This is a genomic window from Rhodococcus sp. Ni2 (assembly GCF_021352185.1).
Lineage (GTDB): Bacteria > Actinomycetota > Actinomycetes > Mycobacteriales > Mycobacteriaceae > Rhodococcus_F > Rhodococcus_F qingshengii.
In genome coordinates this window covers 649,387-705,509 of record NZ_WOXZ01000002.1, presented here as the reverse complement: position 1 = coordinate 705,509, position 56,123 = coordinate 649,387, and the positions used below count along the sequence as shown (strand labels likewise).

General features: G+C 60.8%; 59 protein-coding genes and 1 pseudogene (1 of these 60 running past the window's edge). 40 read left to right on the top strand and 20 right to left on the bottom strand.

Annotation, left to right across the window (positions count from 1 at the left end):
• The 4 genes from GN300_RS16805 to GN300_RS16790 form a co-directional block, all read left to right on the top strand.
• Positions 1 to 354: the end of an iron ABC transporter permease gene (locus GN300_RS16805; RefSeq protein WP_063314918.1), read on the top strand. 687 nt of this gene lie to the left of the window's left edge; the window shows 354 of its 1,041 coding nt (coding positions 688-1,041); its start codon lies beyond the left edge, outside the window; the stop codon is at positions 352 to 354.
• Positions 351 to 1,124, top strand: a complete 774-nt coding sequence (locus GN300_RS16800; protein WP_058038896.1) for an ABC transporter ATP-binding protein — start codon at positions 351 to 353, stop codon at positions 1,122 to 1,124. Before GN300_RS16805 ends, GN300_RS16800 begins: the two co-directional genes overlap by 4 nt.
• 25 nt (positions 1,125 to 1,149) lie before the next feature.
• The gene (locus GN300_RS16795) at positions 1,150 to 2,010 is read left to right on the top strand and encodes a hypothetical protein (protein ID WP_063314919.1); all 861 of its coding nucleotides are present in this window, start codon (positions 1,150 to 1,152) and stop codon (positions 2,008 to 2,010) included.
• A 138-nt stretch (positions 2,011 to 2,148) separates the two neighbouring features.
• A complete protein-coding gene (locus GN300_RS16790; RefSeq protein ID WP_063314920.1) occupies positions 2,149 to 3,351 on the top strand; it encodes a CaiB/BaiF CoA-transferase family protein in 1,203 nt (400 codons plus the stop codon).
• On the opposite strand, the gene GN300_RS16785 is transcribed toward GN300_RS16790, so the two are convergent.
• Positions 3,309 to 3,917, bottom strand: coding sequence for a TetR/AcrR family transcriptional regulator (locus GN300_RS16785; protein ID WP_007734687.1), 609 nt, complete (start codon positions 3,915 to 3,917; stop codon positions 3,309 to 3,311). The genes GN300_RS16790 and GN300_RS16785 overlap by 43 nt on opposite strands.
• A 115-nt stretch (positions 3,918 to 4,032) precedes the next feature.
• On the opposite strand from GN300_RS16785, the gene GN300_RS16780 reads away from it, so the two are divergent.
• From GN300_RS16780 to GN300_RS16755, 6 genes are all read left to right on the top strand, one after another.
• Positions 4,033 to 5,589: a long-chain fatty acid--CoA ligase gene (locus GN300_RS16780; protein ID WP_063315142.1), complete on the top strand. Its 1,557-nt coding sequence runs from the start codon at positions 4,033 to 4,035 to the stop codon at positions 5,587 to 5,589.
• 12 nt (positions 5,590 to 5,601) lie between these two features.
• On the top strand, positions 5,602 to 6,786 hold the full coding sequence (locus tag GN300_RS16775) for an acyl-CoA dehydrogenase family protein (RefSeq protein ID WP_063314921.1): 1,185 nt from the start codon (positions 5,602 to 5,604) through the stop codon (positions 6,784 to 6,786).
• 59 nt (positions 6,787 to 6,845) lie between these two features.
• Positions 6,846 to 7,217, top strand: coding sequence for a YidH family protein (locus GN300_RS16770; protein ID WP_081557457.1), 372 nt, complete (start codon positions 6,846 to 6,848; stop codon positions 7,215 to 7,217).
• Positions 7,214 to 7,528 (top strand): DUF202 domain-containing protein, encoded by a 315-nt coding sequence (locus GN300_RS16765; protein ID WP_007734680.1) that lies wholly within the window; start codon positions 7,214 to 7,216, stop codon positions 7,526 to 7,528. Before GN300_RS16770 ends, GN300_RS16765 begins: the two co-directional genes overlap by 4 nt.
• A 132-nt stretch (positions 7,529 to 7,660) precedes the next feature.
• Complete coding sequence (locus tag GN300_RS16760) at positions 7,661 to 8,986, top strand: MFS transporter (RefSeq protein ID WP_063314922.1); 1,326 nt, start codon at positions 7,661 to 7,663, stop codon at positions 8,984 to 8,986.
• A 74-nt stretch (positions 8,987 to 9,060) separates the two neighbouring features.
• Positions 9,061 to 10,272, top strand: coding sequence for a serine hydrolase (locus tag GN300_RS16755; protein WP_063314923.1), 1,212 nt, complete (start codon positions 9,061 to 9,063; stop codon positions 10,270 to 10,272).
• Between the two features lie 15 nt (positions 10,273 to 10,287).
• Here GN300_RS16755 and GN300_RS16750 read toward each other — a convergent pair whose 3' ends face one another.
• Complete coding sequence (locus GN300_RS16750) at positions 10,288 to 11,664, bottom strand: wax ester/triacylglycerol synthase family O-acyltransferase (protein ID WP_063314924.1); 1,377 nt, start codon at positions 11,662 to 11,664, stop codon at positions 10,288 to 10,290.
• A 368-nt stretch (positions 11,665 to 12,032) separates the two neighbouring features.
• Here GN300_RS16750 and GN300_RS16745 point away from each other — a divergent pair, with 368 nt between their 5' ends.
• The 3 genes from GN300_RS16745 (at position 12,033) to GN300_RS16735 (ending at position 14,428) form a co-directional block, all read left to right on the top strand.
• Positions 12,033 to 12,905: a hypothetical protein gene (locus tag GN300_RS16745; protein WP_003945649.1), complete on the top strand. Its 873-nt coding sequence runs from the start codon at positions 12,033 to 12,035 to the stop codon at positions 12,903 to 12,905.
• Between the two features lie 70 nt (positions 12,906 to 12,975).
• Positions 12,976 to 13,764, top strand: a complete 789-nt coding sequence (locus GN300_RS16740; RefSeq protein WP_003945568.1) for a hypothetical protein — start codon at positions 12,976 to 12,978, stop codon at positions 13,762 to 13,764.
• 49 nt (positions 13,765 to 13,813) lie between these two features.
• Positions 13,814 to 14,428: a hypothetical protein gene (locus GN300_RS16735; protein WP_003945583.1), complete on the top strand. Its 615-nt coding sequence runs from the start codon at positions 13,814 to 13,816 to the stop codon at positions 14,426 to 14,428.
• A 125-nt stretch (positions 14,429 to 14,553) separates the two neighbouring features.
• Here the strand turns inward: GN300_RS16735 and GN300_RS29995 are convergent, their stop codons facing one another.
• Positions 14,554 to 15,012, bottom strand: coding sequence for a MarR family winged helix-turn-helix transcriptional regulator (locus tag GN300_RS29995; RefSeq protein WP_176741993.1), 459 nt, complete (start codon positions 15,010 to 15,012; stop codon positions 14,554 to 14,556).
• Between the two features lie 62 nt (positions 15,013 to 15,074).
• Here GN300_RS29995 and GN300_RS16730 point away from each other — a divergent pair, with 62 nt between their 5' ends.
• Both GN300_RS16730 and GN300_RS16725 read left to right on the top strand, forming a co-directional pair.
• On the top strand, positions 15,075 to 15,950 hold the full coding sequence (locus GN300_RS16730) for a haloalkane dehalogenase (protein ID WP_054827312.1): 876 nt from the start codon (positions 15,075 to 15,077) through the stop codon (positions 15,948 to 15,950).
• Between the two features lie 168 nt (positions 15,951 to 16,118).
• A complete protein-coding gene (locus GN300_RS16725) occupies positions 16,119 to 16,757 on the top strand; it encodes a PAS and ANTAR domain-containing protein (RefSeq protein ID WP_037132380.1) in 639 nt (212 codons plus the stop codon).
• A 139-nt stretch (positions 16,758 to 16,896) separates the two neighbouring features.
• Here the strand turns inward: GN300_RS16725 and GN300_RS16720 are convergent, their stop codons facing one another.
• Complete coding sequence (locus GN300_RS16720) at positions 16,897 to 17,043, bottom strand: hypothetical protein (RefSeq protein ID WP_003945804.1); 147 nt, start codon at positions 17,041 to 17,043, stop codon at positions 16,897 to 16,899.
• Between the two features lie 181 nt (positions 17,044 to 17,224).
• On the opposite strand from GN300_RS16720, the gene GN300_RS16715 reads away from it, so the two are divergent.
• From GN300_RS16715 to GN300_RS16700, 4 genes are all read left to right on the top strand, one after another.
• Complete coding sequence (locus GN300_RS16715; protein WP_042452468.1) at positions 17,225 to 18,412, top strand: zinc-dependent alcohol dehydrogenase; 1,188 nt, start codon at positions 17,225 to 17,227, stop codon at positions 18,410 to 18,412.
• A 112-nt stretch (positions 18,413 to 18,524) separates the two neighbouring features.
• Positions 18,525 to 19,052, top strand: a complete 528-nt coding sequence (locus tag GN300_RS16710; protein WP_042452472.1) for an SRPBCC family protein — start codon at positions 18,525 to 18,527, stop codon at positions 19,050 to 19,052.
• Between the two features lie 51 nt (positions 19,053 to 19,103).
• Positions 19,104 to 19,691 (top strand): TetR/AcrR family transcriptional regulator, encoded by a 588-nt coding sequence (locus GN300_RS16705; protein ID WP_007734655.1) that lies wholly within the window; start codon positions 19,104 to 19,106, stop codon positions 19,689 to 19,691.
• Positions 19,688 to 20,458 carry a glucose 1-dehydrogenase gene (locus GN300_RS16700; protein WP_003945779.1) on the top strand — a complete coding sequence of 257 codons (771 nt, stop codon included), beginning with the start codon at positions 19,688 to 19,690 and terminating at the stop codon, positions 20,456 to 20,458. Before GN300_RS16705 ends, GN300_RS16700 begins: the two co-directional genes overlap by 4 nt.
• 44 nt (positions 20,459 to 20,502) lie before the next feature.
• Here the strand turns inward: GN300_RS16700 and GN300_RS16695 are convergent, their stop codons facing one another.
• Positions 20,503 to 20,988 (bottom strand): hypothetical protein, encoded by a 486-nt coding sequence (locus GN300_RS16695; protein WP_063314926.1) that lies wholly within the window; start codon positions 20,986 to 20,988, stop codon positions 20,503 to 20,505.
• 384 nt (positions 20,989 to 21,372) lie between these two features.
• Between GN300_RS16695 and GN300_RS16690 the strand changes: the two genes are divergently transcribed.
• The 3 genes from GN300_RS16690 to GN300_RS16680 all read left to right on the top strand — a co-directional run bounded on the left by GN300_RS16690 (position 21,373) and on the right by GN300_RS16680 (position 26,195).
• Positions 21,373 to 22,260, top strand: a complete 888-nt coding sequence (locus GN300_RS16690; RefSeq protein ID WP_047269285.1) for a class I SAM-dependent methyltransferase — start codon at positions 21,373 to 21,375, stop codon at positions 22,258 to 22,260.
• 184 nt (positions 22,261 to 22,444) lie between these two features.
• Positions 22,445 to 23,851: a serine hydrolase gene (locus GN300_RS16685; protein WP_063314927.1), complete on the top strand. Its 1,407-nt coding sequence runs from the start codon at positions 22,445 to 22,447 to the stop codon at positions 23,849 to 23,851.
• Positions 23,852 to 25,016: 1,165 nt separating this feature from the next.
• Positions 25,017 to 26,195, top strand: coding sequence for a glutamate--cysteine ligase (locus tag GN300_RS16680; RefSeq protein WP_054187961.1), 1,179 nt, complete (start codon positions 25,017 to 25,019; stop codon positions 26,193 to 26,195).
• Here GN300_RS16680 and GN300_RS16675 read toward each other — a convergent pair.
• Positions 26,189 to 26,344 carry a DUF6131 family protein gene (locus GN300_RS16675; protein ID WP_003945912.1) on the bottom strand — a complete coding sequence of 52 codons (156 nt, stop codon included), beginning with the start codon at positions 26,342 to 26,344 and terminating at the stop codon, positions 26,189 to 26,191. The two genes, GN300_RS16680 and GN300_RS16675, sit on opposite strands and share 7 nt — an antisense overlap.
• Positions 26,345 to 26,489: 145 nt before the next feature.
• Between GN300_RS16675 and GN300_RS16670 the strand changes: the two genes are divergently transcribed.
• From GN300_RS16670 to GN300_RS16660, 3 genes are all read left to right on the top strand, one after another.
• On the top strand, positions 26,490 to 26,693 hold the full coding sequence (locus GN300_RS16670) for a hypothetical protein (protein WP_003945456.1): 204 nt from the start codon (positions 26,490 to 26,492) through the stop codon (positions 26,691 to 26,693).
• A gap of 77 nt (positions 26,694 to 26,770) precedes the next feature.
• Complete coding sequence (locus GN300_RS16665) at positions 26,771 to 27,853, top strand: M48 family metallopeptidase (RefSeq protein WP_003945574.1); 1,083 nt, start codon at positions 26,771 to 26,773, stop codon at positions 27,851 to 27,853.
• Positions 27,854 to 28,054: 201 nt separating this feature from the next.
• On the top strand, positions 28,055 to 29,089 hold the full coding sequence (locus GN300_RS16660) for a hypothetical protein (protein WP_007734628.1): 1,035 nt from the start codon (positions 28,055 to 28,057) through the stop codon (positions 29,087 to 29,089).
• 40 nt (positions 29,090 to 29,129) lie between these two features.
• Here GN300_RS16660 and GN300_RS16655 read toward each other — a convergent pair whose 3' ends face one another.
• Positions 29,130 to 30,296, bottom strand: a complete 1,167-nt coding sequence (locus GN300_RS16655) for a MinD/ParA family protein (protein WP_003945525.1) — start codon at positions 30,294 to 30,296, stop codon at positions 29,130 to 29,132.
• Between the two features lie 309 nt (positions 30,297 to 30,605).
• The gene (locus tag GN300_RS16650; RefSeq protein ID WP_063314928.1) at positions 30,606 to 31,313 is read right to left on the bottom strand and encodes a hypothetical protein; all 708 of its coding nucleotides are present in this window, start codon (positions 31,311 to 31,313) and stop codon (positions 30,606 to 30,608) included.
• 220 nt (positions 31,314 to 31,533) lie between these two features.
• Here GN300_RS16650 and GN300_RS16645 point away from each other — a divergent pair, with 220 nt between their 5' ends.
• The 4 genes from GN300_RS16645 to GN300_RS16630 all read left to right on the top strand — a co-directional run bounded on the left by GN300_RS16645 (position 31,534) and on the right by GN300_RS16630 (position 35,339).
• Positions 31,534 to 32,064, top strand: coding sequence for a hypothetical protein (locus GN300_RS16645; protein ID WP_007734626.1), 531 nt, complete (start codon positions 31,534 to 31,536; stop codon positions 32,062 to 32,064).
• Between the two features lie 108 nt (positions 32,065 to 32,172).
• Positions 32,173 to 33,603 carry a PepSY domain-containing protein gene (locus GN300_RS16640; protein WP_063314929.1) on the top strand — a complete coding sequence of 477 codons (1,431 nt, stop codon included), beginning with the start codon at positions 32,173 to 32,175 and terminating at the stop codon, positions 33,601 to 33,603.
• Positions 33,604 to 33,628: 25 nt separating this feature from the next.
• Entirely contained in the window at positions 33,629 to 34,129 is a 501-nt protein-coding gene (locus GN300_RS16635; RefSeq protein ID WP_063314930.1) for a copper chaperone PCu(A)C, read from the top strand.
• Entirely contained in the window at positions 34,122 to 35,339 is a 1,218-nt protein-coding gene (locus GN300_RS16630) for a Dyp-type peroxidase (protein WP_063314931.1), read from the top strand. The genes GN300_RS16635 and GN300_RS16630 overlap by 8 nt, the downstream gene beginning before the upstream one ends.
• An 80-nt stretch (positions 35,340 to 35,419) precedes the next feature.
• Here the strand turns inward: GN300_RS16630 and GN300_RS16625 are convergent, their stop codons facing one another.
• Entirely contained in the window at positions 35,420 to 36,556 is a 1,137-nt protein-coding gene (locus tag GN300_RS16625; protein WP_054800699.1) for a GIY-YIG nuclease family protein, read from the bottom strand.
• Between the two features lie 45 nt (positions 36,557 to 36,601).
• Entirely contained in the window at positions 36,602 to 37,189 is a 588-nt protein-coding gene (locus GN300_RS16620; protein WP_223304676.1) for a TetR/AcrR family transcriptional regulator, read from the bottom strand.
• A gap of 178 nt (positions 37,190 to 37,367) precedes the next feature.
• Here GN300_RS16620 and GN300_RS16615 point away from each other — a divergent pair, with 178 nt between their 5' ends.
• The 3 genes from GN300_RS16615 to GN300_RS16605 all read left to right on the top strand — a co-directional run bounded on the left by GN300_RS16615 (position 37,368) and on the right by GN300_RS16605 (position 40,575).
• The gene (locus GN300_RS16615) at positions 37,368 to 38,933 is read left to right on the top strand and encodes an LVIVD repeat-containing protein (RefSeq protein ID WP_063314932.1); all 1,566 of its coding nucleotides are present in this window, start codon (positions 37,368 to 37,370) and stop codon (positions 38,931 to 38,933) included.
• Positions 38,930 to 39,586 (top strand): DUF305 domain-containing protein, encoded by a 657-nt coding sequence (locus GN300_RS16610; RefSeq protein ID WP_007734614.1) that lies wholly within the window; start codon positions 38,930 to 38,932, stop codon positions 39,584 to 39,586. Before GN300_RS16615 ends, GN300_RS16610 begins: the two co-directional genes overlap by 4 nt.
• A 65-nt stretch (positions 39,587 to 39,651) precedes the next feature.
• Positions 39,652 to 40,575 (top strand): DUF2797 domain-containing protein, encoded by a 924-nt coding sequence (locus tag GN300_RS16605; RefSeq protein WP_054187969.1) that lies wholly within the window; start codon positions 39,652 to 39,654, stop codon positions 40,573 to 40,575.
• A 7-nt stretch (positions 40,576 to 40,582) separates the two neighbouring features.
• On the opposite strand, the gene GN300_RS16600 is transcribed toward GN300_RS16605, so the two are convergent.
• The gene (locus tag GN300_RS16600; RefSeq protein WP_003945723.1) at positions 40,583 to 41,053 is read right to left on the bottom strand and encodes a hypothetical protein; all 471 of its coding nucleotides are present in this window, start codon (positions 41,051 to 41,053) and stop codon (positions 40,583 to 40,585) included.
• Positions 41,054 to 41,757: 704 nt separating this feature from the next.
• On the opposite strand from GN300_RS16600, the gene GN300_RS16595 reads away from it, so the two are divergent.
• From GN300_RS16595 to GN300_RS16585, 3 genes and pseudogenes are all read left to right on the top strand, one after another.
• Positions 41,758 to 42,126, top strand: coding sequence for a hypothetical protein (locus tag GN300_RS16595; RefSeq protein ID WP_020906454.1), 369 nt, complete (start codon positions 41,758 to 41,760; stop codon positions 42,124 to 42,126).
• 112 nt (positions 42,127 to 42,238) lie between these two features.
• On the top strand, positions 42,239 to 42,604 hold the full coding sequence (locus GN300_RS16590; protein WP_047269305.1) for a pyridoxamine 5'-phosphate oxidase family protein: 366 nt from the start codon (positions 42,239 to 42,241) through the stop codon (positions 42,602 to 42,604).
• A gap of 78 nt (positions 42,605 to 42,682) precedes the next feature.
• Positions 42,683 to 43,426 (top strand): annotated as a pseudogene (locus GN300_RS16585) (HNH endonuclease family protein); the annotation flags it as partial.
• Positions 43,427 to 43,442: 16 nt separating this feature from the next.
• Here the strand turns inward: GN300_RS16585 and GN300_RS16580 are convergent.
• The 4 genes from GN300_RS16580 to GN300_RS16565 form a co-directional block, all read right to left on the bottom strand.
• Positions 43,443 to 43,613 carry a hypothetical protein gene (locus tag GN300_RS16580; RefSeq protein WP_007734610.1) on the bottom strand — a complete coding sequence of 57 codons (171 nt, stop codon included), beginning with the start codon at positions 43,611 to 43,613 and terminating at the stop codon, positions 43,443 to 43,445.
• A 351-nt stretch (positions 43,614 to 43,964) separates the two neighbouring features.
• The gene (locus GN300_RS16575; protein ID WP_029537646.1) at positions 43,965 to 44,333 is read right to left on the bottom strand and encodes a hypothetical protein; all 369 of its coding nucleotides are present in this window, start codon (positions 44,331 to 44,333) and stop codon (positions 43,965 to 43,967) included.
• Between the two features lie 288 nt (positions 44,334 to 44,621).
• Complete coding sequence (locus GN300_RS16570; RefSeq protein WP_063314935.1) at positions 44,622 to 45,740, bottom strand: Ig-like domain-containing protein; 1,119 nt, start codon at positions 45,738 to 45,740, stop codon at positions 44,622 to 44,624.
• A 55-nt stretch (positions 45,741 to 45,795) separates the two neighbouring features.
• The gene (locus GN300_RS16565) at positions 45,796 to 47,010 is read right to left on the bottom strand and encodes an Ig-like domain-containing protein (protein ID WP_063314936.1); all 1,215 of its coding nucleotides are present in this window, start codon (positions 47,008 to 47,010) and stop codon (positions 45,796 to 45,798) included.
• A gap of 297 nt (positions 47,011 to 47,307) precedes the next feature.
• Between GN300_RS16565 and GN300_RS16560 the strand changes: the two genes are divergently transcribed.
• Genes GN300_RS16560 through GN300_RS16550 form a run of 3 tightly spaced genes read left to right on the top strand, consistent with a single transcriptional unit; the run spans position 47,308 to position 49,915 of the window.
• A complete protein-coding gene (locus tag GN300_RS16560; RefSeq protein ID WP_233405659.1) occupies positions 47,308 to 48,807 on the top strand; it encodes a SulP family inorganic anion transporter in 1,500 nt (499 codons plus the stop codon).
• 35 nt (positions 48,808 to 48,842) lie between these two features.
• A complete protein-coding gene (locus tag GN300_RS16555; protein ID WP_063314938.1) occupies positions 48,843 to 49,268 on the top strand; it encodes a MerR family transcriptional regulator in 426 nt (141 codons plus the stop codon).
• A gap of 26 nt (positions 49,269 to 49,294) precedes the next feature.
• A complete protein-coding gene (locus tag GN300_RS16550) occupies positions 49,295 to 49,915 on the top strand; it encodes an L-threonylcarbamoyladenylate synthase (protein ID WP_003945756.1) in 621 nt (206 codons plus the stop codon).
• 34 nt (positions 49,916 to 49,949) lie between these two features.
• On the opposite strand, the gene GN300_RS16545 is transcribed toward GN300_RS16550, so the two are convergent.
• From GN300_RS16545 to GN300_RS16535, 3 genes are all read right to left on the bottom strand, one after another.
• Complete coding sequence (locus GN300_RS16545) at positions 49,950 to 51,737, bottom strand: alkyl/aryl-sulfatase (protein WP_233405658.1); 1,788 nt, start codon at positions 51,735 to 51,737, stop codon at positions 49,950 to 49,952.
• Positions 51,738 to 51,961: 224 nt separating this feature from the next.
• The gene (locus GN300_RS16540; RefSeq protein WP_054826166.1) at positions 51,962 to 52,525 is read right to left on the bottom strand and encodes a TetR/AcrR family transcriptional regulator; all 564 of its coding nucleotides are present in this window, start codon (positions 52,523 to 52,525) and stop codon (positions 51,962 to 51,964) included.
• Entirely contained in the window at positions 52,522 to 53,757 is a 1,236-nt protein-coding gene (locus GN300_RS16535; RefSeq protein ID WP_063314939.1) for a cytochrome P450, read from the bottom strand. The genes GN300_RS16540 and GN300_RS16535 overlap by 4 nt, the downstream gene beginning before the upstream one ends.
• Before the next feature lie 108 nt (positions 53,758 to 53,865).
• Between GN300_RS16535 and GN300_RS16530 the strand changes: the two genes are divergently transcribed.
• Complete coding sequence (locus tag GN300_RS16530) at positions 53,866 to 54,711, top strand: hypothetical protein (protein ID WP_063314940.1); 846 nt, start codon at positions 53,866 to 53,868, stop codon at positions 54,709 to 54,711.
• 113 nt (positions 54,712 to 54,824) lie between these two features.
• Here the strand turns inward: GN300_RS16530 and GN300_RS16525 are convergent, their stop codons facing one another.
• Positions 54,825 to 54,983 carry a hypothetical protein gene (locus tag GN300_RS16525; protein WP_156423205.1) on the bottom strand — a complete coding sequence of 53 codons (159 nt, stop codon included), beginning with the start codon at positions 54,981 to 54,983 and terminating at the stop codon, positions 54,825 to 54,827.
• A gap of 205 nt (positions 54,984 to 55,188) precedes the next feature.
• Between GN300_RS16525 and GN300_RS16520 the strand changes: the two genes are divergently transcribed.
• Complete coding sequence (locus tag GN300_RS16520) at positions 55,189 to 55,950, top strand: SDR family NAD(P)-dependent oxidoreductase (RefSeq protein ID WP_042452547.1); 762 nt, start codon at positions 55,189 to 55,191, stop codon at positions 55,948 to 55,950.
• On the opposite strand, the gene GN300_RS16515 is transcribed toward GN300_RS16520, so the two are convergent.
• Positions 55,932 to 56,069 carry a hypothetical protein gene (locus GN300_RS16515; RefSeq protein ID WP_003945592.1) on the bottom strand — a complete coding sequence of 46 codons (138 nt, stop codon included), beginning with the start codon at positions 56,067 to 56,069 and terminating at the stop codon, positions 55,932 to 55,934. The two genes, GN300_RS16520 and GN300_RS16515, sit on opposite strands and share 19 nt — an antisense overlap.
• Positions 56,070 to 56,123: the final 54 nt, after the last annotated feature.

The following is a 56,123-nucleotide window of genomic DNA, read 5'->3' as shown; positions in this document are numbered from 1 at the left end:
GACGCCTTTGCCTTCGGCGAGGACGCGGCGTCGTCGCTGGGGGTGAACGTGTGGCGGGTGCGTGTGACCCTGTTGTTGGCAACAGCCTTGATGACCGCGGTGATCGTGAGCGTCGCAGGCGCCATCGGCTTCGTGGGCCTGGTCCTCCCGCACGCGGCGCGGGCTCTCGTCGGTTCGAACCACCGCCGACTCCTGCCTGCGTCCGCACTGATCGGCTCCATCTTCCTTGTCTGGGTCGACGCAGTAGCACGCACAGCCATTGCGCCGCAGGAACTCCCGGCCGGTGTGGTGACCGCGCTGGTCGGTGTGCCTGCGTTTGCCGTCATCCTCTGGAGACGGAAGGCCAGGCCATGACACTCGAAGCTGCCGGCGTCAGTTGGCGGGTCGGCGGGGCGCTCATAGTCGACGACCTCGACGTCTCGCCTACAACCGGAAGTACGGTGGGGCTTCTCGGCCCCAACGGTTCGGGGAAATCGACGCTGCTGAAACTGCTTGCCGGGCACAATCGTCCGACGTCCGGTGTCGTGACCCTGGACCGAACCCCGTTGTCCGACTGGAAACGCCGCGACGTCGCGCGTCGGATCGCGACCGTTGATCAGCACAGCAACACCGAGATCGATCTGACGGTCGCGGAGGTAGTCGAACTCGGACGCACACCGCACCGCGGACTGTGGGGTGGGCAGTCGGATTCCGATCGCGACGCCGTTCGGGCAGCGATCGAACACACCGACCTCGCCGGCATGCTGGACCGGTCGTGGCACACCCTGTCCGGCGGGGAGCGCCAACGCGTCCAGATCGCGCGCGCCCTCGCTCAGGAACCTCACGAGTTGCTACTCGACGAGCCGACCAATCACCTGGACATCAACCATCAACTCGAATTGCTCGCGCTCGTGCGACGCCTCCCCACCACCACGATCATGGCATTGCACGATCTGAATCTGGCCGCCATGTTCTGCGATTCGATAGTGATGCTGAACCGGGGATCCATCGTTGCCCACGGAAGCCCGACCGAGGTCCTCACCGCTGACCTGATAGCCGAGGTCTACCAGGTCGACGCCGAGGTTCGCCTGGACGGTCCCGGCGGAGTACCTACCGTGCGATACCTTCCGCCTTGCCACATGTAACCGTTCCGAGTGCCAATATGGATACGTGACCCTCGATGATGTCGCCAACGAACTGTACGGGCTCGACCCCGGCGAGTTCGTCGAGGCGCGTACACATCATGTGAAGGCCGCCCGGGAGGACAACGACCGCACATTGGCCGCGGAAATCGGCAAACTTCGGAAGCCGACCACCGTGGGGTGGTTGGTCAATCTCATCTCGCGCGATGCACCAGAGGATCTGGATGCACTTCTCGCGCTTGGCGAATCGCTACGCGACGCTCAACGCCATCTCTCGGGCCCGGACTTGCGACGGCTGACGACACAGAGGCAGCAGGTGGTGCGGAGTCTCGCCCACAAATCCGGTGAGATCGCGGCTTCACGGGGAAAAAGCGTCGGCGAGGATGCTTTACGTGATGTCGCGCAGACCCTCAATGCCGCTCTGGCCGATGAGGAGACTGCCGCGCAGGTTCGACTCGGACGGGTCGTGACCGCGGCGAGTTACAGCGGTTTCGGACCCGCCGGGCTCGCCGTGGTGAATGAGAAATCACCGCAGCACGCCGCGATTGAAGAGCCGACGACTCCGAAGTCGAAAACTCCGGAACCGAAGGCCGAACAAGCCAGAGCAAAAGCAGAATTGAAGGAAGCCACGGCGCAGGCCGACGAGATCCGCCGCCGGGTGAAGTCCGAGACCGCCGAACTCCAGGAAGCCAGAACGACGCTCTCCGACGTCGAACGGCGCGTTGAAGAACTGCGCACCGAACTCGAGCACGCTGAGCAGCAACGGCAGTTCGCACGGAACGCCGAGAAGACCAGTGACGCTGCGGTTCGAGAATCCGAGAAGGAACTCCGTGTTGCTGAGCGTCGCGTCGACAAAGCAGAACAAAACCTCGCCGCAATCAATTCGTAGACATCCTGTTCATTAATCGATAGTCTGCCAATTATCGATCAGGTTGATCATCCTGGGATCCAGCAGTTACGAACAATGCCGTGCCGATGAGGGTTTGGCGTTATCGGCTACTGCCTCGACAGTCTTCGGAGTGTGAACATGGACAGCGACAACACGTCGGAATGGAGTTTCTTACACGGCAAGCGCGTTCTCGACCTCTCTCGCCTTCTGCCCGGCCCGTTTGCGACGACGCTGCTCGCAGATCTGGGCGCCGACGTGGTCAAGGTCGAGAACCCGAAGCGACCTGATCCCACGCGGGCAGCTGGTGAACGGATGGCTTCGTTGAACAGGAACAAGCGATCGATCGCGCTCGATCTCCGTCTCGAATCCGATCGCGAGACGTTCCTTCGACTAGTCGAGACTGCAGATGCAGTGGTCGAGGGGTTCCGGCCACAGGTACTGGCAGGCATGGGACTCGGCTACGACGTACTTCGAAAAGCCAACCCACGCATCGTATTATGTTCGATCACCGGTTACGGGCAGTCCGGACCCTATGCCGACAAGCCGGGGCACGAATTGAACTTCCTCGGCCTTTCCGGCTTTTTCGCAGTTCCCGGGTGCACCGACGGAGTCGTCACCCGCCCTGGTATCCGGGCCGGTGATCTGGTGGGTTCGATGTACGCAGCACTGTCCATCTCGGTTGCTCTCGCCAGCGTGGACAAGCACGGACGCGGACAACACATAGACATTTCCCTCGCCGAGGCTGCAACCGCGTGGTGCGCGCCTTTCGCGCTCATGATCCGCGATATCGAGAACCCTACCGATTCACCGACCGTCCAGGGAGACAACGACATTTTCGAGACTTCCGACGGTTGCTTGCTTTCACTTGCCACTTTCGAAGACAGGTTCTGGATCGAGTTCCGCACAGCATTCAGCGCTGAGTTTCCAGCACTGAACACACTGCGCTACGACGATCGATGGACCCGAACACAGCACAAGGCTGAGTTGCGGGAACTCCTGGTCACCACCTTCGGTACGCACACATACGAGTGGTGGGAAAGATCGTTGACTGCGATCAATGCCCCATGGGCGCCGGTGTTCACCGACGCCGGACAGCTGATGAGCGATCCCCATGTCGTCGCTCGAAACCTGTTCAGCGAGGTCGCGACCGAAAACGGAGAAAGCTGGCCCCAGATGAGATTCCCGGCGCAATTCAGCTTGGGACTGAACAGTTTTCGACTTCCGACTCCATACGTGGGCGAGCACACCGAGTCGGTTCTCGACGAAGCCGCCGCGGCAACGGCGAGACGTGACAGCGGCTATTCGGATTTCAATTCGCCGTCGAAACCCGAAGACCAGTAGCGTCCCCGCAACGAAAGTTCGAGCAGCATCTCGGTGACTTCTTCCGGCGTCAGCGGTGGCGGGTCGGACTCGAGCCACCACTGCATGACCGCGATCTGTTCACCCACCCATGCCCGCGAGAGTACTTCGATGTCGATTCGCGGAGTAACCCCGAGCGCTTCTGCCCGTGCGGAAAATATCCGCACAGCGGCGACGCTGCGGTCTTCGACGAACTTTCGCAGCGCCTTGCCATCCCCCTCACCACGCAGGATCACACGGTAGACGTCACGTTCCTCAGCGGCATGCCTGAACATCTCGAGCACAGGCTTGCCGGTGAATCCGATCGAAGAGGCGGGAATGAGTGGACCGAGCCGCTCTTGCAGGTCATCGGCCAGATCGGACACGACTTGACCGAGCAAATCGTCTTTGTCGGTGTAGTGACTGTAGAACGTCGCCCGACCCAAATCTGCACGGTCCGTGATGTCTTCGACGGTGATCCCGGCATATCCCCGTTCCAGAACGAGCGAGACCAAGGCATCCCGCAGCAATCGTCGGGTACGCCGGACACGTCTGTCTTCTGGAGGCATTGGGTTCCCTTCCTTCGCACTGTTGTACGAAGCATAGTTCAACATTGACAGGACGATCGAATATAGACAGACTGTCCATTAACATTCGTGATGTCGATTTTCTCTGGAGATGTCCATGAACCTCGGTACTTATCTCGCCCGAAGCGCCAGCTACTACCCCGATCTCGAAGCCCTTGTCTGCGGCGAAGGCCGGTGGACCTACAGCGAGCTCGATACGGCCGCAAACCGTCTCGCGTCCGCTCTCGCAGTGACCGGGACACGGCCCGGACACATGATCGGAACCTTTGCCGGAAACTGCGGGGAACTCGTAGTGACCGAAATGGCCTTGTACAAGGGAGGATTCGTCAGGGTGCCGATCAACGCACGACTGGGCGCCGACGAACTCGGGCATATCCTCGCCGACGCCGATGTGCGTGTCCTCTTCGTCGACCCCGCCCATGCCGAGATGGCGCTGAAGGTCGTCGCCGACGCAGGGCTGAACTGCAGGGTGATCGACTACAGCACTTCGACTCCCGGCGCGGACAGTTATCACGAACTGACGACAAGGGGCAGCGAAGACAACGTCGAGGTGGACGTCGACATTGACGCCCCGGCTGTCCTCAACTACACATCCGGGTCCACCGGCAAGCTCAAGGCTGCGGTCCAGAGTCACGGCAACCGCTTGGCGAACATGCGCAAGCGACTGATGAGCCCCGAAGGCGCGCCGACTGTTGGTGATCGCTACCTCGCCCCCGGCCCGATCACACACGCTTCCGGCATGGTGATGCTCGGAATGTTCGCCAGGGGCGCCGCAGTGGTGATCCTGCCGGCATGGGACACGAGGACGTTCCTGCAGACCATCGAACGTGAGCGGATCACCACCACCATGGTGGTCCCGACGATGCTCAACTTGCTGATGGACCATCCGTCGGTTACCGAAGTCGACCTGAGCTCTCTGCGCTGCATCGGCGTAGGCGCAGCGCCGGTTTCTCCACAACGGTTGCGCGACGCGGTAAAGGTGTTCGGTCCCATCGTCATTCAGGGATACGGGCTCGGCGAAACGACCAGCGTCGTCACTGTCTTGACCGCTGAAGACGTGGTGCGCGGTATCGAATCCGACCCTGAGCTTCTTCTCTCGTGCGGCCGGCCGGCATACGACACCGATGTTCGCGTGGTCGACGACAACGGCGTACAGGTCCCGGCCGGCACGATCGGCGAGATCGTAGCCAGTGGTCCGGACTGTGTCCGCGAATACTTCCACGAACCCGAGCTGTCGGCTGAGACGTTCAGGAACGGCTGGGTCCACACGGGCGATGTCGGCTATTTCCGCGAAGACGGCTACCTGTTCATCGTCGACCGCAAGAAGGACATGATCATCTCGGGCGGATTCAACATCTACTGCAGCGAGGTGGAGGCCGCTTTGTACGAACATCCCGCCGTTTCCGAAGTCTGCGTAGTGGGAGTTCCCGATCCGAAGTGGGGCGAAGCAGTCAAGGCTGTTGTCGTGACCAGAGATGGAACTGACACCACCGCAATGGAATTGATCGCGCACTGCTCGACGCGTCTGGCAAGCATGAAGAAGCCACGTTCGGTCGACTTCGCAGATTCGTTGCCTGTCAACCGAAACGGCAAGATCGATCGCCGCGCGATTCGCGCGACCTACTGGACCACCGCTGACCGTCACGTCAACTGACAGGAAATAGACATGTCATTCGCTCTCACCCCTACCTACGAAGACAATCCAAGACTTCAATCGCTCGTCGAGCGTCTACGCGACTATCTCGACGGCGAACTAGCCGAGTACGAAGCCGAATTGGGTCTCACTCAAGAATCCCACTACATCCGTGAGACACTCGAGCCAGTGTGGAGACGCAGCCGCGAACTCGGCTTCTACGGAATACACCTCCCCACTGAACTCGGCGGCCAGAACCTCACCTATACCGAACTCGCCGCACTCAAAGAAGAGGTCGGTGCATCGCCGCGGGTCCTCGCGACGTCCGTGCTCGGAGACATGGGTGGCCCACTCCGCGCGGGATCGATCTTTCAATACGCCACCGAGCACCAGTTGGAAAAGTACTTGATTCCGGTGCTGCGAGGAGAGAAGGCGTGCTGCTTTTCTCTCACCGAGAACGACGCAGGTTCCGATGTTCGCGGCATGCTCACCACAGCTACCCCGGACGGTGCCGGATGGCGCCTGAACGGCCACAAGGTGTTCTCGTCCGCGGGCCCCTTCGCCGACTTTTCGGTCCTGATCGCAAAGATGGCATCCGACGGCGACGGACCGGATTCGTACTCGGCCTTCCTGGTCGACTTGGATTCTCCTGGCTGCACAGTGGCGGACGGTGACGTCCCGATGTCCGGTCAGCACATCGAAGCGGACATCATCCTCGACGGCTGCTACGTGGGGCCGGAACAGCTTCTCGGAAATGTGGGCGAAGGCTTGAGAATCGGACTCGGTCGAGTCACAGTCAACCGGTTGTTGCACTGCCCCACCGTCCTCGGCGGAGCCCGCCGAGCACTGGAATTGTCGTTGGAGTACAGCAAGACTCGCCAGGTGCAGGGCGCTCCTCTTGCGATGTTGCAGTCCATCCAACACAAACTCGCCGACATGGCGACCGACTACTACGCTGCGCGCTCGATGACCTACGACGCACTCGCCACACTCGATGCCGGTGGGAGTCCGCGTACCGAAGCATTTATGTGCAAGCTGTTCGTTGCCGAGAAGGCCTTCACCATCGCCGACCACGCAGTTCAGATTCACGGAAAAGCCGGGGTCATCCGTGGTTCGGAGGTCGAATCACTGTTCCAGCGGTTGAGGATGTTCCGAATCCTGACCGGCTCCTCCGAGATTCAGAAGAACGGAATCGCGCGTCAATTACTCACCACCTGAAGATCATTCAAGGACAGTCGTATCCAATTTCGCGCCCGCCAGGTCGTCATACGCTCGACGTGACGGCCTGGCGGGCACTCGACATTTCGGAGGCAATCACCGTGATCGATCACGAACCGGACTACAGATTCAGTCTTGCGAACGAACGAACATTTCTGGCTTGGATACGAACTGCGTTGGGGTTGTTGGCAGGCGGCGTCGCAGTCGGTCAGTTCTACGTATCCGAAAACGACAACAATATGTACAAAATGCTCGGAGTCGTGTGCACCGTCGTGGCGTCGGCTGTAGCGCTCGGCGCGCTCAGACACTGGAAGGCCGTCCAAACCGCGATGAGGCGTGATCTTCCCTTACCCACGTCACCGATGATCGCGCTTCTCGTCGGTGGGGTGTGTGTCGTTGCGGGTCTCGGCGTAGGGATGACCGTGTTGTGACGAAAAACGAGCCGCCCGGACTGCAACCCGAGCGAACCGTGCTCGCCTGGCGACGAACTGCCCTCTCCTCTGTGACTGTGTCAGTGATCACCGGTCGCGAAATCGCTTTGCATCCGTCCGTTCTACGAATCGCAGTGTTCGCCACGCTCATCATTACGACTGCCGGAGTCATCGTGGGCACGACAATCCGTCATCGTCGACTCAGTCTGGACGACAAGGATTCTCGAGAAATACCGTTCATTGTCATGGCGACTTTGGCCGTAGGCGTCACGGTTGCGGGACTCGGCACCTGCACTGTCATCCAACTTTGAACAAAGAGATAGACAGTATGTCTATTTATGTATATTGTCTCCATTAATGCTCACTGTGACTCAGTGCACAGTCGACCGCCGAGCGCTGCCCACCGCGCCCAAGCAATCATCGGCATTTTTCGAGAGGGAACAATGACCACAGAACTTGCGGCACCTACTCAGTTTCCACGCAGTCGGCGAGGTAAGAACCTCGCACTCCTGACCGGCTCCACGGCAATGGACAACGCCGAAAGCAGCGTGACGTCCGTGCTCTTCCCTCTCATGCGCGAGGCCATGGGATTGTCATCGGCGGCGCTCGGCACGATCGTTGCAGTGGCCAAGGCCGTCGGGGTCTTCACGGCAATCCCCTGGGCGTTCCTTGCCCGACGATATTCTCGTAAGTCGGTACTTGCCATCTGTTCAGGGTTCTGGGGTGTCTGGGTAATCCTGGCCGGATTGTCCGGCAGTTTCACTCAGTTTCTCGTCCTCTATGCGATCGGCGCCGCAGGTTTCGCCGGCGCCGGCTCGATTGCATTGTCCATCCTCGGAGATCTGTACGAGGACGCCCGGAGGGGCCGCGCAACGGGATTGGTATACGGCGGCGTCGCCGTCATCACCGGCGCGACCGCCCCGATATTCGGGCTTTTGTCTCGCTTCGAAGATGGATGGCGCTACGGATACATCATCACCGGTGCAATCTGCATCGCCATCGGTGTGCTTATCATGCTTTTCCTCGACGATCCTGAATCCGCCGATGCGCCCGCACAGACGACCACCGACGATTTCGGCTCCAAAGCAAGATTCTGGCGCGAAGGGATACGAGAGCTACTCGCTATCAAGACATTCCGATACTTACTCGTACAACGCGCATTCTCGGGCCAGAACGTCATCATGAGCTTCAGCATCGTATTTCTCGTCGAGGAGCACGGATTCACGACCGCAACTGCTTCGATCATCGCACCGCCCTTCGCAATCGGGTACCTGCTCGGCACGTTCGTCGGCGGACGAGTCAACGACGCCGTACACGTCAAACGACCCCGAAACGGCCGCATCATCATGCTTCAGGCCAGCCAACTCGGATTCGCGGCCGCAGCACTGATCGCTACGCAGATTTCCTGGAACAGCATCGGCGTCTACGCGGTCTTGTTCGGGATCGTCGGCGTCCTTCAAGGTCAGGTCCCAGTGGTCAATCGGCCGATTATCATGGCCGTAGTTCGTCCGGAACTGCGAGCCCTGGCCTTTGCCGTCTCCGTCTCGACAGTCGAAGCGCTGGCCTACGCCGGATACGCTGTCTTGGTCGGAACCCTCGGCGACAGAATCGGATTGCAAGGCGCGCTCTTCATCGTCACCGTAGTGCTGACCACCGTCAACGGGGTCGCTTCAGGCGCACTGTATCGCCCCTACGCCCGCGACAGTGCGGCCCTACTCTCCGGGCCATCCGCCAACCCCCTACATGAACAGAATGCGCTTCGGCACTAGGCAATTCAGTTCATCAACTACGAACGCGGCAATCAACACTCCAACTCGGCAATCAAGACGGAAGTAGACCTCAGATGGCACAAAACATCGCAACGGATGACATCCCCTGGGCGCGCGGATTCACCGACCCGGCCGACGTGCGCCAACAAGCCACAACCATACGAGAGATGGTTGCGACTCGCCGTGTGTGGCGCGGCGACGGACCCAAATGGACCCTCCCGACCGACTACACGGATCTGTCCGGTGTCACGTTGAACCTCCCGGATCAGCCGAAGCAGACGGTGTCCGAGTTCCTCGCGGGTGCGCACAGTGACGGTATCGCAGTGCTACATCGGGGACGCATCGTGTACGAGAGTTACTTGCACGGTTGCAAACCGCACGAACCGCACCTCAATGCATCGATGGCGAAATCCTACGTCGGTTTGATGGCTGCACTGGTCGAAGCACAAGGATTGTTCGACCGCGACGATCGGGCGTCGAAATTCATTCCCGAGTTGGCGGGAACTGCGTTCGGAGACAATCGGATTCAGGACCTTCTTCACATGGGCACTGATGTAACGTACGGCGGTCGGCCGTTCCATCGCACCATCGAAGCCAGCCGTTTCTGGGCCGTAGTCGCCCCGAAGCTGCGCCCCATGAATTACCGCGGCCCGGAGACCATTCTCGAGCACCTCGCCACGGCACGTACTGCGGGCCCGACCGGCGTCGAATTCCGCTACGAGAACGGCAATGTCGAGACTGTCGGAGAAATACTGCGCCGCGTGACCGGAACTTCACTCGCCGAACTACTCAGTGAGCTAGTCTGGTCAAGAATCGGAGCCGAAGAAGATGCGTTCTACATAGTCGACTCCGCTGGAACGGAAATGGCGGCGGGCGGATTCAGTGCGACCCTTCGAGACGTGGCCAGATTGGGTGAGATGATTCGTTGTGACGGTGCCGTCGAGGATCGTCAGGTGATCCCACCGCACATCGCGCGATCGATGACCGCGGGAGTGCCCGCAGGCTATCCTTCGGAGGTCAGAAGCCCGCGTGCCCCTGTCGATTCCCCCGCGACGATGAGCTACCACGACTACTGGTGGATCCTCAATGATCCGTTCGGATCGTTCATGGCAAGCGGAATCCATGGCCAGAGGCTCTTGATCTCACGCGACCTGGAGTTTGTGGTCGCGCATTTCGGAGCCCACATCCTTTCGCCTGCAATCGACACCCCGAACTTCGTACCCGCGTTCCTTCAGATCGGCACTCACTTGGTATCGAACGCTCGCGGAGCGGTCCCCGTCAGCTGAGGTTTCCTCACGCATTCAACCTGCGGCGGCTTCGAGCTCACTCAAGGATTCCTCGAGATGGCCGAGGAGCCGCTGCAAGTGCGGAACATTGCGGCGGCAGCCGACGAGCCCGAACTGCATGGTGTCCGCGTAGCCGATGACGGTGATGTTCATCGCCTGCCCGTCCAACGGAATCGATGCCGGGTAACAGCTCTCGAGCTTCGCGCCATTCCAATAGCGCGTCGTTGTCGGGCCGGGGACGTTGGAGATCACCAGATTGAAGACTGGACGCCCAGTGATCAGTCGGGATGAACCAGGGATCAGCGGCAGCCCGAGACCCGCGACGTTCAATGCACTGAGCGCCGTGATCTGCAGGGGCGTCAGGCCCGACATCAGAGACTTGGCGCTACTCATCGAGTCGTGAACTCTCTGAAGTCGGGCCGCCGGATCTGCCAATTCGGTTGCCAGATCACACAACACCGCACCTACGGCATTGCCGGAAGCCTCACCCTCTTCACCTTTGCGAAGGGATACCGGCACCATCGCGATCAACGGTTTGTCCGGCAACTCGTCCAGTTCGATCAGGTATCGCCGTAGCGCACCCGCGCACATTGCCAACACCGCATCGTTGAGCGTCACGTCTGCAACGCAGCTGACCTTGCGCAGGCGCTCGATCGGCCACGACTGCGCGGCGACACGCCTCGCTCCGGTGATCGGGACGTTGAAGATAGATTTCGGGGCAGCAAACGGCAACGGTGCGACGTGGTCCTTCACTGCCGAGGCAGCGGCGTTCACTATCGCAGGGCCGACCCCGACCACATCTTGCACGGTCTCGATCACGGAGCCCACCCGCCTCTGCAGGTCCAGCCCGCGACCGGCACGAACCCGCCCCGAAGAAGGTCGCTGCGCCCACGGAGGCATCGATTCTCGATCGAGCGGGTCCGACGAGAGGCTGCGGTACCACGCCTGAACAGCAGACACACCATCCATGAGCGCGTGGTGCGTCTTCATGTACACGGCAACTCGGCCGTCGGCGAGACCTTCGATCACGTACGCCTCCCACAGCGGCCGATGCCGATCGAGCAGCGTGCCGTGGAGCATGGAGGTCAGCTCGAGCAACTCGCGGACTCGCCCCGGCTTGGGCAGCGCGAGCAACCGGACGTGATATTCGAGATCGACGTCCTCGTCCTCCGTCCAACGCACCGGCGCGAAGTTCGACAAGAACTGCACCGGCTTGCGGCGAAAGAGTGGGCGAATCGAGTCGACGTCGGTGAGCGAACGGTAGAGCGATCTTGCGAATTCGCCGTCGTCCCCTTCCGGCGGAACGAAAAGCGACAGGCCACCGACGTGCATGGGATGCTCCCGTGACTCCATCAGAAGGAACATCGAGTCGAGCGGCAGCATCAGCGTCATGGCGATCCGTTCTCTCGGGCGGCTGCCCGGAGTACCGATCAGCCGCTGTTCGACAAAGTTACTCGCCCTGACTTCCCTCATTGGCGACTCCGACAAAACATTGCCACCTCGATTTCGACAGGAGTCCGATATTCCCGTCGACGAACGCCTTTCGGGTCGAAGCACCTCACAGCGATTCGCAGGTGAATGACGAGACACAGAGCACTGCAACAAATTTCAATCCTCACAGCCACAAGTAGTAGCGGAGGCGATCGCAGTAATACTTTTGTCGGAATTGTTTCAAATTGTCTGTACATCCAAGTCACACGTGACTACCGTCACTCATCAACACAATCCCGACTGGTCGGTTGTACCCAAAGGAGAAATACATGTCCCGACGTTCGACGTCGCGTGGGCTTTTCGGCGCACTCGCCACCGCAACTGTGTTCGCCACCGCCGCTGCGGTGGGAAGCTTGTCAGCAAGCATTGCAGGAGCCGCCCCGGCAGCGGAGATCCCCTTCGGCGGTTGGGATTCATGTCCGATCGACAATCCCGAGACCAGCACCTGTATGGACGTCACGGTCACCGGCGGAAACATGAAGATCGGCAAGCTTTCCGTCAACATTCCCGCCGGGGCGATGCGCATCGCGGGCGGAGTTGCATACCGGGAGAATCCAGAGGCTGAATTCGGATTCGACCAAGTATTCATCCCGCCGAACGACAACAGTCGGGGGATCTACGCCAAACCCATCGACATCCCCGGGGGCGCACTCGGAATCGACCTGCCATTCAACAATCTCTTCGGACTGAACAAGGCTTCGGCCACCGTAGAGTCGACGTCTGCACTCCCCACCGTGGATGCATTTCAGCTTGGTGTGAAGCTACCCGTCAAATTGAAGATCGCGAACCCTCTCCTCGGCGGCAAATGCTACCTGGGCTCGGACAACAACCCCGTCCAACTCAACTTGGATGTGACCGAATACGGTGTCCTCGAAGAGGTTCCAGGTTTCCCGGATACTGCCGTCGTTCGAAACACCGGGCACACCGGACAGCCCTTCGCGGTCCCGACAGCTTCCGGATGTGGCCCGTTCGGCGTTCTGAATCCAATCGTCAACTGGCGCGCCGGGCTTCCCTCGTCCACCACGTCCAACTCCCTCGCCACGACGAGTGACGTCTACAACATCGGTGCCGACAGCCTCAGGCCCCAGCCGGCCGGCTCACCCGAACCCGCTGCCGTCGTTGCCGAGCGTAGCGCCAACTAGCAATCCAACCCACTGCCACAGAACCGTCATCGACGACAGATTGCCACCTCGAAACGGAGTTCACTTGTCCATGCGCACAATACGATTCAGAGCCGCGCTCGCCGTCGTCGCAGCGGGAGTCCTCACTCTCGGGGCGGTGTCAACCGCGACGGCGGCCCCGCTGCCCAATGCGCCGTTCGGGGGCTGGGGAAAATGCCCGATAGCCAATCCGGAGACAAGCACCTGTGTCGATGTCGTCGTCAAAGGCGGCGAAATGAACATCAACGGGCTCAAAGTACCGATTCCTTCCGGCTCGTTGAATATCGCCGGCGGTGTCGCCTATCGCGAGAACCCCGACGCTGAATTCGGGTTCGACCAGATCTTCATTCCTCCCACTGACGGCACCAAAGGCGTCTATTCCACCCCCATCGAGGTACCAGGAGGAATCTTCGGGCTCGGTATACCGTTCCCCGGCGGCTTGACCACCATCAAGGCAACAGTCGAACCGGTCGCGTTGCCAACAGTCGACGCATTCCAACTCGGTGTCACACTTCCGGCAAGATTGAAGATCTCCAACCCCTTGCTGGGCGGCAACTGCTATCTGGGTTCTGCGAGCAACCCGATCATGTTCAAACTCGGAGTGTCCGAAAATGGTGTCCTGGAGGAAGTTCCAGGATTTCCGGATACCGCCGCCGTCAGAAACGTGACGCACGCCGACCAGACGTTCGCGGTACCGGGCGCATCTGGATGTGGACTGTTCGGCGCATTGAATTGGGCAGTCAATCTTCGCGCCAACGTTCCGTCTTCGAGTGGTCACAACTCGTTGACCACCACAAGCGATGTGTTCAACATCGGCGCCGACAGCCTGCGGACGCAGTAGAGCAAGCACCGGCGACTCACGAAGTATCACCGACAACAAGGAGATATCGATGTCCCATGCAGTTCGCCGCACCACCATCGTCACAGCTGCCGCCGCAGCCGCGATTGCGGTCGCAGCCGGCACCGCTCTGGCTTCGACCGTCGTCACTCCAGCGGGTCAAGCCGTGACTGCTTCGAGCAGCAATCTCAGTATCAAGACAGGAACGATCACACTTACCTGCTCCAGTACGACGGGCTCCGGGACCATCCCATCCGCGCCGGGTAATTCCAACACCGGCACCGGCGGAGTCAACGTCAATATCGGCACCCCCAGCCTGACCGGGTGCAAGGCTAACGGCCTACCCGCTGTGGTCACGACCTCCGGCTCCTGGCTATTGAACGTATCGGCAGACACCGGATCGGCTCAGGGATCCCTGGTCATTCCTGCAGGAGGCGCAGTCGTCACGATGCCCGGATCAACATGCACAGTCACCGTCGGGGCCAGCACTGTCGGACCGCTGCCATTCGATATTCCCAACCAGCGCGTCGTGGCAAGCAACACCGGCACCGTGAACTACACACGCACCGGCACCGGACCCGTCTGCCCCGCCGCAGCCACTGGGACGGCAACAATGTCGGGCACACTGCAGTTCGCATCGGCCACACCGATCAACGTGACACCGTGACGATCGACAGCTAGACAATAGGGCTCGTTGGGGGATCGACGCTTCCGTCGCTCCCCCAACGAACGTCCTGTGGACCGGGTCCGCACACGATCGCCTTCGGTTTCGCCACGAAGCGGACCGGCGCATTATCCATCTGCTGCTTCGGTGGCGTCGAGTAACGCGTCAAGGGCGCGGTGGAGCTCGGCGAGTTCCCGCCCTCCGGTTTTCGTCAGCACTTCCGTATTCTTTGCATCCAATTGGCGGACAATGTCTTTAGCGAGCTCTATGACTCGTTTGCCCTCGTCACTGAGATCGAGGCGAACGGCTCGCGCATCGCGTCTATCGCGTTCACTGACAACAAACCCGCTCTTCTCCAACGCTCGCACGAGCTTGGATATGTAGATTCGCTGCAATCCTGTGTGCGCTGAGAGTTCTCGCTGACTCGGCCTCTCCCCCGCACTCACCAGACCATGCAGAGACGCGAGCACTGAATACTGGGCGTGAGTCAACCCCAGGTGCGCGATCGCTCGGTCAACCCCCGCCCGCCAGCGCAAGCCAAGGTGCCACACCAGCGACCCTGTCGTCCATGTTTCTCGATCTTGCATACAAATAGAATACATGGCTACTATCTCAATTAGAGTATATGGAAACTATTTGAGGAGTCGCAATGCCCACAATTCCCGTGCTCGACTCGACCATGGCCTACCGCTCGCGCGGCGAAGGACCACCCTTCGTACTCATCCACGGAAACCCCACATCCTCGCACTTGTGGCGAAACATCCTGCCGCAGATAGGAAATCTGGGCCGCGCACTTGCCCCTGACCTCATCGGAATGGGGCGGTCAGGCAAACCGCCAATCAACTACGGCTTCCTCGACACCGCCCGCTACCTCGACGCCTGGTTCGACCAGATGGAACTCGACGACGTCGTACTCGTCGGACACGACTGGGGCGGGGCACTTGCACTGGACTGGGCTGCCCGCCACCCCGATCGCGTCCGAGGTGTGGCCTTCTTCGAAACGATCCTTCGTCCGATGACCTGGGACGAACACTTCCCGGGAGAGGCACGGGCACGGGTGGAAGCTCTGAGGGACTCCGACACAGGAGAGACGAAGGTACTCGACGAGAACTTCTTTCTCGAAATAGCGCTTCACAGAACGGTTCTCGGTGAAATGACCGAAACCGATGCCGAGGCCTATCGCTCCCCTTATCCGTCACGAGAGAGTCGCCGACCCCTTCTCGAGTGGCCACGATCCTTCCCCATCGAAGGAACTCCCGGTGACGTGAATGCACGTGTGGCGGCGTACAGCGATTGGCTCGCAGAAAGCACCGACGTACCCAAACTTCTTCTCACCTTCAGCGGCCCCGCAGAACTTCTCATGATCGGACCTGACGAAGTCACGTGGAGCCGATCGAATATCGCAAATCTCGAGGTGGAACAGTGCGGTCCCGCAGGACATCTCGCCCCCGAGGATCAGCCTGCGGCCATCGCGGCGGCGATCACCGAATGGACACAGCGGCAACACTGTTTCAACCGCGAGTGACGTGGGACCGTCGCCAAGTACTCTGAGGGCCGGTTTCCCCGACCCATGCGGTAGCGATCCAGACGATGCTCCGAAATATGGGACCGACACCACCTCCGCCGGATTTGTCCGATATAACTAACTGGCGAGTACGCCGGTTGGGACGAGGTCGAGAACGAGGGGGCGTGTGTGGTGAACGAGGACGGGTTGGGGCGAACGTCAGGATCGGGGGCTCCACACCGGGTGGGCGGCTTTCTCTATCACCGCAACGGCGATCGGTGGGAGTGGTCGGACGAAGTTGCACGGATTCACGGATACGAACCCGACCAAGTAGCTCCGACGACAGAATTGATGCTCTCGCACAAGCATCCCGACGACCGAAGACACGTTGCTCAAACACTGCACGCCATCCGCACTTCAGGCGGACCGTTCAGCAGCCGCCACCGCATCATCGACACTGCAGGGGACACTCACTCGGTAATCGTCGTCGGCGACAGCGTCGTGGACGAGTCGGGTGCCGTGGTCGGCAGCTCAGGCTTCTACATCGACGTCACCGAAACCCTCGACAGTACGGTGAAAGCGTCTGTCGACGTGCTGGTCAACGAAATCACCGCTTCTCGCGGAGTAATCGAGCAAGCCAAAGGCATGCTCATGGTGATCTACGGCATTTCGGCCGATCGCGCCTTCGACATCCTCGTGTGGCGTTCTCAAGAGACCAACGTGAAACTCCGGGATGTTGCCGAACAGTTGATAGTTCGAACGCTTGACGACTTCCGGGTCCCGACACTACTGCGGACCCGATTCGATCACGTGCTGTTACAGGGTTGAATGACAACAGGGTTGAGGGATCTGCTTAAGGCGGTTCCCGTGGCTGGCTGCTCAACCTCGAGGAACCTCGCCCGCATTGATTCCGGGACGGTCCGATGCGGCCTATCCCCGTTGTTACCCAACGCGGAGTAAAAGGAAACTACTCGTCGTCAGACTTCTCGTCGGAGGTCTCCTCGACCAGTTCAGGCGCCTGTTCTCGCGTTGCCATTCCCCCGTCGCCGCCCTTGTCCACGGGTCCTGGGTGCCCGCCCTTGGGCGACTGGTCGTTGTCGTCTTTGTCGGTCATGCGATCGTCCTCATCATCTCGTCGTCTCGGTCCTGGAGCCGGCGCAAAGAGACCGGGACCCAGCTCCATCTCAATCTAACGCGCTCAGGACTTCTCGCAACCCTCACCGATTTTGTTTGCATTTCAGTGCTTTCGGGCAGGTGACTGCGAACAGCATTTCCACGATGAGAGGTCGATCCCAGTGCGCGCAGTGACTTGGCAAGGCAAACGGAAAGTAAGCGTCGATACGGTTCCGGACCCGAAGATCGTCGAACCCACCGACGCAATCATCAAGGTCACCACGACGAATATCTGCGGATCCGATCTGCACCTGTACGAGACTCTGGGTGCGTTCATGAATGCCGGCGACATTCTCGGCCATGAACCGATGGGAATCGTCGAAGAAGTCGGTTCGGAAGTCACGAATCTCGAGATAGGTGACCGCGTCGTGATTCCGTTCCAGATCTCGTGTGGCAACTGTTTCATGTGCGATTCGAGCCTCTACACACAGTGCGAGACGACGCAGGTCCGCGATCAGGGAACGGGCGCAGCATTGTTCGGCTTCTCCGAGCTCTACGGCTCGGTGCCCGGCGGGCAGGCTGAGTACCTCCGAGTACCGCAAGCACATTTCACACATATCAAAGTTCCCGAAGGTCCCGCGGATTCGCGATTCGTCTACCTCTCCGACGTGCTCCCCACCGCTTGGCAGTCGGTCGAATACGCCGACATTCCGCCGGGTGGGTCCGTGACAATCCTCGGCCTCGGACCGATCGGTGACATGGCGGCTCGTATCGCCCACCACAAGGGGTTTCGAGTAATCGGTGTGGACCGTGTACCCGAACGCCTTGCGCGCCTTGCCGAACGCGGTATCGAGACCCTCAACCTGGACGACTACGGCAGCAAGATCGGCGATGCCATCAGAGACGCGACAAACGGCCGCGGAACCGATTCGGTGATCGACGCTGTCGGTATGGAAGCGCACGGGTCTCCGATCGGAAAGCTCGCGCAGCAGTTCGTCGGACTCCTTCCCGATGCTCTTGCCGCGCCTGCGATGCGTAACGCAGGAATCGATCGCCTTGGCGCTGTCTATTCGGCCATCGACATCGTTCGGCGCGGCGGAACCATTTCTTTGATCGGTGTCTACGGCGGAATGGTTGATCCGCTGCCGCTGATGACCATGTTCGACAAGCAGATTCAGCTCAGGATGGGCCAGGCGAACGTCAAGAAGTGGGTAGAGGACATCATGCCCCTGCTCACTGACGACGACCCACTCGGCGTCGACACCTTTTCCACCCATCAGCTGCCGCTCGATCAGGCGCCACACGCCTACGAGATCTTCCAGAAGAAGCAGGAAGGCGCGGTCAAGATCCAACTGAAACCGCACCTGTAGTTCAACGCCGATCAGGTCGACGGTTCATCCGCCACGTCCGCATCTTGTTCGCGAAACCACCGATCGTCATACTCACCTCACACACGCTCGACAGAAAGAACCTGAAACCGAAATGGCTCGCGAACTTACCGTCTCCGACAGCATCGTCGTCAGCTCCGACGCGCTTTCCCTCTACGAGGTCATCAGCGATCCCACTCGTATGGGTGCCTGGAGTCCCGAAAACACAGGCGCAACCTTGCGGGGAGACCGCGAAAGCGCTTTCCTGGGCATGGAGTTCGACGGGCACAACAAGCGTGGGCGCGCGCAGTGGACCACGCGATGCACCGTCACCGCTGCCGAGGCCGGGAAGCTCTTCGAATTCCGTGTTCACAAGATCGGCCTCAGTACTCCCCGGATCCCCGCCTCTATCGCAACCTGGCAGTACCGATTCTCGCCGGTGCCCGACGGAACCCGAGTTACCGAAACGTGGACCGACGACAGGCGCGGCTGGCCGGACTTCGCCGCCGACATGTTCGACAAAATTGCCACCGGAGGAAAAACCTTCGCCGATTTTCAGCGCGGCAACATCCGCAAGACGCTCCTGAACCTCAAGAACGCAGTTGAGCAGGAGGTTTCCGGAATCGAAGATAACGTCGGCTGACCGGCCGACACCATTTGTGGCAGTTTCTGCCACTTTTGGTACAGTGCGGATATGGCAACAGCCCGCCGCACTGCACTACTTCTCCGCGTCTCGCAGAGTTGTGCTGCCGCTTTCGTCGAACGCGGCGACACTTCGACGACCATCGCGGAGCTCGCCGAGCGGGCAGAAATCTCCGAGCGAACGTTCTACCGTTGCTTCGCCACCAAAGAGGAGAGCATCTGGCCGATGCTCGACGAGGGAAACCGCAGTCTGGCCACCGCACTCAGCGCGCAAGCCCGCGAATTCGGGCTCGCAGCGGCTGTGAAGAATGCCTTTATCGCATCGGTCGGCGAGTCCTTCGAGCCGATGACCCGGTCACTGATGCCCATCATCTTCGGTGATGCGGCACTCCGGAGAGTTTGGGAATCAGCAACTTTCGAGACGATGGAACTGATTCGCCCAGAAGTCGCACGCCTGATCGACCGTCCGGAAACCTCGCTCGACACCACAGCGGCTTCGGGCCAGGCAACACTTGCGGTAGTCGCCGCACTGCGTGAGATGGCAGACCTCCGGACGCCCGCACCCGAGGCCATCACCCGCGCGCTCGGGGCGTTCTCGAAGCCATATCTCGCAACACCAACAGGTAAGGAACAATCATGACTCAGGATCTCTCCGGAAAAATCGTTCTCGTCACCGGCGGCGCACGCGGCCTGGGCGAGGCGTTTGCCCGCGGCATCGTCGCGGGCAACGGCCGCGTCGTCATCGGCGACCTACTCGACGACGACGGTCGAGCAGTGGCCGAATCTCTCGGCGACGCAGCGCGTTACGTTCACCTCGACGTCACCGATCCAGCGTCTTGGAAGTCCGCCGCCGAGTACGCGGTATCCGAGTTCGGCGCGATCAACGGTTTGGTCAACAACGCCGGAATCTCGGCGTCCGGCCAGACAGTCGCCGAGGAACCACTCGAGACGTTCCAGCGCATCATCCAGATCAACCTGGTGTCCGTGCACACCGGTATCCACACGGTAGTGCCGTTCATGAAGGCAGCCGGCGGCGGATCCATCGTGAACATCTCCTCGGCCGCCGGCCTGATGGGCATGGCTCTGACCAGCGGTTACGGCGCAGCCAAGTGGGGCGTGCGTGGGCTGAGCAAGATCGCCGCCGTCGAACTCGGTCGCGACAAGATCCGGGTCAACTCGGTTCACCCCGGCATGGTCCTGACGCCCATGACTGCACCGACGGGTATCAGCCTCGAAGAGGGCGCATTCCCCAACAATCCGTATCGCCGTGTCGGTCGCCCGGAGGAGTTGGTCGGCGCGGTCACCTACCTGCTTTCCGACGATGCCTCGTACACAACGGGTTCCGAGATCGCCGTCGACGGCGGTTGGACTGCCGGCCCGTCGATCGAATACATCGCCGGCCAGTAAGGCAGGGATCCGTTCCCGCCCGAATCTGCGCATTCCGAACGCCCTCAGGTGAATACCAAACTCTCTCTGATTGCATTCGGAGAAGACAACTTTCGCAGTCGCTGCAGCGCCCGATGCAGGTCGAGCGACACCTCGTCTGTCGTACGGGCAAGCGACGTTGCGGTCGCCTTTGTATCGAGCCCGACGATCAGCCGCAACACCAGGACATCGCGTTCGACAATCGGGAGCGTTGTCGGAGGCGGGAGCGATCCACCGCTGAACCCGTCGGATGCCGCCCGAGCAATCGCGATGCTTGTACTCGCGTACAGCACGCGTAGAAAAGGCTGATACGTCTCCGATCCGTCGCACACTGCCGTGAGAACGGCGACGCACGCGGCATCCGCGGCGGAATCGGAAACGGCCCGATCAAGCTCGGCGCGGCACCGCAGCACAACCATCGGACGAAACGCCGCATACAAACTGGCCATAAACTCACGGCTACCGCTCCGCGCCGCGGCGGCCAATACATCCAGCGAGCCTTCCTGCAACATGGGCTCACATCTCTCTTTCTCGACGGGACATTCGTTGTGCGGTCCGAGAGATCAGCTGGAACCGAACGGTCCCACGAAGTGGTTCCGGCGGATGGTCATGCCACGATCAATCCCCTGCCCGAAGGATTCTCGAGGCTCTCTCTCAGCCCTGAGGCACACCCCAGTGAAGTCCTGCATCCTTGCCGCTCACTGGCACTGACCTGGCAAATTCCTGGCAGGATGCTGATTCAAACCGAACGCCTTGCACTGCAGAATTTTTCGATCCGGTCAGCGTGTATTTGCTGCTCCAAGTCCGACCGTTCCGTTCCAGGCGACGAGGGGTCACACGGGCGTAGGGTCGAGAGAGTTCGGCTCAGTCGTCAAGAGCGGAAGGACACCCAGACAATGCGGAGCGATGGAGATACGTGGGACATCGTCAGTAGCGTCGGACTTACCGCGCTGGCAGTGGCAACGTTCCGAGCACTGGAGAGCACCCGTCCGGACGCGATCATCGAAGACAAGTTCGCATCGTGGTTCGTAGAAGCTGCAGCCGAGCCGCATTTCACAGCTCTTCTGAAAGATCCCACGCTCCTCGAGGACACCCCCTTCGGCGGTTTCATGGGGTTGCGAACCAGGTTCTTCGACGAATTCTTCTCGTCGTCAACCGAATCCGGAGTAAGGCAGGCGGTAATCGTTGCAGCAGGGTTGGATTCGCGTGCGTACCGGCTGGATTGGAGCTCAGGATCGACGGTATTCGAAGTGGATCAGCCAAAGGTGCTGGAGTTCAAAGCCGAAGTGCTCGCTGCGCACGACGCCCAGCCGAAGACCGATAGACGCACTGTGCCTACTGATCTGCGAAACGACTGGCCGGCCGCACTCGAGGAGGCTGGTTTCGACCCGAACGAACCCACAGCCTGGTCGGCGGAAGGCCTGCTCGCCTATCTCCCCGGCCCGGCCCACGACGCCCTGTTCGAGCGGATCGACGAACTCTCGGCCACCGGTAGTCGCTTGGCGGTGAACGACTTTCCGGCCGGAACCGACCCGAGCAAGCTTGCGGCCATCAGATCCAAGTACTTCGCCAAGGACCCGTTCGGAGACCTGGACATTTCGCAACTGTTCTACAGCGACAAGCGATCCGATCCGGGCCAGTGGTTGGCTGAACACAATTGGACTGTCCGACGCTTCAGCTCGGTCGAGTTGGCAGAACTGTACGATCGTCGGATCCCCGAACTCCCCGAAGAAATCGCAGCGCTGTCAACGCAACCGTCCTTTTTGGCCGCGACCAAGAACTAGCTCTCGCAGTCATCACGAAAGTTCTTCGAGTGCAGCCTTTCTCCCATTTGTCCAGCGGCAAGGCGCGTGTCACCACTACAAGTGGTTGACGGTACTCCAGGATGAAGCGATTCAGTACCTCAGGCTGAGTATGTCTACACCTCAGACGGACGCGCGCCGAAGAAGATGCTGATGAAATAAGTCCATGAATCTCGAACACACACGCAGGAAAGGCCGCCCGCTCGCGCTGGTAGCACTTGCCTCCGCAGCGGTATTCGCCCTCGCCGCATGTACTTCCGGGACTGATTCCGCACAAACCTCTGAAAACAGCACAAAGACCTCCCCCACCGCGGCACCCGCTACGGTCACGATCCCTGACAGCTCCGTCGGCAAGCAGATCACCTGGCTTCTCAGTGCGTTCAACACGAGCACGCCGTTGACCCAGGAAGAAATCGCCGAACACTTCGGGCCCACTGCACCCGTCGTCCTGACACCTCCGGACTTCGACTCCATCCGAGCCGGACAGCCTTGGACAACAGTGAAGTACAAGGGAGGCGACTCCGACGGCACAGTTTCCATCACCAGCACCACCGGCGGTGCGTTCGACGTCAACGTCGTCGTCGACGGCAACGGGCTGATCCTCGGAATGGCGATCACACCGACCAAGGACGTTCATGTGCCGGCCGCATCTTGGCAAGAACTCGAGGCAGCTGTCAAAGCGCTTCCCGCGCCGACCAATCTGACCGTCACCGAGGTCACCGAAGGAAAGAACGCCGAAGTCTTCAGTGTCGGCGACACCTCACCACAGCCCACAGGGTCAACGATCAAGCTGTACGTTCTCGGCGCGGTCGCGACGGCCGTCCAGAACGGGACACTCTCCTGGGATCAGAAGCTCACCATCACCGACGACCTCAAATCGATGCCCGGCGGGACCATGCAGGACCTGCCATCGGGAACTGGAGTCACGGTCCGAGATACCGCCGGCAAGATGATCTCGATCAGCGACAACACCGCCACCGACATGCTGATCGCTGCTGTCGGGCGCGAGCAGGTAGAAGCCGAATTCGCCCCGATGGGCATGGCAAATCCTTCGCTCAACATCCCGCTCAAGCCGACCCGCGCACTGTTCCAACTCGGCTGGGGTGACCAAGGCGCACAACGTATCGCTTGGCGCGACGGAACTCCGGACGAGCGTCGAGCGATACTCGCGGCACTACCTGGCGGCCTGGTGGACATCCCGGCGTCAGCATTCACCACCCCCGCTTGGCCTTTCGACATCGATTGGTTCGCCTCGCCCGCCGACCTGCGTGCCGCGTTGGTCACGTTGCAAGAGAAGGCGAAGACCGAGAGCGGCGCACCGGTTCGAGACATTCTCGCCGAGGATCCGGCGCTCAGCGACGAGTCCGCGAAATGGTTCACTTACGGCGGATTCAAGGGCGGCAGTTCCATCGGGGTCCTCGCGGGTGCCTATTACGTGGAACACGACGATCGTGCCTGGGTTGTCACCATGCAAACTCATGGTGACGACGCTGCACTGGTTGCCGACCCGGCTCTGTACTTCGATCCGGTCGACGACGCGATGCTCTTGATCCAGACGGATGCAACCAGTTAGTGCCCAGTGGCGGGCCGAAACCACGCACGCCGATTCATTGCCTTCGCCGATGAAGGCGCCGGATACAGAGAAGCCGCTGCACATCCAGTGTCATCCGGATGCACAGCGGCTTCGCTAAGTCTTAGCCCGTGGGGGTCTCGGTCTCGTCCGACGAGAATCCGTCGAAGAATGCGATGACCTTCTGAAGAAGTGCCGCGATGTCGAAATCTTCCAAGCTACCCATTGCGTTCGTCCTTTCGTTTAACACTGAGGATGAATCGTGCATCTTGCAATTTCCAATGTAAAGCATGAAAAGCATTATTTCTCGACCGCGCGACACTTCGGTTGCAAATACGTCACTCAGCAAGATATGGGCAAATCACCGGAAATAACAGCTCCCACCCGCAATATTTCGGTCTTCCGCAACCCGCTTATTTCCCCAATTCGCAAGTGGGTAAATCTTGAGAAAAATTTCCCGGCGCGTCGATCACGAAAGATATTCCTGGTGAAACTCTCAATCCAAGAACACAAAGACAGAGGAAGCTCCGACACAGCTGACACGCAGTTTTGCCCGCCTTCAAGAGTCGTCATCCACGCACATAGTGGACACTCGTCTGCGATAACGAACCGGTAGCAACACAATCCCAGGCACTTTCTCCCATCTTCTGAATTTTACCCATGACCACTGAAGATTTGCGCTGGTGAAACGCAATACCAGTTCGAAAGTTCCACAACTTCTCCGGATGCTGTGCACGCGATTAACTGATCAATTATCTGTTGACTCACCGAACCCACACACTCCGCCAGAACGTCACATCCGAATGCTGGACGTTAGTTTAGATGGGTTCGTATTCTCGGAATCTGCTCGATAACGGCGGCCCCACGGATAAAACCGAGACTGCACCACCGCAGGCCGCCAGGTCATGATCCGCGACTCGGCGAAGGGTGTGCGGACAAGTCCACACGAGGGTGAAATAGGGGGTGAGACATGCCTTGGGGTCTCGTTTTACCGAGTCCGACACAGTACGTTTTCCCAGGCACGCCAGTCCCCAGATTCATACGGTGTGCAAGGACTCGTTGACGCTTCCGAGATGTTGGCAAGGCCGACCACAGGCCCCGTTCTCCCGACGAGAACGGGGCTTCCTCGGGTCGGTTTCCGCCTTCGACCGACCGGGTAGACGCGAGCATGGGCGCCACCTGCTCGACCGAATCCACCGCTGGCCGCCACGAATCGACGACCCCGACCGTCGGCGTCGAAGAAGAATTCATCCTCGTCGACCCGACCTCCTGGTTGCCGTCCACCGACAATGCTGCGGTTGCGGAAACCGCGTCGACACTGGGATTGGATCTTCAGCTCGAGTTGTCCCGCTGCCAAGTCGAGACCAACTCTCCCGTGTGCCATGGCATCGACGAACTCCGAACCCACTTGACCGACATGCGTCGGCTCGCGGCAAAAGCTGCCGAGTTGAACGGCTGCAGGCTGTTGGCCGTCGGCGCACCGCTTTCGGGGCCTTCGCGTTTCGAGATCAGCGACTCGCCTCGTTACCGCCGGATGGGCGAACGCTTCGGCGCCCTCGCTGCCGAACAAAGCATCTGCGGTTGCCACATACATGTGGGCGTCGCTGATCAAGTACAGGCCGTGCAGGTCTGCAATCACGTGCGCATCTGGTTGCCCGCCTTGTTGGCACTGAGCGCCAATTCCCGTGTCCACCAAGGAGTCGACACCGACTTCGCGAGTTGGCGGGCGATCCAATGGTCCAGGTGGCCAGTCGCCGGGCCGCCGCCGTACTTCGAGACCACCGGGGACTTCGACACCGCGGTTGCGAAGATGGTGGATTGCGGCGTGATGCTCGACAAGCGGATGGCCTACTGGGATATCCGACCTTCCTGCCACCTACCGACCGTCGAGATCCGAGTCTGCGACGTTCAGCCGACAGCAGAGGATGCAGCGCTACTTGCAACCCTTGGACGGGCTCTGGTGGCAACTGCGTTACGCGCGATAGACCGGGGCATCGAGGCTCCGAACATTTCCCTCGAGAGCCTCCGCCTCGCAACCTGGGTATCCGCGAAGGAAGGCGTCCTGGGAGCGTCGATCGATCCGATTACCTCACAAAGAATTTCAGCCACCGAACTGTTGCACCGGCTCCTGATCCATGTCCGTGACTCCCTAGACGAGGGAGGCGAGTACGCGAGCGTGGAGTCGGCGCTGCAGCTCAAGTCAGTCACAGGCAACGGCAGCGACTGGCAACAGCGAACGCTGCGCCAGGTCTGCCTTCGGGAACTGATTGCGCGTGCCGTTCAGCGCACCGTACCGACCGCGCCGACTGGCACGGATACGCACGACGAGCCGACAACGGATCAGTAGTAATGCCGCCGACCACCGATGGCGTGCCCGGCCGCGCCAAGCGCGTACAGGATGATTCCGATCACCAGCAAGACGACACCAATCGTCCACAGGATCGGAATGTTCACCACGAAACCGATTATCAGCAGGATCACGCCGAGGATGATCATCACAAGCTCCTTCAGTGCGTTCACTCGGGCGGATACGCCCGCCTCGAGCCGCATACACCGTGGATACCCGTCGGCACAGCGTTTCATACCCACTCTGACCGGGTATTTCGCTGGGCACCATAATATTTGAAGAATCGAGCCCGCCATGATGAGAATTGTGACTCTGATCGTTCTGATCTGGCTGATAGTCGGGGCCGTCGCGGCCGGCCAACGCGGCTACTACAGCAGTTCGCCGACCAACTGCGCCGGCGTCGGGACCATCGCGCTCACGGTCATCGCGGGTCCGCTGAACTACTTCGGCGTCAACCCCAAAGTCACCGATTGCACGCTCCCCCAGCCCACCGAGTGAGCTGCCGGAAATCCACGCTAAACCGACTAGTCGTTACCCTGGAGGTGAGTCGACACACATCGAAGTGAGGGGCCACCATGACCACTGCACCAGATCGCACCCGAATCGAGTTCCCGGACATCAGCTCGCGTGCGTGGGAACACCCAGCCGATCGGGCTGCATTGGTGACGCTCCGGACGCTTCGGGGGTTCGACACTGTTCTGCGGACGCTGTCCGGACTGCTCCAAGAACGTCAGCACCGCCTCATGTACCTCGCCACGTCGGTGCGAGTCGACGAACGCCAGTTCAGCGACCTGAACGACCTGCGCCGTGACTGCGTCGAGATCCTGCAGGCCGACGAGACACCCGAGCTGTTCGTACTCCAGACCCCGATGGTCAACGCCTTCACCATCGGCATGGACAAGCCGTTCATGGTGGTCACTACCGGCCTATTGGACGTGATGAACTACGAGGAACAGCGGTTCATCATCGGCCACGAACTTGGCCACGCGCTGTCCGGTCATGCTGTGTATCGGACCATCCTGATGCATTTGATGCGACTGGCCGGAACCATCGGATGGCTGCCCGTCGGCGGATGGGCATTGCGCGCGATCATCGCCGCCCTCATGGAATGGCAGCGCAAGTCAGAACTGTCCGGTGATCGTGCCGGACTGTTGTGCGGGCAGGACGTACACACCGCGATTCGCGTCCAGATGAAATTGGCGGGCGGATCCCGAGTCAGTGAAATCGACATCGACGCGTTTCTTGCCCAGGCCGCCGAGTACGACGCCAGCGGCGACCTCCGCGACGGTGTACTCAAGCTCCTCAACATCGAACTGCTCTCTCACCCGTTCTCGGTGCTTCGCGCCGCCGAGCTCAAGAAGTGGGTGGACAGCGGAGACTACGCCGCGATTCTGCGCGGAAACTACCCCCGTCGCGGCGATGACGACGGAGCGAAGATCAGCGACGAGTTCAAGAATGCAGCCAAGACCTACAAGCAGAACTTCGACGAGTCGGAGGACCCTTTGATCCGCATGGTGCGCGACATCGGTAGCGGGTTGGGCGGTGCGGTGGGCGCCGTGGGGAATGGCGTCGGCGATGTAGCGTCGGACATCAAAGAACGATTCACCCACTGGCGCAAGAGTTCCGACAGGTCGAAGGGCACTGACGACGCCGAGTAAGCAGAATCGGGACCTGCCGCCGAAGGCAGTCGGCGGCAGGTCCCGGGCTCTTGGCGTGAAGATGATGCAGGCTTCCCTCTGCACCACCCTCACGTTCACAGACAGTACCAGCAGTCGAACAAACGTGCGAACTGAAAGCGGTCGTGTCGAATCACCGGTTGTCGGGTACGCGGCATAGGACCACTACAGAAGGGAGCCGACATGCATGCTGGGCGACTGAAGAAGGTCGGTTCGAGTGACGGCCCGTTTGCCTCCGTGTACTTCGAAGACGTCCGTAACCGGGAAGATGCGCGCGAGCGCTTCGAACTCGAATGGCGCTCGATGCGCAATCAACTCACGAAACAGGGAGCATCGGAATCGCTGATCGCACGACTGGACGAGGTGAAGGACAACCATCACGGCATCTCAGGTCGCGCCGGACGCGCGATCGTCGCCACTTCCGAGGCAGTACTGATCGACGATATTCTGCTCGAACCTGCCGGCTCCACTATCGCGACCTTGGGCGAACTGCCCTACCTGATTCCACTGATCGCACACGGATACGACACCGAACCGTTCCTCATCGCCAAGGTCGACCACACCGGCGCGGACCTGTGCGTGCGCGATGCTCGCGGGCGTGACGTGTACGGCGAAACGGTAGACGGAGACGGCTTCCCGGTCCACAAGGCACACGTGGGCGGTCAGGAGCGATACACCGACAGCCAAAGCCTCGTGGAGGAGAATATCCGGAAGAACCTGACTCAGGCTGTGGAGCGCGCGGCGGCGCTCGCCCGTGAACACAAGGTCGCGCTGGTGGTTGTCATCGGAGAAGTACAATCCCGCAAAGCTTTTGCACAGCTTTTGCCGTCGACGCTACGGGTGGTGGACGTCGAAAAGGGTTCGCGTTCAGTCGGTTCGACACCCGCCGAGGTGTCCAAGTCGATTCGTGAACTGATCGACACGCAGCGACTGCGCAGAATGGATGTGGAAACCGAACGCTACGTCGCCGAGCAGGGCCGGGACTCCGGCCTCTCCATCGACGGGACCGCACGCGTCCTCGACGCCCTCGAACAGGGCAAGGTCGAGACGCTGCTGCTCACCGATCCTGACGACAAGGAAGTCACCAGTGGAGAGTTGATCGGGCCCGCCGATCGCGTACTCCCCTACATCGCAATCGGGACCGGCACCGAGTTGGTACAGATCGACGAACGCCTCGTTCTCGCCGACGGATACGGCGCGATACTTCGACACCCTTGAACGCCGGAGCCTGCTGATCAGATTCGGTGGCGAGCACGTTCTATCGAGAAGCGTGCTTGCCCACCGAGTCCGGGAACCCATCGGCAATTGCTGCGACGAGTTCCAGATATGCCCGTGCCGTGCGCTTGTTCAACAACTTCAAGTCGATCGGACCGCCTTCGCCCAGGTGATCGTCGTAGGGCAACGTCTTGACCGCTCGCACTCCACGCTGAGCGAAAACGTCCTCGAGTTGATCGAGGTCGAGCGAAGACGAACCCGGCCGCGTCGAATTGATCGCCACGACCGACCTGCTCACCAGATCTGCGTATCCGTGCTTGGTCAGCCAACTGAGCGTTGCTGCAGCACTACGGGCACCATCCTGAGCCGTCGGGCTGACGACAACCAAAGCATCTGCTTCGTCGAGAATTCCGTACATGGCCGAGTGCATGATTCCGGTGCCACAGTCGGTGATGACGATGTTGTAGTGCACCTCGAGAATTCGGAGAGTATCGAGGTAGTCCTGCTCGTTGAACGACTCCGAAGTTTCCGGATCTGCCTCACTCGCAAGGATTTCGAGTCGGCTGTCGCCTTGCGAGGTGTAGTAGCGAACATCGCTGTACGTACGAATGTCACCGTCGGCCAACAGATCACGAACGGTCAGGTGATGTTCACGTCGTTCGCGATCAGCCAGAGTCCCCAGGTCGGGATTGGCGTCGATGGCTACGATTCGATCCCCACGGATCGATGCGAACGTCGAACCGACAGTTTTGGCCGCCGTGGTTTTCCCCACTCCACCCTTGAGTGAGATGAAAGCAATCTTGTACACGCCGCGCACCGTTCGGTTGGCACGGCGCACGAGAGCCTGGTGTTCGAGTTCGGCAGCCGACTGCCCGGTGTTGATCCGGCCCCCGGTGAGTTTGAACAACACACTGCCCAAACCGCGTTCGGGTGGACGCTTCGCCCGCTTGATGATGTCCAGGTCGTCGACGGAGGTCATAGGCCTGGGCGTCGAGGTCCGGAAATCGGTCGGCTCTTCACGACGTTGCTGGCGCATCCGCTGACTGGGCAACGGTTTTGCTGCAGGCTCGTCGAATTGTGGTGTGAAGGTGACGGTTCGAATCGACGTTGCATAGCCGTCGTCGGACGCGTCGAAATGGCCGTCGCCCTGAGTCGTTCCGGAGTTGTTCCCCAGGACTCCGTTATTCGAACCGTTGTTATCGCTGCGCACCGTTTTCCTAGGTCGAGTTCGGAATCATTTCGGACATAGCCTCTCGGACGCTATCACTCTGGCGGGCTTGCCGTTCTCTGCTCAATACCGTCGTGGCACAACAGACCGTTACACCCGCACTTCGATGACTTTGGTCCCCAAGCTTGTGCCGATCTCAGCAAATACGAACGTCGTAACGATATGCGGCACAGATATCTTCATCTGCCGCTAGAAACAGCCTTCCGCAATGTCAGGGCAAATCCCTTGGTAACAAACGAGAAAAGGGAGGGCGATCGCCTCGGCGATCACCCTCCCTTCATGGACAAGTGTTCAGCTGCTGCAGAATTCCGAACTACCGAGACTTCCGAAAATCGTCGACAGATCCACACTTCCGAACGAACTGCCCGTATCGCAGCCGTCGGCAGTGAGCGCGAAGTCGACACCGGTGACGTCATTCGTGCTCAGATTCACCGGAATTGCTGCTGGATCGGCACCGCATCCGCTGCCGGGAACCACTTCTACGGAATAGCCGTCCTTGGCCGGCTTGTACTGAAAGAAGTAGTCACCGGAATCATCCGTCGTTGTCGTCGCGATTTGCGTGCCGGCATCGAGGAGATTCAACGTCACGTCAGACGCGCCGACCGCGTCAGCACCCGGACACCCAGTGACAGTTCCGACGATGCTGAACACCTTCACCAACTCGAAGTCGATCCCGGTCGCGTCGGACGTCGTCAGATCTACCGCCGTCCTGTCGGGTACGGATCCGCATCCAGCCGGCGAGTATGGACTGACCGTGTAATTGCCCGGAGGAACGTTCGTGATCGTGTATGCGCCACCCACCCCGACAGTGGCCGAGGATATCTGCGTCGAGCCATCCCATACGACCATCCATATCCCGACCGGATCGCCAGTATCGCTACACGAGTTGACAAGGGTGCCCGACACGGAGCGTGTGACCGGGTCCGCCGAGGCCACCGAAGACAGGAAGAGACCGAACGCACCCATCAGGGCGAATATCGCAAAGAATCGACGCCTCATGAAACTCTCCTATGTGTTTGCCCTGCCGTCGACCCGTTGCCGGCGACCAGAGCCAAGTCTGGCACCGGAAAATGACCGTCACGTTTGTTTCACCCGGTCCTCGGCAAAGTTTGGCGAATCGGACAAATCTCCCACCTAGCGCGTTCGTCGGTCGGCCACCGAAACGATCCCGACCGATCACCTACTAAGCCCGGTAGTAGGCGCCTGTATCCTTTCGCGTATGACGCCGGGTCCGAAAGATGTCGCGCAGCTGCGCGGTGCTTTCGTGGGCGGCACCTCCGGCGCAGTTTCCGTCGCAGCCCACGCGCTCGGTGGCGGCGGCATGGCCCCGTCCGAAAGCGCTGTCGTGTTGCTGATCCTCGCCTGCGCGAGCGTCGGCGCGGTGGTCACGTCCATCGACACCCGTCGCTCCCCCGCGCTCTTGCTCGCCCTCATGCTCGCTGCGGGTCAGGCCATCGGTCACGCGACGTTGACCATCGCTTCGGATCATCAACACGGCCTGCTCCTGTCCCTTCCGATGCTCGCAGCACACATCGCTGCCGTCGGAGTGTGCGCAGTGCTGATCCGCGGCGCAGAACGCGGATACGTCGTGGCCGCATCGACGGTAGCGGCAATCGTCGCCGTTCTATTGCGCCCGTGGGCAGCTGAACCGTCGCCGTTCGCTGCACGTACTCGATACCGCGCCAAAGTTGTTCTACGTCAACTTCTCACCTCTGGCCTGGGCACTCGCGGCCCACCGGCATTCGTGTAACTCACCTCCCCTTTCCTTTCACGCACGTGATTACGTGCGCCACTTTGCTGTGCGCCTTTATTAACCGCCCGCGGTTAATAAAGGCGCACAGCGGGATCGAGTACACGCATGTCCGCACCCGAATTGGAGCGCGCACAGACGCGCGCGTCCAACGACAGTTCTCCCCCGAAGAAGCAGGTCGGCGGCGCCAGACCACTGATCCTGCGTCTGCACTTCTACGCCGGCGTCCTGATCGGACCGTTCATCCTCATCGCCGCTTTGAGCGGTGGCCTCTACGCGATGGCACCCACCATCGAGAAGTTCGTTTACAGCGACTACCTCCAGACCGACACCACCGGACAGATCGCGTCACTGAACGACCAGATCCGTTCCGCTCAGCAGTACCGCCCCGACTTGACGGTCTCGGCAGTACGTCCGTCCCCTGCTGCCGGCGAAACCACCCGAGTCCTGTTCACCGATCCGTCACTGGGCGAATCGGAGAGGCTCGCCGTGTTCGTCGATCCGGTGCTCGCACAGCCGGTCGGCGAGTTGGCGGTCTACGGAAGCAGTGGTTCGCTGCCACTGCGAACCTGGATCTCCCAACTGCATCGCCACCTTCATCTGGGCGAACCCGGCCGCCTCTACAGCGAATTGGCCGCGTCGTGGATGTGGGTGGTCGCACTCGGCGGTGTCTACCTCTGGTTCCGTCGTTACCGCACCGCCCGGAACGCTCGACTGCTCACGATCGACCGAGCATCCACCGGACGAAGCCGGACCCTGAACTGGCACGGTGTCGTCGGCATCTGGATAGCAGTTGCATTGGTCTTCCTCTCGGCGACCGGCCTCACGTGGTCGACCTACGCCGGAGAGAACGTCAGCAATCTGAGAACCGCGTTGAGTTGGACGACGCCCTCAGTTGTGAAAACTCTCGGCGACGCTCCCCCTCCGGCGACAGGCGGGCACGAGGGTCACGACATGGCCCCTGCCGCCACCGGCACGCTGACGGACACCAACGTCGGACGCGTCGACACCGTCCTCGGTATCGCCAGGTACAACGGGATCACCGGTCCTGTCGAAGTATCGATACCCGCGAACGCCGAGACGGCGTTCACCGTCGCCCAGACACGTCAGCCCTGGGTGTACAGCAACAACACCATCGCAATCGACGGAGCGACGCAAAAGGTCACCGACGAGTTGTGGTTCTCGGATTGGCCACTCGCAGCCAAACTTTCGGCCTGGGGAATCCAACTCCACATGGGCCTGCTGTTCGGTCTTGCCAACCAGATCGCACTCGCCGCACTGGCACTCGCACTGGTCAGCGTGGTCATTCGGGGCTACATCATGTGGTGGCGCCGACGCCCCACTCGTGGCTCCGACTGGGCAGTCGGCCGGGTTCCTGCCCGCGGCGGAATCCGCAACCTCTCCCCGGTCGGCCTCGTTGCGCTCGTCGCGATCACGGCGTTGGTCGGTTGGTTCGTTCCGCTACTCGGCATCAGCCTTCTCGCATTCCTGCTGATCGACCTGTGCCTTGCGGCGTTCAAACGCCGTGCCACCACCTGACACTTCACGAATTACGGAGACACACATGACTGTTCGCACAAAGATATTCGCAGCTGTTGCACTGTCCGCAGCTCTCGCCCTGACCGGCTGTTCTTCCAACTCCGACAAGGAAACCGAAGCTGCACAATCCATCACAGTTCAGGATCAATGGGTCAAGGCCGCGCAGGAAGGAATGAGCGCGGCGTTCGCCGAACTCGTCAACTCCAGTGACAAGGACGTACGCGTGGTCTCGGCCACCAGCCCCGCGTCGTCTCGACTCGAACTGCACGAAGTCGTGACCGGCGACGGCGGAACGATGACGATGCGTCCCAAGGACGGCGGTTTCCTGGTCCCTGCCAACGGGTCCGCCTCCCTCACCCCGGGCGGTGACCACCTCATGTTCATGGACCTGTCCGCGCCGCTGCTCCCAGGCGCAGAAACCGACCTCACCTTGATCTACGACGACGGTTCCAGCACCACGTTCACAGCCCAGATTCGCGACTTCTCCGGTAATCAGGAGAACTACGACCCGAATCACGGTGGCTGAGAACACGAACCCGCCCAGCCGAGCAGTCAGTCGGCGGCGCCTTCTCGGAGGAGGCGCCGCCGCGCTCGGCGTGGCGGGAATAACCTGGGGCGCAACCACAGTGGTCGAGCGCAGCCAACAGGAGCAGCAAGCAGGCAAGCTGGTGGAACCGTTCTACGGAGTCCACCAAGCCGGCATCGACACCACGCCGCAAGCGCACGGCACCTTCATCGGGTTCGACCTCTTGCCTGGAACCGATCGAGCAGTCGTCGTCGGAATCATGAAGATGTGGTCCGAGGATGCGTCACGGCTCACCGCGGGCAACCCGGCGTTGGCGGACACCGAACGGGAACTGGCTGTGGATCCGGCACGCTTGACGGTGACCGTCGGCTACGGTCCTGGCCTGTTCACCAAGCTGGGATTGCAAGCACGTCAACCGGACTGGTTCGAGCCGTTGCCGAGCTACGAGATCGACCGACTTGACGACCGATGGGGCGGGTCGGACCTGTTGCTGCAGATTTGTGGCGACGATCCGGTGACCATTGCTCATGCTGTGCGAGTTCTGACCAAGAACGTCCGATCACTGACGACAATCCGGTGGACACAAAAGGGATTCCGCAACGCTCGCGGCACCACGCCCGAGGGAACCACGATGCGCAATCTCATGGGCCAAGTGGACGGGACGGTCAATCCTGCTCCGGGAACAGTGGATTTCGATTCACTGATCTGGCACGACGGCGCCGGTCAACCGTGGCTGGCGGGCGGAACCTCGTTGGTACTGCGACGCATTCGCATGGAAATGGATACCTGGGACGAACTCGACCGTTCGGGGCGCGAACTCACGATGGGGCGCACGTTGTCCAATGGCGCTCCGCTCAACGGAACCAACGAATTCGACGAAGCGGATTTCACACTCACGGACAAGTTCGGGATTCCGGTGATCCCGCCAGGATCACACATCGCGCGAGCCCACCAGACGCATGAGAAGGAGCAGTTCTTCCGTCGGGCATACAACTACGACGACGCACCCGAGAGCGGGCAGACCTCGAATTCGGGATTGATCTTCGCAGCATTCCAACGGGACATCGCCGAGCAATATCTACCGGTCCAACAGCGATTGAGTGACTTCGACGCACTCAACGAGTGGACGACGCCGATCGGTTCTGCGGTGTATCTCATTCCGCCGGGATGCACCGAGAACGACTATCTGGGAAGCGGATTGCTCGGCTGACAACCCCGGGCAACGATATTGTGGGGGCTGGATCCGAACGGATCCCGCCCCCACAATTCCTTCTACCTGAAGTTGTTGCGTTACTTGGACTTACGAGGTCCCGGCATGACCGCACCTGGACGGGCGGTAGTCAACCTCGTGACCCAACCACTGACGGGCCACTTCTTCAGTCCGACGTTGTGTGGGGTGACCTCGGTTCCGACGTACTTGGCAGCAAGCTCGTCGTCGACGGTTCCGTTGAACCGCCACAGTTGGCTTCCGTCGGCATTGCGGGTGGACACCTCCCATGACTGAGCACGGAAGGCACCACGAATGATGCTGTCGGCAAACACCAGAACGGGAATTCCGATCTCGGCACGAACAGCCGCACCGGCAGACCACTCGGCGCGCGCGAGTTCGTAGATCTCTTCCGGCGTTGCTCCCGGACGGGCGGAGGCCGGTACGTGGAGGACGATGCTCGGCGTCGGGAGTTCCGGCGCGGGATCAGCCGAGTAGCGCAATGCGAGTTCCTCGACGCGGGTCGCTCGGGCGTCCTTGTCCGAGGTATCGCCTGCGAGATTGGTCAGACCCTCTCCCGCGTCGGTGATCCGCAAGGCTTCCACGATGCCGCGGACGACCTCGTCGGTAGTGGCGGCCGAATCCGTGGCGGCAGAGACCGAGCGGAGGAGTACGAAGTGCTCCACCGCCGAACCTGCGTCGTAGATCTCGCGGATCCGAGCGATCTTGGCTGCCGTCACAGCACCATTCGACTCGGCCGGAGCGTCCGCTCCTTCGAGGTTCGCGAGTTCACCGAGCGCTTCGAATACCGGCGCGAATACTTGATTTCCCGTGCCGTGCCCGACATGGAACACCTGGTCGTTACGCGGGTCACGCAAAGCAAAGACATACTGCCCCAGCCTCTTCCCGACCTTCTCGGAGAACGGCTGCGGAGCGGGCTTCCTGACGACGACCTCGGTGGACAGAGTGCGCATCACGGCCAGACGTAGTGCGTCTGGCACGCTGGTGGAACCGGCAGCACCGGAAAAGATTGCCGCCGAAGCAGCGCTGATCGAGGTGAACGTGCGGCCGACTTGCTTCTCGAGAGAGGCAGAGACCGTACCGACCGCAGTCAGTTTTGCATCGAGGGTGCCGTCACCCTCGACAAGGAACTCCTTGATCAACGGAGCAACGAGCAAGGTGGAGCCGATAGCGCGAGGAACTGTCCAGACAATAGCCATGCCACGAGCCTAGGCGATCACCTCGAGACGCGAGGCGAACGCGACTCAGCCCGCCGCTGCCGGCCCGGCCAGTCCCTGCACAAGTAGGTTCCAGGCCGAGTGCGCGACTTCTTTTCGCGAGCTCTCGGCAGTCCGTTCCATGATCGCGGCGAACATGGCGATCGCCAGGATCACGTCCTCAGCAGTCACGGACTCGCGTATCTTCCCAGCTCGACGCGCCTCCTCGAGGCGTCCTTCGAGGAGATCGGTCAGGCGGGTGCCTGCCGAATTCAGTCGTGAGTCGCCGAAGGAGACGGGCTTGATGACCTCCACGAACACGATGGAGGTGGTGATCTGGTCTACCAACAACCGAAAAAGATCGTCGAGAGTCGAATCCGGATCGGCAGCCATATCTTGCAGCTCGACGATGTTCTCGTCGAACACCGCGAGTGCGAGGCTTTCGCGAGTGGGAAAGTGCCGGTAGAGGCTGCCCTGACCGACGCCGGCCGTGCGGGCGATCAGGCTGAGCGGAGCAGCAAAACCCTGAGTGGCGAACACCTCACGAGCTGCTGAGACGAGTGCCGCACGATTGCGCGCCGCATCTCTCGGCCCTCTGTTGAGAGATCCGCTATTGACGCGGCCAGACGATGTCACGCACACTACGATACCAACCGGACAGCATTGTCCGGTTGGTTGCGGCCCGACACCGGTTCACACCCCGACCCGATCGTCGTGAGCGCTCGAACACGCGCCTGCCCTCCGTGCTGCCTGTCCGTGAGATACGTCTGCCCGTGAGATACGAAAGGCAATCCCGCACCGGGAGTTGGACTCGATGAAATCGTTCACGACCATCAGAACCAGATCTGCCATCGCACTCGTCGCCTTGATCACCGTCCTTCCCGTGTGCGTCGCGTCGGCTGAGCCCGCCACTGCCCCGGGCTCGATCCACGAGAATCCGGGTGTCGCTTCCACCGCCGCAAGCCGCGCCGAATGCGGCCCGGGATCGATGCCCGAGACCGGGTTGCAGGGTGATGTTCCGGCCGAGGACCGAAACAGCGGACGCAGCCGAGACGGCTACAGCTGCAACATGTCTCAGATCGGCGGCTACTCGGGTCGCGGCGGCGGGATCACGTCCACCAACTTCGAACACTGCTCGTACGTCGGCAGTTTCTTCCCCGGGAACCTCCTGGGCCCCGCCCAGGGCGTCCAAGTTCTCGACGTGTCGGATCCTGCCAATCCCGCTCTCACCGCCACGCTGACCGAACCCGCGATGCTGGCCGGAACGTGGGAGAGCCTCAAGGTCGACACCGCGCGAAAGCTGCTGGTGGGCACGGGCGTTCCGCTCTTGACCGGCGTCGGCCTGATGTCGGTCTACGACATCTCCGATTGCGCGCACCCGAAACTACTCAACCCCGGACCAGGAACCGATCTGGGGATGCTGCTGCCCATCACCAATCACGAGGGAGGATTTTCACCGGACGGGAACACCTACTGGTCTTCCGGCACCGCTCCCGGCGTGGTGAGCGCCGTCGATCTCACCGATCCCGCCAACCCACGCGTCGTCTGGCAGGACCTCATCGGGTTGTCGACGCACGGCTTCGGAATCAGTCCCGACGGAAATCGCATGTACTTGTCGAACAATCTCGGCGGAATACATGTCCTCGACATCAGTGAGGTTCAGCGCCGCGTCCCGAATCCTCGGGTGCGCCAACTGTCCCAGCTCTCGTGGACCGACGGGTGGGCCACCCAACACAGCATTCCGGTCACCTACGACGGTTCGCCGTACCTGTTCACCGTCGACGAAGGTGGTTCCGGCGGAGTCAAATTGATCGACGTCTCCGATGACGACGAACCGTCGGTCGTCAATTCAGTGAAGCTCGAAATCAATCTGCCGGAGAATCAAGACGCTGCGCTGGCGTCTGCTGCCGGCGGATCGCTGTTCGCGTACGAATCTCACTACTGTTCGGCAGATCGCCCGGTCGACCCGACGGCGCTGGCATGTGGATGGATCTCGAGCGGGATTCGGGTCTTCGATGTTCGAGATCCCTTCGACGTCCACGAAATTGCGTACTTCAACCCACCTGCTCGGACCGGCGGCAATCTCGAACTCGCCAACTCGCCACACGCTCTCGCGTCGCTCATCGGGGTACCCGTTCTCAGCACCCCGGCAATCGCGCAGTCGATCGCGCAGGGCCAGTTCGACCCCGGCCAAGCACTGAGTTCGCGGTCGGGCATGGTCGCTCTCGGCGACATCTCGACCGATTGGTGCTTCTCCCCGCCCGAATGGCGCGGGACCACGTTGTGGGCGACGTGCGCCGACAACGGCTTTGTTGCCATGCAACTCGAAAACGGTGTCTACACACCACCGGCTGACCAGAAGACGACCGTGGGATCATGACGGCACCGCGAGCGGTCAAAGCCGTCGCACTCGTGGCTGCAGCACTGATGCTGCTCGTACTCGGCGCAGCACTACGTCCGCTGTTCGCACCCGAGAACCACACGCAGAGAGCTGTTCTGAGCGAAACCGAAATCGGATTCGTGCACGACATGGCGGCCCACCATCAACAGGCCCTCTTCATTCTCGCGCGTCTGAGTCCCGATGTGGACCCGGCGGTGACGAGACTGGCCCAGCAGATCGACGATGTTCAACGAACGGAAATCGGTGTCATGCTCGGTTGGCTGAGGTTGGCCGGTGTCCCGCCGAACAGTAGAACGCCGATGGCGTGGATGGAGGCGTCGCCGAGCGGCGCGGGTGACTCTCGTCATCACCCGGCAACGCTGGACACCGAGACCGACTCCATGCCTGGTATGGCTACGACCGAAGAACTCGAGAAACTGAGCAGCGCTCGCGGGCTCGACGCCGAGGTCCTTTTCCTTCAACTGATGGAACGCCACCACCGTGGCGGGATCGCCATGGCGCAGGCCGCCGATGCCCTGCTCGAGAGCGGGCCGGTGAAACAGTCCGCCCGCGACATGATCAACACCCAGAGTCAGGAATCCGGGCTGATGACACTGATGCTCGAACAACGTGGGGCACAACCACTGCACTGACCCGCATGTCCAGTGACTACCATAGGCGTCGACCTGCGAACTACAGAAGGAATCGACACTTCATCATGACCCTGCTTGTTCGCGGAATCGATTGGTCGAACCCGACAGCACCGCGGATCCGATGCGTCGACGACACCACTTCCGCTACGACCTTCTTCACTCACGACTCGGTGCTGCGATTCTCCGTCGACGAGACGAAGGGCCGCCGCTGCCTCGGCTGGCGAGATCTCACCGCCGAAGGTCCAGGACACTCGCCGTGCGACCGCGGGGCGACGGTCACCGCGGGACGCCAATGCGACCGATGCCGAAATCGTGAGGGGTTCACCACGGTTCATCAGGCACACGTCAGCGGCGCGCACATTCATCCGAATGTGCGTACCTACCTCGCACAACCACAATGGCTCTACGTCGACGTATTCGCCGGCGGCCAGATGAAGGTGGGGACGGCGTCCGAGTTCCGCAAGCATCCGCGAGTCGCCGAACAAGGGGCAGTCTGCGCATTGTTCGTAGCGCGGTCGACGGACGGTTACAGCATTCGCGCCCTCGAAGCCCGAGTTTCGGAGCACTTCCACTTGAGCCAGGCAATACGTACGTCTCGGAAAATCGAAGCGTTGACAGGGCCCTTGGATCGAGAGAAACTACGAAAGTCGTTGCACCACTTCGTATCGTCGATCAAAGACGAGCTGAATGACATCGGATCGGACATCGACGGAATCGAGATCCTGGAGGCTCCCGAAGAATGGACGGCGCCGGCGTGCGCTGACATGGTCTTCGATGCGGCACCGTTGATCGCGTACCCGCACACTTTCGAGTCCGGCGAACATTCCTTGTATTTGGAGGGCCTTGCCGGTTCGATCGCCTCGCTGCGGATCGACCCCGACTCTGAATCGCCACGCTTTGTCGCGGACGTGTCCGGACTGGTCGGTCGAACCATCACCGTCGGCGAGTTCGAGTCCCCTGGCGTGGCGATTCAGGAATCGTTGTTCTGAAAGTAGGTCAGCAACTTCCCGCGGTCGCTGCGGCGAATCCGCGAGTGACCTCGGCCTGCTCGTCGGCAGACAGGCTCGACCATTCGGGATAAGCCTGGATGGAGGTCAGCATGTCGTTTGCCAATGATTCACGCGTCATGCCCATTTCCTCTCCGGACTCGTCGATGGCCGGCTGGTATGCGTCGAGGTACCGGAGAACGTCGGAGCACGCCTGCGCGTAGGTCCGTGGCAGCGCCGAACTCACATTCGGGTCGGACGGGACCTCAGCCGGAGCACTCGAGTCGACCGAAGGGGTCTCGGTAGGTATTTCCGACGATGTCGCCGGAGCCTCGGATGACGTCGTCGACGTCGCCGTGGTGGTCGCCGAAGCAGAGGAAGTGAGTGTTCCGACCTCGGTCGGCTTGTCTCCGTCAGAACCGCAGGCAACCAGCGCCACCAGCGAGCAGGCACCGATGAACCCGGTGATCGTTTTCTTCATCCCTCAAGGATGCCAGAGGGCCACTGGCGCTCGAACGGACCGGCGTCGCCCGTCAGCGCCGATTGCCCGAGCATCCTGCCGAATCCGAGCGCCTCGCCCTCCCGACTGCGGGATTGGACTGTATGCCCCGTTCGCGAACCCATGCTACGGTGACTTAACTGCAAAATAACTACGGGTGGGATTGTCCGGTCTGCCGCGTTCATCCGGAACGCTCCGATCGGAAATAGTTCGTCTATAAGGGGCTGGAACGAGTGGGACTTTTTCGTCGACGAGGTTCCCGCGAGGAAGACGACGATCGCGGGCAAAACCTCGATCGCAGCGACCCCGGGTACGCCGCCTGGTTCGCGAACGTCGCCGACGCGGGTGGTCAGCCGATTCCGTACAAGCGACCGCTGACCGCACCGGTGTATCCGCAACTCCAGCCGCCGGCCCCGGACTACGAGACGGATACGAGACGGCCACTCAACGCACCCGCCGGAGACGGCTGGCTACCCGCAGACCGCATCGACGAATTCGAGTCGTCGAATGGCCGCCCATCTGCACCGAACGGAACGAGCCCACAAATCTCACAAACTGAAAAGTTGCCGCCCGACCCACTCCCGACGCCGCAACCAACAATTCCACCTCGAAATGTACCGATGACTTCACCACCGAAGCATCACCTGGAGTCGCCCCGCGCGACTCGGCCCTACCAAGGAGAAGCAATGAGCAACATCGACAAGATCCTCGGCGAATTGATGCGCATCGACGGTGCCAGCGGTGCAGCCGTCGTCGACGCCGACAGCGGAATGGTTCTCGGCATGAGCGGCAACCCGTCATTCAGCCTCGAGTACGCCGGCGCCGGCAACTCCGAGGTTGTGCGAGCAAAGCTCCGCACGATGAGCAACTTGGGGATTACCGACACCCTGGAAGACATCCTGATCACCCTGAGCAACCAGTACCACCTCATTCGCGTCCTCGAGACGCCCGGACTGTCGACGCTGTTCGTGTACCTCGTTTTGGACCGTGCGCGTGCGAACCTGGCGCTGGCCCGCCACAAGCTGGGCGAACAGACCCCCAAGATCGAGATCTGACGCTTCCACTCCCTTCCCGACAATGCCCGGTCCTCGCCAACGGCGAGGACCGGGCATTGTTCGTTCCGAACACTCGATTGGTGAACCTCGCGCCGGCGCCGATACTGGGACCGTGACTATCGCGGATGCTCCTTGCGTGTGGTTGACCACCCTCCGAAGCGACGGCTCGCCGCACACGACTCCGGTCTGGTTCTTACTGCATCAGAACACATTCTGGATACCGAGCGCTGAGCAGAATCGTAAGGTTCGGAACCTGCTGGACGATCCTCGGGTCTCGTTGGCAGTCGACGGATCCGCTGGCGACCCGTGGGTCGCACAGGGCCTCGCGACAATTCATCACGATGTCGGCGAATTCGTCGACCTCCTGAGACTTTTCGGCGAGAAGTACGACGGCTGGGATGCCGCAGACGAAACTCGTGACGGTCCGCGGGTCCTCGTCTCGGTCCCGGTGACTCGATGGTTCCTTCGACCAGACTGACAGACAGTGCCGGTTAGGCCCGAATTGTCGTGAATGACATACTTGTAGTTCATCTCTCGCAGAAATGGACTCTCACACATGGCACGCACGGCACATCACAGGCGCGGCATCACCGGCGTCACCATCGGCATTGCTGCCGTGATCGTGCTGGGAGGTTGCGCCAATTCCAACGCCGACGCGCCCGAAACATCTTCTCTCGGTTCGGGAATCGGATCCGGTGTCACCACGACGGTCGTGACCGAAGCCTCGGCTCCTTCGTCCGCCGCAATTGAACTGCTGGCACAGATCCCCGTCAAGGGACGCGCACCCAAGACCGGATACGACCGCGCGCTGTTCGGTACCGCCTGGACCGACGACGTCACCGTCGAATTCGGCCACAACGGCTGCGATACTCGCAACGACATCCTGCGGCGTGACCTCACCGACCTGACATTCAAGGACGGCTCCAAAAGCTGCTCGGTCCAAACCGGTACGCTCCGTGACCCGTACACGAACAAGACCATCGCGTTCACCCGCGGCCAGGACACGTCTTCTGCAGTCCAGATCGATCATGTAGTCGCACTCTCGGACGCCTGGCAGAAGGGCGCACAACAGCTCGATACACAGACGCGAACCAATCTGGCCAACGACCCTCGAAACCTGCGCGCTGTCGACGGGCCCACGAACCAGAAGAAGTCGGATTCCGACGCGGCGTCGTGGCTGCCACCCAACAAGGCCTACCGCTGCCAGTACGTGACTGCTCAAGTGGAAGTCAAAGCGGCATACGGTTTGTGGGTCACCCAAGCCGAACACGACACCATCGCAGACATTCTCGCGACCTGCTGAACTCTTGCGGTGATCAGCGGCCCTTGATCAGATACCGCACAATCGCCATTCCGAGCGCGAGGCCCACTACGGTGGCGAGCGCTGCAACCAGACCGTGACCGGTCAGTGCGACGAACACACCGGTGATGACTGCGACGACGGCAATGATCCCCGCGTCCACTCTGCTTTGACCACGTTCAGGCATGGCACTCTCGTGCCGTCTGGTCCGTCCGCTCCCCTCGTAGCGGACGGACCCAGCGGCAATCTGTCGAAATGCGCGAACTCCGGTGGCCTCACCGGGCTGACTTTGCGGGCGGTCCTGCGAGGCCGGCACGTCCCCCGGAGCCAACTCACATCGGTTCACGAAGTCCGTACCTTCGCAGAATATACCGATTGGTAGGTAATTACCGAGGGCTAAAGTCCCTGGTCATGGACTCATGCGACGAGTGGTCGGAAACTCGAGACGAACGAGCACATCCGCGAGGCGAGCGTTAGCCGAGATAGCAGAGGTCCGTGGCCACGGCCAGAGGCCCATCTGGAATCAGAGCGGAGACGTCTATGACCCGAAAAGTGATCCGAGATCCAACGATCCGACTGACGACACTCGCTTCCAATCAGCGCAATATGCGGTGGTGAAGCGAGAATCCGTCAAGAGAATCGTGACTGTCGCCGGTTCGAGGGTGCTTTCGAACTCGAGGACATTCAATTCACCATCGCCGTCGACCTTCGCTCGGCCGTATATGCACGGCATGTCAGCTGATACGGGCCCAGACGTCGTGTAGGTTCCCGGCAACACCTCCCACGGCACGTCGAACAGTCCGTGACCAGGAATCGTTCCCGGCGCTGCTGAGGCCGCAGACGTCCCGATCATTGCCACACCGACAGCTACTGCTGCAGCGGACGCGAGCAAACTAACCTTGCGCATTTTCCCTACCTTGTTCATACCTGAACCGCAGCGGCGAGTTCGAAGGCTTGTTGATGTAAGAACCCGCGGTTCGCGCAGTTCGTCAACTAACGGTAGTAAAAGGGCACCAGTTTTGGTGAGCTACCTTTTGTGGTTCTGGCTCGATTTACGTGACGGAGACTCCCATTGAGAAAAACTGGGAACGCCGGCGTTGCGGCTCTCGGCATGATTCGAACCTGTCATTCCAGTATTCGATCACACACCCGTCTTCGAGCCGAAACGTCGACGCTCCCCTGCCGTTTGGGTGACTCAGCCTCCGAGTGAGCCCGTCGGCAGCTTCGAGAAGATGTCCCCGAGGCTTCCGGTTCCACCAGGAGTTTCCGGTTCCGTCGGATCCACCGGCTCGACGACGATGACACCAGGCACGGTGACGGTCACGGTCTTGTCCGCAGATTCCGAAGAACTGAACTTCTTGGTACCCAAGAACTTTGCGGTGATGCGATGCTCGCCCTGGTCGCGGAACGGCCAGACCAGTTCTGCATGGCCATTGGAATCGACTGTGGCGCTGCCGATCTTCGTATCGCCGTCGAAGAACTCGACCGTTCCCTCACCCGGGTTCGGGTCGATACTCGCCGCAATCTTGACGTCTTCGCCCGTCAGTGCCTCCAGTGCGACAGCGACCATCGTCTCGGTCTGGTTGGTCGTGAAGACCTCGGCAGTCGAGAGGGCGTTGCGTCCTTCCCCCGCAGCAACACAATACCCAGCGGCATTGACCCACCGGGACTCACCGAAACTCATGCTCGTGTCTTTGATCTTGATGCTCGGGCTCGTCGCCCCGGCGCGCAGGTGCGTCGTCGCATTTCCCTCGTCGGACCGAGCTTCGAGTTTCAATTCGACTGCCGGCAAACGAAAGTCCGTGTTCGCCTTGACTTGCAGCCCTTCCTTGGGCTTGTTGTCGTTCGCGCTCGGACCGTCGTTGACTGTCTTGTTGCCGGTACCGGTAATTCGCAGGTACTCACCCGCCGGGTTTGCGTTTCCGTCTGCGCCCACCCGGAGCAGCACCGCAGTCTCGCCGGTCAAGTTGGACGACGAATCACCGACGAGGGAGTACGAAACCAGGGTTGCCCCTTGCGGTAGTGCGATGTCGTACTTGATACGACCGGTGTCCGAATCCGAACTACGCATGGTGCCTGGATGCAATTTCACTGTGAACTGTTCGCCGGGACGCACGGACGTGGGCGCCGTTACCTCCATGTTGTCGGAGAACGACGAATCCCAATCGGTGGCGCCGTCGACCCGGCACTTGTGTTCGAAGGAAACTGTCCGCGTCACGGTATCGGAAGCCGCTGCCACCGGCGCGGACACAGCGAGGAGTCCGGTCGCGAGTGCTGGTACGACAGCGCAAACTGCCAGAGTGCGGGGGTTCATGTGTTGCCTTTCAGAAGAACTCGGCCATTGAAAGTTCAGTGAGGTAGGACCGTGATCACTTGCCACCGAGCGAACCCGTCGGCAGCTGCGGCAGAACGGACTCGAGGCTGCCGAGACCACCCGGGGTGCCCGGATCGGTCGGGTTGGGATCGACCGGACCTGTGGTGTCACCGGTCACCGTGAGTACGTGTGCCGCCGACGTGTACTTCGCCTCGTCTCCGGTAGCGGTGAATACTGCAGTCACGGACTTGGTACCCGCCTTACCGAAGGTGAGATCCAGGCGCGCAATACCGCGAACCACCGGCCGCGGGTCACCGACGGGTTTGCCGTCGACCATGAACTGTACTGTTCCCGTTGTGTTTTCCGGATCGACGTGAGAAGCAAAAGACACCTTGGTACCGGTCGCGGCGGTAGCCGGTCCTTCGAGCTTAGTCACGATGTCCGCGCCTGGCTCAGGATCAACGGGCCCCAGGTCCCCGTCGATCTTCGTGGATGCCAGGGCGCCGGCACCGGCATTGAGGGGGCCGGTCTCAGCGTCGCGCGGCGAGCAGGATGTGGGCGCCCAGATGGTTCCCGCGAGCCAGTGACTGACCTGAGGGAGGAAGGTCAAAAATGACTCGGGCCCACCGAAAGTACCTGCAGCACCCGAAGTCCGCACATTGGTTTCGACTGCGCCGGACGGCCCGGCCTTTACGGTGATTCTGATCTTCGGAAAGACGATGTTGGTCTCGGCTCCGGACTGAGCATTGATCGCAAGCCCGCCGTGCGCACCCGACGACGATGACGGACTGTTGCCGATCGCTTCGTTTGCGCCGGACAACCGGAGTATCGGACCGTCCGCTGCGGGAGTGCCGTCTTCGTTGACACGAATCACCGAAGCAGGTTTCCCGGCAATAACATTGCCCGGATCGGTGACCGTCGCCGAAACGAACTCCGCGTTGGTCGGAATCGGCAGATCAATCTTCAGACGCGAGATCTTCTTGACGCTTGCGCCGCTCACATCGTTCGGGATCTGGACGCTACCCGGATCCAAGTCGATGTCGAAGACCTGACCTGGCGCGACTACCGTCGGAGCCGAAACCCGCACCGTAGCAGGCTTTCCGTCTGACGAAGGACCGGAGAACGCACTCGGAACTGCGCGGCACGTGACCTGGAACGTTGTCGACGTGGTTTCTGCAACGGGCGCCGCGGTTGCCGGAATCACGGACACAGCGGTTCCACCGGCAAGGAGGCCGGTAAGGAGCGCAGCATTCAGTAGGCGTTTTGACATGATGTCCTCTCGGAACAACCTGATTGACGTTTGCCGCCGAACTGTAACGGAGCCAGCGCCCGAGTTGACCCTTTTTCAATAAACAAAAACCACACAGTAGGTAAATACTTGGTAAGGGTTACTGGTCGTCACATCTGACCGCCGCCGCAGGCCTTTCCCCTCTCGATCAATCTCGCGATTCGAGATTCACTGCGGGGAAACACAATTCGACAGAAGTTCGCACCGTAGCGAGATCTCCGGTCATACTCTACCCTTACAGGAGGGTAGAGTATGAGAACCTCGTCAGGACGGAATCTCATGGCAGTAACCATCGCTTCATCCACCAACGACAATTCGGTTCGGGCCGCGCTCCGGTCACCTCACCGTCTCAAAACGGAGGTTTTGGCCGGACTGGTCGTGGCGTTGGCACTGATTCCCGAGGCGATCTCGTTCTCGATCATCGCCGGCGTCGATCCGCGGGTAGGACTGTTCGCGTCGTTCACGATGGCAGTGACCATCGCCGTCGTCGGCGGACGACCCGCAATGATCTCCGCAGCTACCGGCGCCGTCGCACTGGTCGTCGCTCCACTGACGCGCGAGTACGGAATCGACTACCTGATTGCGACAGTCCTTCTGGCCGGCCTTCTCCAGATCGTGCTGAGCCTCCTGGGCGTCGCAAAGTTGATGCGCTTCATTCCGCGCAGCGTCATGGTGGGATTCGTCAACGCACTCGCCATCTTGATCTTCATCGCCCAACTCCCCCACCTGATCGATGTTCCGTGGCTCGTCTACCCACTCCTTGCAGTCGCACTTCTGCTACTCGTATTCCTGCCGAAACTGACGAACGCCGTCCCGGCTCCACTGGTGGCAATCGTGCTACTGACAACCGCCACAGTCGTTTTCGCGTTCGATGTCCCCAACGTCGGCGACGAGGGCGAGCTTCCGTCGAGCCTACCGACGCTACTGTTCCCCGATGTCCCCCTGGACATGCACACACTGTCGATCATTGCGCCGTACGCATTGGCCATGGCGCTCGTCGGACTCCTCGAATCGTTGATGACGGCCAAGCTCGTCGACGACGTCACGGATACTCACTCGAACAAGACCCGAGAAGGGTGGGGCCAAGGCGTCGCGAACATCGTCACCGGCTTCTTCGGGGGCATGGGAGGGTGCGCGATGATCGGCCAGACCATGATCAACGTCAAGGTCTCCGGCGCTCGCACTCGAATCTCGACTTTCCTGGCGGGCGTGTTCTTGCTGATACTCGTCGTCGGCCTCGGCGATGTGGTGGCGTTGATTCCCATGGCCGCATTGGTGGCCGTCATGATCATGGTCTCGGTCGGCACTTTCGATTGGCACAGCATCAATCCGAAGACCCTGCGCCGCATGCCGATCGGCGAGACAGTGGTCATGTTGGTCACCGTGGTAGTCACCGTCGCGACCCACAATCTTGCCTACGGCGTGATCGTCGGAGTGATCACCGCGATGGTCATCTTCGCTCGCCGCGTCGCGCATCTCACCGAAGTGATCGACGTCGCGCATCCGGACGAGGACACCCGTGTCTATGCGGTTCGAGGCGAACTGTTCTTCGCATCCAGCAACGATTTGATCTACCAGTTCGACTACGCCGGCGACCCGAAGAACATTGTCATCGATCTGTCCGAGTCTCATGTCTGGGACGCGTCGACCGTCGCGACACTAGACGCCATCACCACCAAGTACGCGGCCAGAGGCAAGAATGTCGAGATCGTGGGGCTCGACGACGCATCGGCCGAGCGCCACCTGCGCCTGTCCGGTCGCCTGGGTGACGGTCACTGAGAGTATGGAGGCCCAGCGCGAGGAAAGTGGGAGTGATGTCTGAGCCGGAACATGCGGGCCAAGGGCCGAACATGCAGATCGGACAGGTTGCCGAACGCACCGAACTGTCGATCAAGACGATTCGTCATTACGACGAGGTCGGTCTGGTTACTCCGTCCGAGCGGAGCGCCGGAGGATTCCGCCTCTATACCGAGGCCGATGTCCAACGGCTACTGGTAATCCGACGAATGAAGCCGCTCGGATTCAGTCTCGAAGAAATGAAACAACTTCTCGATTCTCTGGCAGTGCTCGACGACGAAGCTTCGGACGCGTCAACGCGCACCGCTGCAACCGAATTCGTCACCGACTGCCACACCCGGGCGGAAGAAAGCTGCACACACTTACGTAAGCAACTCGCCTACGCCGAAGAGCTGACGGGTTTGCTCGCCGACCACAGTCTCAACGGTGAACGGCATTCGTGATCTGCAAGCTGAACTAAGCTGAGTTGATGGCCCGATACTTCGACGTTCACCCGGAAAACCCGCAGCCGCGCGCGATCAGCCAGATCGTCGAAATGCTGCGCAACGACGCGGTCATCGCCTACCCCACCGACTCCTGCTACGCCCTGGGCGCCCGAATGGACAATCACTCGGGCACCGATCGGATCCGCGAGATCCGTCATCTGCGTTCGGACCATCACTTCACGCTGGTCTGTGCCGATTTCGCGCAGCTCGGGCACTTCGTCCACGTCACCAACTCGGCGTTCCGCGCGGTGAAAGCGGCTACGCCTGGGCAGTACACGTTCATCCTTCCCGCCACGAAGGAAGTTCCGCGTCGGCTGGCACACGCCAAGAAGAAGACCGTCGGAGTGCGTATCCCCAGCCACCCGGTAGTGCGGGCACTCTTGCAAGAGTTGGGTGAACCCATCCTCTCCAGCACCCTTCTCCTGCCCGGCGCCGAGGAACCGATGACGGACGGCTGGCAGATCAAGGAAGAACTCGACCACCAACTCGACGCCGTCATCGACTCGGGTGACTGTGGAACCGAACCCACCACAGTCGTCGACTATTCGTCCGGTGTTCCCGAAATCGTGCGGGTCGGCGCGGGAGATCCTTCTCGTTTCGAATGATCCCCCGCCCGGGCCACATCATGGAGTCGACCAGTCACGGCGTGACGATATCGAACCACAGATCGAAGTCCTCCAGCAGCGAGATGAACGTCTCCAGTTCGGACTGATCTCCCACAGCTTTTGCCGTTCCGGCCTTGATGGATTCGGTGAGCGAGGTCGTTCCCAGATACACCTCGTTGAACACGGCACGGGTCAAGGTCAGAGTCAGGGCGGCCGAAGCATCTGCCTTGTCCATGTCGTAGTTCAGCACGCCGTTGCGCACTGTGACCAGGACGTTGTCCGCGGTGTCCGACAACACGAATCGCAACGACAGGTCTACATCGGCTGCTTTGGGACCGTCGAGGCGAACTGCCCAGAAGTCCAGCATCTGCTCGAGCGGCATCACTGCGACCACGGCCGGGCCAGTGGGGTTGTTGGACGGCATCGGTGCCAGCGGATGCCGCAATTCCATCGCTCCGACCAGGTAGAAGTTGCGCCACGTACCGTTCTCGGCTTGGTAGCCGAGTTGTTCGTACGTGTCCGCCAACAACTCTCGCGCTTTCTGATTACTCGGATCGGCGAACACCAGATGGTTCACCAACTCCGCGGCCCAGCGGTAGTCTCCGTCGTCGAACGCCTGCTTGCCCTTGGTCAGAAGTGCGTCCGGCCCGCCGACGGCTTCGACGTAGCGCTTGCCGTTCTCCACCGGCGGATGGGGATTGAGGTGAGCGGGAACGCCGTCGAACCAACCGAGATAGAAGGTGTAGATCGCTTTGACGTTGTGACTGAGCGAGCCGTAGTACCCACGGTTGTACCACTGCTTTCCGATCGCGTCGGGTACCTCGATCTGGTCGGCAATCTCTACCGGTGTCAGTCCCTTGTTGGCAAGGCGCAACGTCTGATCGTGCACATACTTGTACAGATCTGCCTGATCCGACATCAGCTTCAAGATCTTGTCGTTGCCCCACGTGGGCCAATGATGCTGCGCAAAGATGATTTCGACGTCGGGGAACAGTTCCATTGCCAGACGCACGTAGTGCGACCACGCTTTGGCGTCGCGAGTCTTGGCGCCGCGCAACGTGTATAGATTGTGCATCGTGTGCGTGACGTCCTCAGCTGACCCGAGCGCCTTGAAATCTGGTAAATAGAAGAGCATTTCGGATGGCGCTTCGGTTCCCGGCGCGAGCATGAACGTCACGCGCACACCGTCGATGACCTCTTCGTGCACCGGTTCGGTGATGACGTCGGTAGGCACGGCGAACGTCGAAGTGCCGTGCGAAGTGGACAGGCCGAGACCACCGGATACCTGCCCTTGTGGCCCCGGACGCAGGAACGATCCGTACATGTACATTCCGCGACGTGTCATCGCCGTGCCGGCAAGTACATTCTCGGAAATCGCTTCCTCCGTGAAACTGTCTGGTGCGTAGACCTTTACGGCACCGGACTCGATCTCTTCGTCGGTGACAAATCCTTTGACACCGCCGAAGTGATCGCCGTGGGAGTGCGTGAAGATGATTGCCTTGACCGGAACCTTCGGGCGGTGCTGGTAGTACAACTCCAGCGCGAGAGCGGCTGTTTCCGCGGACATCAGAGTGTCACCGATGATCAACCCGGTGTCGCCCTCGATGATCGTCGTGTTCGACAAGTCCTGGCCGATCACCTGGTACAGACGATCAGCCAGCTTGAACAGTCCACCGCCCTTTCCCATTAAAGTGGCTTGGCGCCACAGACTCGGGTTGACGGTATCCGGTGCATCGCCGTCGGCGAACCCGTAGGCGTCGTACGAGAAGATGAACTGCCCTTTGTCACCTTTGACCAGTCCGCCATCGATGAGCGGTGCCACGAGACCTCGAGAAATCAGTTCGAAGTCGAAGGTGTCGTCGAAAGGAAGGTCACGGAGAACCTGGGCATTTGCCAGGCGGTCGCTTCGGTGGCGGGCTTGGGGTCGAGTTCGAACGGTGTAGACATCTTCTCTTACGCTCCTCGGGAACTCGCGATGACCTGTGTCGGGATATCGGTTCATCCTCGATCCCCACGCAGCCCTCGCACATCACCCGGAAGGGATGATCAGGTGGCCCGTCCAGCAATCAACAGCGCAACGACGAACTCACGCACCAACGTCCGCTCGTCGTTCTCGTCCGCCCCCGGCACCATGAGCAGCGAGAGAATCACTCGCACGATCCAGCGCGCCCGCGACGCTGTGCCTGCTCCGAGTTCACCCAGCATCGCGACACCAAGTCCGTTGATGACGTCGGATGAATTGGCAAGTTCACCGGCAAGACTCGCATCACCCGGGGTGAACCATGCAGCCAACGTCGGAGTGCTACGCACCGCGGACACTGCAGTGAGTATGGCCGTCTCCAGACGCTCACTCGGATCGTCGATGGTCGCTACCGATTCCGCGATCGCAGTTCCCAGCCTGCGAGCTTCGCGGTGAACGAACGCAATGTGAAGAGCCTGCCGATTCTCGAAGTACCGATACAAGGTGGCCCGGGAACATCCTGCAGCAGAGGCTATCTCCGCCATACCGACCGCGTTGACGCCTTTCGCGACGAACAATTGTGCCGCGCTGTCGAGGATCTTCTCGGCTGCCGCCAAGGCGCGCCCCTCGCCGAGCCAGTCGTTGCTCATGGCCGAGTCACCGACATCGGAGCCGAGAGCGGACGGCGCACGTAGTTGCCCGGCGCGTATTGCATCGCGTCGATGTCGACATGGAAGTCGGGAATCCGGGAGAGTAACTCTTCCAACGCAACTCGAGCCTGCATCCGAGCTGCCGACGCCCCCAGACAGTGGTGGGCGCCATGACTGAAGGTGAGGATCTTCTGCGGTCGACGCAAGACGTCCAACTCCGCCGCGTCGGGTCCGTACTTCTCGGGATCACGATTGGCCGCACCGTACATCAGCAGAACCTTACGTCCTGCCGGAATCACTTTGCCACCCAAGGCCACATCTCGCGTCGTGGTGCGTGCCAGTCCTTGGACCGGCGAGGTGAGTCGAAGCAACTCGTCGACCGCGTCGGTGATCAATGCGGGATCGTCCAGCAGGATCTGACGCTGGTCGAGGCGTTCGGTCAGCATCGCCACCGAACCACCCAGCATTCCTGTCGTGGTGTCGTTTCCCCCGGCCACCATGGTGAAGGCGAAGCCCAGAATCGACAGCAGGCCGGACATGTCGCCGTCTTCACCGAGTCCAGCGGCGAGTAGGTGCGAAATCGTGTCGTCACCCGGTTCGACCTTGCGGCGTTCGATCAGCGAAGCGAAGTACATCATCAGCTCACCGGTGGCGGCCTGCGCCGTCGTCGCTGCCGCGGCCACACCACCTGCCGAATTGGCAGCGACAATGGCTTCGGTCCAGCCGTCGAACTGGTCACGGTCCGATTCCGGCACACCCAGATAGTGTGCGACAACCATAGACGGCAACGGTTTGAAGAGCTCGACGACGATGTCGCCGCTGCCACGCGCTTTCAGCGCCTCGATACGTTCGACGACAAATTCGCGAACCATCGGCTCGACCGCCGATACCTGACGCGGAGTGAAACCCTTCGACACCATGCGCCGGAACTCCGACTGCACTGGCGGATCCTGCATCACGAACGGCGGATTGTCCTGCATCCCGATCTGTTCGAGTTCACCGTAGACAGTGGTCAATCCCTTTGCCGACGAATACGTCTCGTAGTCGCGAGCGGCGTTGTAGACGTCTTCGTGACGGGTGAGCACCCAGTAGTCGTCCTGCGGCGCAGCTTCCGGCACAACGATGTGCACCGGGTCGTTCTCGCGCAATGCGTCGTACATGGCCCAGGGCGAACGCCAGGACTCCCCGGTGGAAGGTACAAACCGTGGCGAATGTGACACAGAAGTTGTCATGACTCGACTATGAGACAAATTGCCGAATGTGTCAACGTTCTACGATCAACCGTTCCCACGAGCAGCATTGAGTAACTCGCATCCACGCAGAGCACTATCGTGTGTCGGGTGATCACGGATCCGAAGAATCATCCGAACAGCTCTGACGCCGGGCGCCGCGCCGTGGTTGCGGTCCTGCTCCCCCGCGAACATCTCCCCTTCATCAGGGACTGGTGCCTGCACCACATCGAGCAAGGCTGGGAGGTTGTTCTCTACGACAACACCGGTTCCGTCGGGTCCACCCGCAAGACAAGCGCATTCAGTCTCAACCGTTGGCACGGCCGCAGCGAGGACAAGAGAGGCAACTCTTACGGCGCCTTCACCCGATCGATGTCGGACAGTGAAGTTCAGGTCGCATTCCGCAAAGAACTGCACGACCTTCCGGTGACGATCGTCGACTGGCAACCGCGCGACGCGGACGGTCGGATCGTGCACGGACAGGTAGAGGCGTACGTCGATTACGTGAGCCGGTACCGCGACACCGTCGCATGGGCAGCATTCATCGACGCCGACGAATACCTCCAACACGCACCAGGATTGGACTGGGAGGTTCTACTTGCCGGCGTTACTCAAGCGGGTTCGCACCGCGTCGTTCTCGATGCTCTGGTCTACGAATCCAGGTGGACGCGCGACGGGCAATTGCGAGACGTCGAGGAATTGAAATGCCTTGGGCTACAGAGCCATGGTTGCAAGAACATACTGAGGCTGTCGGAGATTTTGCGAGCAGACGTCCACTGGGGATGGAAGACAAGCGAACCGGACAGCCTGGTGCGGCCCGACCGATCCCTCTTCTACTTCCGCCATTACCGCGGTTCGGAGGCGGCGCTCGACTTCTCTCCGCTGCCGAACTTCGGGCCCCAGGTCTACGAAGAAGGTGTGGATGTGCCGGCAAAGATCGACGTATCACAAAAATGAATGTGCCTGCAAGACACAGGTATTCATCTGCAGGCAAACCTCCGGCCCGCATCCACGAAGGCAATACCTTCAGAATGCGGGCCGGGGGCCGTAAATCCGGTTCAGCGAAGCAATCAAGCCTTCGGCTGCGAGCTTCCTGCGCCACCAATTGCGCCGAGAAGACCTGCAACTGCGCCGATGCCGACGAGAACGCCGCCCAGGCCTGCAATGATCTTCTGGAAGTCGCCGAGAGTTGCGAGGTCCGTCTTGCTGCTGCCAGTGGTGAATGCCATGTCTAGCTCCTCATCATGGAATGTGTACGCGGTCCGCGCGCCCGGTATGTAACGGCGCTCACAATATACGTAAGACGACCGAAATTTGAAGCGGTGCCGCTGAGTGGGACGTAACTCACATCTCATCCAGCGGGAACCCACGAGTAACAATGCGCGATTCGGACAACGCTTCGGGAACCGTTGAATGACGAGCAGGAGAACAGCAGTGGGCAAGTTGGATGGAAAAGTGGCCCTGATCACTGGCGCAGGGCAAGGCGTCGGCCAGGGAGTTGCGTTTGCGCTCGCCAAGGAGGGCGCTTCCGTCGCGGTCGCGGGCCGCACTGAGTCGAAACTCGTCGTCACATGTAACGAGATCGCCGAACGCGGAGGCCGTGCCGAACCGGTGCTCATGGATATCGCCGACGCAGATTCCATCACCGGAGCCGTGGCGCGAACGGTGGAACTGTTCGGCGGCGTCGACATTCTGATCAACAACGCCAGCCTCAACCCGCTCGGCAACGTCCTCGACCTCACTCCGGAGCGCCTTGCCGACGGATTGACGTCCGGCCCCGTCGCGACTCTGCGAACCATGCAAGCCTGTTACCCGTTCATGAAGGAGCGCGGCGGCGGGGCAATCATCAACATGGTCAGCTCCGTGGCCGTCCGCTGGGACGCTGCCGGCTACGGCGGCTACGCGGCCGTGAAGGAATCCGTCCGAGCCCTCAGTCGCGCGGCAGCATGCGAATGGGGCGTCGACGGGATCCGGGTCAACGCGGTTGCTCCCCACGCGTCGTCGCCGGGGCTGCAGCGGTGGGCAGATGCACGCCCGGAGGAGGCTGCCGCCTTTGTTGCCGGGATTCCGCTCCGGAGGATCGGCGACTGCGAAACGGACATCGGAACCGCGGTGGCTTTCCTGGTCGGCCCGGATGCCGCGTATCTGACTGGAGCAACAATTCCGCTCGACGGTGGTCAGTCGCGCTGGGGCTGAGAGCTGGCGTCGTCGAAGGCAAGCACCGCCGACTTGGCTTCGGCGATCGGGCGGCGGAAAACGAAACCGACCAGAACGGATGCCAAAACCAACGCGGCCAGCACTATGAGCCCGACCATCCACCACATGGTTTTCAGTATGCCCGAACCGACCTCCGCCGGACGCGCGCCACG

Excerpts from the sequence above, each read along its gene's own strand:
- GN300_RS16800 (WP_058038896.1), top strand. The coding sequence starts at position 351 with ATGACACTCGAAGCTGCCGGCGTCAGTTGGCGGGTCGGCGGGGCGCTC.
- GN300_RS16790 (WP_063314920.1), top strand. The coding sequence starts at position 2,149 with ATGGACAGCGACAACACGTCGGAATGGAGTTTCTTACACGGCAAGCGC.
- GN300_RS16785 (WP_007734687.1), bottom strand. The coding sequence starts at position 3,917 with ATGCCTCCAGAAGACAGACGTGTCCGGCGTACCCGACGATTGCTGCGG.
- GN300_RS16780 (WP_063315142.1), top strand. The coding sequence starts at position 4,033 with ATGAACCTCGGTACTTATCTCGCCCGAAGCGCCAGCTACTACCCCGAT.
- GN300_RS16775 (WP_063314921.1), top strand. The coding sequence starts at position 5,602 with ATGTCATTCGCTCTCACCCCTACCTACGAAGACAATCCAAGACTTCAA.
- GN300_RS16760 (WP_063314922.1), top strand. The coding sequence starts at position 7,661 with ATGACCACAGAACTTGCGGCACCTACTCAGTTTCCACGCAGTCGGCGA.
- GN300_RS16755 (WP_063314923.1), top strand. The coding sequence starts at position 9,061 with ATGGCACAAAACATCGCAACGGATGACATCCCCTGGGCGCGCGGATTC.
- GN300_RS16750 (WP_063314924.1), bottom strand. The coding sequence starts at position 11,664 with ATGACGCTGATGCTGCCGCTCGACTCGATGTTCCTTCTGATGGAGTCA.
- GN300_RS16745 (WP_003945649.1), top strand. The coding sequence starts at position 12,033 with ATGTCCCGACGTTCGACGTCGCGTGGGCTTTTCGGCGCACTCGCCACC.
- GN300_RS16740 (WP_003945568.1), top strand. The coding sequence starts at position 12,976 with ATGCGCACAATACGATTCAGAGCCGCGCTCGCCGTCGTCGCAGCGGGA.
- GN300_RS16735 (WP_003945583.1), top strand. The coding sequence starts at position 13,814 with ATGTCCCATGCAGTTCGCCGCACCACCATCGTCACAGCTGCCGCCGCA.
- GN300_RS29995 (WP_176741993.1), bottom strand. The coding sequence starts at position 15,012 with ATGCAAGATCGAGAAACATGGACGACAGGGTCGCTGGTGTGGCACCTT.
- GN300_RS16730 (WP_054827312.1), top strand. The coding sequence starts at position 15,075 with ATGCCCACAATTCCCGTGCTCGACTCGACCATGGCCTACCGCTCGCGC.
- GN300_RS16720 (WP_003945804.1), bottom strand. The coding sequence starts at position 17,043 with ATGACCGACAAAGACGACAACGACCAGTCGCCCAAGGGCGGGCACCCA.
- GN300_RS16710 (WP_042452472.1), top strand. The coding sequence starts at position 18,525 with ATGGCTCGCGAACTTACCGTCTCCGACAGCATCGTCGTCAGCTCCGAC.
- GN300_RS16705 (WP_007734655.1), top strand. The coding sequence starts at position 19,104 with ATGGCAACAGCCCGCCGCACTGCACTACTTCTCCGCGTCTCGCAGAGT.
- GN300_RS16700 (WP_003945779.1), top strand. The coding sequence starts at position 19,688 with ATGACTCAGGATCTCTCCGGAAAAATCGTTCTCGTCACCGGCGGCGCA.
- GN300_RS16695 (WP_063314926.1), bottom strand. The coding sequence starts at position 20,988 with ATGTTGCAGGAAGGCTCGCTGGATGTATTGGCCGCCGCGGCGCGGAGC.
- GN300_RS16690 (WP_047269285.1), top strand. The coding sequence starts at position 21,373 with ATGCGGAGCGATGGAGATACGTGGGACATCGTCAGTAGCGTCGGACTT.
- GN300_RS16685 (WP_063314927.1), top strand. The coding sequence starts at position 22,445 with ATGAATCTCGAACACACACGCAGGAAAGGCCGCCCGCTCGCGCTGGTA.
- GN300_RS16680 (WP_054187961.1), top strand. The coding sequence starts at position 25,017 with ATGGGCGCCACCTGCTCGACCGAATCCACCGCTGGCCGCCACGAATCG.
- GN300_RS16675 (WP_003945912.1), bottom strand. The coding sequence starts at position 26,344 with ATGATCATCCTCGGCGTGATCCTGCTGATAATCGGTTTCGTGGTGAAC.
- GN300_RS16670 (WP_003945456.1), top strand. The coding sequence starts at position 26,490 with ATGATGAGAATTGTGACTCTGATCGTTCTGATCTGGCTGATAGTCGGG.
- GN300_RS16665 (WP_003945574.1), top strand. The coding sequence starts at position 26,771 with ATGACCACTGCACCAGATCGCACCCGAATCGAGTTCCCGGACATCAGC.
- GN300_RS16660 (WP_007734628.1), top strand. The coding sequence starts at position 28,055 with ATGCATGCTGGGCGACTGAAGAAGGTCGGTTCGAGTGACGGCCCGTTT.
- GN300_RS16650 (WP_063314928.1), bottom strand. The coding sequence starts at position 31,313 with ATGAGGCGTCGATTCTTTGCGATATTCGCCCTGATGGGTGCGTTCGGT.
- GN300_RS16645 (WP_007734626.1), top strand. The coding sequence starts at position 31,534 with ATGACGCCGGGTCCGAAAGATGTCGCGCAGCTGCGCGGTGCTTTCGTG.
- GN300_RS16640 (WP_063314929.1), top strand. The coding sequence starts at position 32,173 with ATGTCCGCACCCGAATTGGAGCGCGCACAGACGCGCGCGTCCAACGAC.
- GN300_RS16635 (WP_063314930.1), top strand. The coding sequence starts at position 33,629 with ATGACTGTTCGCACAAAGATATTCGCAGCTGTTGCACTGTCCGCAGCT.
- GN300_RS16625 (WP_054800699.1), bottom strand. The coding sequence starts at position 36,556 with ATGGCTATTGTCTGGACAGTTCCTCGCGCTATCGGCTCCACCTTGCTC.
- GN300_RS16615 (WP_063314932.1), top strand. The coding sequence starts at position 37,368 with ATGAAATCGTTCACGACCATCAGAACCAGATCTGCCATCGCACTCGTC.
- GN300_RS16610 (WP_007734614.1), top strand. The coding sequence starts at position 38,930 with ATGACGGCACCGCGAGCGGTCAAAGCCGTCGCACTCGTGGCTGCAGCA.
- GN300_RS16605 (WP_054187969.1), top strand. The coding sequence starts at position 39,652 with ATGACCCTGCTTGTTCGCGGAATCGATTGGTCGAACCCGACAGCACCG.
- GN300_RS16600 (WP_003945723.1), bottom strand. The coding sequence starts at position 41,053 with ATGAAGAAAACGATCACCGGGTTCATCGGTGCCTGCTCGCTGGTGGCG.
- GN300_RS16595 (WP_020906454.1), top strand. The coding sequence starts at position 41,758 with ATGAGCAACATCGACAAGATCCTCGGCGAATTGATGCGCATCGACGGT.
- GN300_RS16580 (WP_007734610.1), bottom strand. The coding sequence starts at position 43,613 with ATGCCTGAACGTGGTCAAAGCAGAGTGGACGCGGGGATCATTGCCGTC.
- GN300_RS16575 (WP_029537646.1), bottom strand. The coding sequence starts at position 44,333 with ATGCGCAAGGTTAGTTTGCTCGCGTCCGCTGCAGCAGTAGCTGTCGGT.
- GN300_RS16570 (WP_063314935.1), bottom strand. The coding sequence starts at position 45,740 with ATGAACCCCCGCACTCTGGCAGTTTGCGCTGTCGTACCAGCACTCGCG.
- GN300_RS16565 (WP_063314936.1), bottom strand. The coding sequence starts at position 47,010 with ATGTCAAAACGCCTACTGAATGCTGCGCTCCTTACCGGCCTCCTTGCC.
- GN300_RS16560 (WP_233405659.1), top strand. The coding sequence starts at position 47,308 with ATGGCAGTAACCATCGCTTCATCCACCAACGACAATTCGGTTCGGGCC.
- GN300_RS16555 (WP_063314938.1), top strand. The coding sequence starts at position 48,843 with ATGTCTGAGCCGGAACATGCGGGCCAAGGGCCGAACATGCAGATCGGA.
- GN300_RS16550 (WP_003945756.1), top strand. The coding sequence starts at position 49,295 with ATGGCCCGATACTTCGACGTTCACCCGGAAAACCCGCAGCCGCGCGCG.
- GN300_RS16540 (WP_054826166.1), bottom strand. The coding sequence starts at position 52,525 with ATGAGCAACGACTGGCTCGGCGAGGGGCGCGCCTTGGCGGCAGCCGAG.
- GN300_RS16535 (WP_063314939.1), bottom strand. The coding sequence starts at position 53,757 with ATGACAACTTCTGTGTCACATTCGCCACGGTTTGTACCTTCCACCGGG.
- GN300_RS16525 (WP_156423205.1), bottom strand. The coding sequence starts at position 54,983 with ATGGCATTCACCACTGGCAGCAGCAAGACGGACCTCGCAACTCTCGGC.
- GN300_RS16515 (WP_003945592.1), bottom strand. The coding sequence starts at position 56,069 with ATGGTCGGGCTCATAGTGCTGGCCGCGTTGGTTTTGGCATCCGTTCTG.